Source organism: Kitasatospora sp. NPDC101183 (assembly GCF_044767945.1).
Lineage (GTDB): Bacteria > Actinomycetota > Actinomycetes > Streptomycetales > Streptomycetaceae > Kitasatospora.
Genome location: NZ_JBIWOW010000040.1, coordinates 1 through 53944 on the forward strand (window position 1 = coordinate 1; position 53944 = coordinate 53944).

Below are 53944 nucleotides of genomic sequence, written 5' to 3' on the forward strand. Positions count from 1 at the left end.
AACGGGCCGAACACCGCAACTGGCCGCCACCCGCTCCGGCAATCGTCACGATTGCCGGAACGGACACGACCTAAGTCATAAGTCACCGGCATTGGACCTAGACCCGGACCCGCGCCCGGGGCCCGTCAGACCCCGGCGGGCTCCCGCTCCGCCGGGCGGGCGTCCAGCTCGGCCATGAGCTGCTCGCCCTCCATGTCGACGCGCGGGACGACCTTCTCCAGCCGCGCGGGGAACCACCAGGCGGCCTTGCCGAACAGCGCCATGGCGGCCGGCACCAGGGCCATCCGCACCACGAAGGCGTCGACCAGCACGCCGATCGCCAGGGCGAAGCCGATCGGCTGGACGATCGGGTCGTGGCCGAAGACGAAGGCGCCGAACACCGCGACCATGATCAGCGCGGCCGCCGTCACCACCCGGGCGCCGTTGCGGACGCCGCCGACGACGGCCTCGCGCGGGGTCGCGCCGTGGACGTGCTGCTCCTTCATCCCGGAGACCAGGAACAGCTCGTAGTCCATGGCCAGCCCGAACAGCACACCGATCAGCAGGATCGGCACGAAGCTGACCACCGGCCCGACCTTGGGCACGTCGATGATCCCGTCGAGCCAGCCCCACTGGTAGACGGCGACGACGGCGCCGAGCGAGGCCGTGATGCTGAGCAGGAACCCGGCCACCGCCTTGAGCGGGACGAGCACCGAGCGGAAGGCGATCGCCAGCAGCACCACCGCGATGCCGACGATGACCGCGAGGAACGGCGGCAGGGCCTGGCCGAGCTTGGTGGAGACGTCGATGTTGGCGGCCGTGGTGCCGGTGACGGCGATCTCGGCACCGGTCGAGGCCTCGAGCGCCGGGCGCTGGTCGCGGATCTCGTTGACCAGGGCCTTGGTGTCGGCGTGGTCGGGGCCGGTCTTCGGGATGACGGTCACCAGGGCGGTGCCACCGGCCTGGTCGACGGCGGGCGGCAGCAGCGTCTGCACGCCCTTCAGCCCCTGCAGTTCGGCGGCGACCCCCTGGACGGCCTGCTCGGGATGCGGGCTGCCGTGGGTGTCCACCACGACGACCAGCGGGGCGTTGAACCCGGGCCCGAAGCCCTCGCTGACCAGGTCGTACGCCTTGCGGGCGTCCGTCGAGGAGGCCTGGGAGCCGGCGCCCGGCAGGCCGAGTTCGAGGCCGGCGGCGGGCACGGCGAGCGCGCCCAGCCCGGCGAGGCCGACGAGCAGGACGGGCAGCGGGCGGCGGACCACGAACCGGGCCCAGCGCTCGCCCATGGTGGTCCTGCCGTCGGTGGCGGCCAGCGCGGGCTTCCAGACCGGCAGCCGGTCGAGCGAGCGGCCGGCGAAGCCGAGCAGGGCGGGCAGCAGGGTGATCGCGATCAGGACGGCGATCACGACGGCCCCGGAGGCGGCCAGGCCCATCACGGTGAGGAACGGGACCCCGGCGACGGCCAGACCGGCGAGCGCGACGACCACGGTGAGGCCGGCGAAGACGACGGCGCTGCCGGCGGTCGCGGTGGCGCGGGCGGCGGCCTCCTCGGGCTCCAGGCCCTCGTGCAGGTGGCGGCGGTGCCGGAACAGGATGAACAGCGCGTAGTCGATGCCGACGGCGAGGCCGACCATCAGGGCCAGCACGGGCGCGGTGGTGATGATCTCGAACGGGCCGGTGAGCGCGAGCAGCCCAGCCATCGCGACGGCCACGCCGATCAGCGCGGTCAGCAGCGGGAGCCCGGCCGCGACCAGGCTGCCCAGGGTGACCACCAGCACGACGCCGGCCACCAGCAGGCCGATCGACTCGCTACCGCCCTCGACCTGGGCCATCTCCTGGTAGGCGTCGCCGCCGAAGGCGACGTCCAGCCCGGCCGCGCGGGCCGGTTCGGCGGCGGCCTTGACGGCCTCGCGCTGCTGGTCGGTGACGTCGGCGAGCTTGTGGTCGAAGGAGACCAGGGCGATCACGATCCGGCCGTCCGGCGAGACGGCGCCGGTGGCGTACGGGTCGGGCACGGCGGCCACGCCCGGGACGGCGGCGATCCGGCCGACCGCCTCCTTGACCGCCTCGCCCGCCCCGGGGGCGGTGGCCCCGCCGGCGGCGGGGGCGGCGAAGACGACCCGGGCGGAGCCGTGACCCTGCTCCGGGAAGGTGCCGGTGATCTTGTCCAGGGTTGCCTGGGCCTCGGTGCCGGGCACCTTGAACTCGGTGCTGGTCTTGCCGGCGAAGGCCCCCGCGACCCCGCCGACGGCGATCAGGACAGCGATCCAGACGGCGAGCACGGCCCGCCGTCGCCGGAAGCAGGAGCGGCCCAATCGGTACAGGTACGTGGCCATGGGTGACCTCTCGCGAGTCGGTCCTCGGGCAGGCGGACGCCTGGCACTGGTCTGCGCCCACCGTACGCTCAAGTTTGTCGAGTGACAAAGTTGAGCGACCCAATCGGCTGACAGGATCGATCGACAGGATCGGCTGACGAAGTTGCCCGACCATGGCGCTACCCTGGCGGGATGGCACACGTCCCCGCCTCCGAGCGCAGGCCCCAACTGGTCCAGGCCGCCATCGAGCTGATGACCCGCGTGGGGGTCACGGCCGCCAGCACCCGGGCGATCGCGGCCGAGCTCGGCGTGGCCCAGGCGACGGTGCACTACACCTTCGGCACCAAGAAGGACCTCTACCGGGCCGTGGTCGAGCAGGTCACCGCCGACTTCATGGGCGCGGTGCGCAACGCCTCCCCCGGCGACGGCCCCTTCGGCACACAGGTCGCCACCCTCGTCCACGCCATCTGGGAGGCCGCCACCGGCGCGGACGGCCACTGCATGCTGCTGAGCGAGTTCGGCGCGCTCGCGATGCGCGACCCGGACGTGAAGGAGATCATGCTGGGCTTCCAGCGCGAGATCGAGGGCACGGCCACCGAGATGATCGGCGCGCTGGCCGCCGCCCACGGCCTCGCCCTGGCCGTCCCGGCGGACCAGATCGCCGTCCACTTCCTCACCGGCTTCGACGGCCTGACGGCCCGCCACCTCACGCTGCGCAGCCCCGGCGACGAGCCGGACCGGGGCACCCGGCGCGGGCTCGACCTGCTCGTCGCCACGACCGTCGGCCTCTGCCTGGACGGGCCCGCGGCCGGCTGGCCGCACCCCGTCGGCTGAGGATCCGCGTCAGTCGACGATCCGCACCGGCAGCTCCGCCAGCACCTCCCGCAGCGCCGCCGCGAACCGGTCGTACTCCGGGCTGCGCGCCGACCCCGGCCGGGTGGCCAGCCCGATCCGCCGCCCCGGCGCCGGAGCCGCGAAGCGCACCGCGGCCAGCCGGTCGGTGCGCCCCGCCTCGACGTCCAGCGCGGTGGCCGGCAGCAGCGTCACGCCGAGCCCTCCGGCGACGAGTTGGACGAGCGTGGAGAGCCCCGCCGCCCGGGTGGTGGAGCCCCCCGGGTCCGCGCCGACCTCCCGGCAGATGTCCAGCGCCTGGTCGCGCAGGCAGTGCCCCTCCTCCAGCAGCAGCACCTCCAGGTCGAGCAGCACGTCGCGCGGCACGTCGACCCGCCCGGCCAGCGGGTGCCCGGGCGGGGTGACCAGCACGAAGTCCTCGTCGAACAGCGGGACGTCCCGGGTCGGCGAGGTGCCGCCGGCCGGCAGCGCGAGCAGCAGCACGTCCAGCCGCCCGGCGGCCAGCCCCTCCAGCAGCGAGGGGGTGCGCTCCTCGTGGACGTGCAGCTCCAGCTCCGGGAAGCGGTCGCGCACCAGCCGCAGCACGGTGGGCAGCAGGTAGGGCGCGACGGTCGGGATGACGCCCAGGTGCAGCGGCCCGGTGAACGGCCTGCGGGCGGCCTCGACCTCCTCGGTGAGGGCTTGCAGCGAGGACAGCACCCGGCGCGCGTGCGCGTGGACGCGCTCCCCCAGCGGAGTGACGATCACCTTGCGCGTCGTACGCTCGATGAGCTGCGCCCCCAGCGACTCCTCCAGCGCGGCGACGGCCCCCGACAGCGCCGGCTGGCTCGTCCCGGTGGCCGCGGCGGCCTCCCGGAAGTGCCGGTGCTCGGCGACGGCGACGAAGGCCCTCAGCTGGGCGACGGTGGGCGTGCGCGGGGAGCGGACTGTGGCACTCGCCACAGTCGGGTCGTGTTTGGCGGCGGAGCCCCTACGGGGGCCGGGCCGCGACGTGGACCGTTCAGTACTGATAACAATCTCCGATCAGACACATCCAGGGTAGCTATTTCCCTGATCAGTCCACGATGTGGAAATGTGGAACGCGTCCGGAATCCGGACAAACTCCCCTCAGTCTCACTTCAGGAGAAGCGAACGTGCTCACGATCGGTGACAAGTTCCCCGAGTTCGACCTCAAGGCCTGTGTCGACCTGGACGCCGCGAGCGCCTTCGCTGACATCAACCACAAGTCCTACGAGGGCAAGTGGAAGGTCGTCTTCTTCTGGCCGATGGACTTCACCTTCGTCTGCCCGACCGAGATCGCCGCGTTCGGCAAGCTGAACGACGAGTTCGCCGACCGCGACGCCCAGATCCTCGGCGTCTCCGGCGACTCCGAGTTCGTGCACCACGCCTGGCGCAAGGACCACAAGGACCTGCGCGACCTGCCCTTCCCGATGCTGGCCGACATCAAGCACGACCTGATGCGCGACTGCGGCGTCGAGAACGAGGACGGCACCGCCCAGCGCGCCGTGTTCATCGTGGACCCGAACAACGAGATCCAGTTCGTCATGGTGACCGCCGGCTCCGTCGGCCGTAACCCCAAGGAGGTCCTGCGGGTGCTGGACGCCCTGCAGACCGACGAGCTGTGCCCGTGCAACTGGAACAAGGGCGAGGACACCCTCGACGCCGAGTCCCTGCTGGCCGGCTGACCCATGGCCCTCGACGACCTGAAGGCCGCCCTCCCGGACTACGCCAAGGACCTCAAGCTCAACCTGGGCTCGGTCATCGGCAACTCCGACCTCCCCGCCCAGCAGCTGTGGGGCACCGTCCTCGCCTGCGCGATGGCCACCCGCAGCCCCGCCGTGCTCCGCGAGCTGGAGCCCGAGGCCAAGGCCAACCTCTCCCCTGAGGCGTACACCGCCGCCAAGGGCGCGGCCGCGATCATGGGGATGAACAACGTCTACTACCGGACGCTGCACCTGCTCTCCGACAAGGAGTACAGCACGATGCGGGCCGGTCTGCGGATGAACATCATCGGCACCCCGGGCGTCGAGAAGATCGACTTCGAGCTGTGGAGCTTCGCCGTCTCGGCCATCAACGGCTGCGGCCAGTGCCTCGACTCGCACGAGGCCGTGCTGCGCAAGGCCGGTGTCGACCGCGAGGTCGTCCAGGCCTCGGTGAAGATCGCCGCCGTGCTCCAGGCCGTGGCCTCCGTCCTCGACTCCGAGGCCGCCCTGGCCGCCGCCGACGTCTGACGCACCCGCGTCGGCGCCCGCGCCACCGCACAGAGGAAGGGCCCCGCCGGACACCATGTCCGACGGGGCCCTTCCGCGTGCTCCGGCCCTACTCCGTGGCGGGCTGCACCTGCGCCTGCGGATGGATCTGAGGCTGCGGATGAGGCTGCGCCTGCGGGGCCGCCGCGGAGCGCTCCGCGGCCTCCCGGGCGGCCTCCATCGCGGTGAACACGGCCTGCCCCGCCTCGTTGCGCCGCCGCAGGTGCCCGATGACGGTGTTGGTCACGGCGATCAGCGGCACGGCGACCACCGCGCCCCCGATCCCGCCGACGATCCCGCCGGCCGCGACGCCCAGCACCACGCCCAGCGGGTGCACCCGCACGGCCCGGCCGAGGATCAGCGGCTGCAGGATGTGGCTCTCCACCTGCATCACCACGATCAGCACCACCAGCACCATCAGCGCCGTCCACGGCCCCTGGGTGACCAGCGCGATCAGCACCGCGACGGTACCGGTGATCAGGGCGCCGACCAGCGGGACGAAGGCGCCCAGGAAGATGATCACGGCCATCGGCATCGCCAGCGGCACGCCCAGCGCGTCCACGCCGATCCCGATGCAGACCGCGTCGATGAAGGCCACGCAGACGGTGCCCCGCACGTACGCGGTGAGCGTCGCCCAGGCCTTCGGCCCGGCCCCGGCCATCGCGAAGCGGGACTGCCGGGGCAGGCAGCGCAGCGCCCAGTTCCAGATCTTCGCCCCGTCGTAGAGGAAGAAGAAGGTGGTGAAGAAGGTCATCATCAGCGCGGTCAGCACCTCGACGGCGATCTGCGCGCCGGTGATGGAGACCGAGGTGAGCCGGTCGGTGTTGCTGGTGATCGCCCCGGTGATCTGGTTGGCGAAGTCGGTGACCTGCTGGTGGGTCAGGTGCAGCGGCCCGTCGATCAGCCAGTCCCGCATCTGGTCGACACCGGTCTTGACCTTGGTGGTGACGGTGTCCACGTTGTCCGTCACCTGCCACACCACGAACCAGCCGACCAGCCCGATCCCGGCCAGACCGCTCAGGAACACCCCGCCCGCCGCCAGCGAGCGCGGCACCCCGCGCCGGCGCAGCCAGGAGACGGAGGGCTCCAGCAGCGCGGTGATCAGCAGCGAGGCCAGCATCGACAGCGCGACCAGCCGCAGCATGTCGACCACGTAGAAGACGACGTACAGCGCGGCGCCGAGCAGCAGCAGCCGCCAGGTCGACTCGGCGGCCACCCGCAGCCCCCAGGGCACCGCCTCGGCGGGGGTGGCGGGCCGGCCCGGGTGGTACTCCCGCCCGAAGGTGGCCTGCGCGGGCGCCGCCGCGGCGACGGGCTGCCGCGCCGGGGCCGCCACCGGCACCGGCAGCGGTGCGGGCTCGACCGGCTTCCGCAGCTCCACGGCCTCCGGCTCCTGCTCGGCGGGAGACGCCGGAACCGACACAGACACCGGAACCGGCACCGGCGCCGACACCGCGACCGCCGTCGACTGTGCGTCGGCGACGGCGAGTTCGTGCGGTTCGGCCGCCATCGCGGCGCGTCGGCGCCGTTCGATCACGGCGGCCGCGCTCGCCACCACGGCCATGCTCTTGGCCACGGCCTTGAAGGCCTTTCCGCCCCGCGCCATCCTCGTGTCCACCGCTTCCCTGCCGCTCCCTCCCGCCCACGGCGGGACGCCGTGGGTCCCGCCACGGCCGTCAGGGATGACGCTACCCGCCGTGAGGGCGGCGAGTCCGCCCCCACAGCACGTTCGAGTCCATCCACTCATCCGGGAAACAGGGACAAATACCTACGTTCCACCTGTTTCGGACGGGAACCGCCGGGGAGGAGTCCGAACGGGGAGCCCGACCGGCCGCGGGCCGAGAGCCAACTGTCGGCGGACCGGCCGCGCGGGAAGCACCAGGACCCCTCCCCGCGCGCCGCGTCCGCGCCCCGCGGCCGCAACGGCGACGGCCCCCGGCGGGCCCGCCGCGCTCGGTGGAGCGGGCGGTCCGGCCGGGGGCCGTCGTGAAGATCCGTGAGGAGCCCCGGGTCTCCTAGTACCAGCTGTGGGCCTGCCAGAACGACCAGGCACCGCAGGGGCTGCCGTAGCGGCTGTTCATGTAGCCGAGGCCCCACTTGATCTGGGTCGCCGGGTTGGTGCGCCAGTCGGCACCGGCCGAGGCCATCTTCGTGCCGGGCAGCGCCTGCACGAGGCCGTACGCGCCGGAGCTCTTGTTGGTCGCGGTGTAGTCCCAGCCGCTCTCGCGCTTCACGATGTTGCTGAAGCACTGGAACTGGGAGTCGTCGCCGATGATCTGCCGGGCGGTGTCCTGGACGGAACCGGGGCTGACCGAGACGGGCGGCGCGCTGGTGTCGGTCGCGGACATCGCGGACCGGGCCTTGGACCGGTTCGCGGCCTCGGCCTTGCGCGCGTCGTCGGCCGCCTTGGCGTCCGCGTCGGCCTTGGCCTGGGCATCGGCCTTCGCCTGGGCGTCTGCGGCCGCCTTCTGGCGCGCGGCCTCCTCGGCGGCCTTCTGCTCGGCGGCGGCCTTGGCGGCGGCGTCGGCGGAGGCCTGCTGGGCGGTCGCCTGCTGACCGATGTTGTCGCTGATGGTCTGCGCCTGGGCGCCAGAGGGGACTTCGGCGAGCAGGGTCGCACCGGCCACGTCGACCGTCTGCGTGCTCTTGCCCTCGCTGCCCGAGGCCATACCCACGACGGCACCGACAGCGGTGACGGCGGTGGCAGAGGCCACAGCAACTCCCCGGACCGAGATCCGAGTCACATGGTTTCCTTCCAGCGTCGCCCACGCGTGACCGTACGGGCGCAAGATGCCCCTGAACACGGACCTCCGCACGGTGCTCTGGTCACGGGAGGTGCTGGCCCGGCGTCCGGTCGAGTTGAGGCGACCTGACGTTGGAATCGGGCGGCGTACGGCCCATCGGTTTTCAATTGTCGGTCCACCGACCGGAGTTGGCGGACCTTCCGGGGCCTGACCTCCGGAGTCCGGAAGCCCTGCCGCGCCGTACGCGGGGCCTGACAGAACCCTCACCATGCCGCAAGGGGTGGTGTCGACGCAATTCCCGCTCGCGTGGCGCATGTCACATTCACCGGGGCTTCACCGCGACAAAAGGGACGGGGCCCGCTCCGTCAGAAGCGGGCCCCGCACGGTCAGTTGACCGTATTGTCCGACTATGCCCCGATCAGGGACGGATCACGGCTGGATGTCCTCCAGCATCTCCGTGACCAGCGCCGCGATCGGCGAGCGCTCCGAGCGCGTGAGCGTGATGTGCGCGAAGAGCGGATGCCCCTTCAGCTTCTCCACCACCGCCACCACGCCGTCGTACCGGCCCACCCTCAGGTTGTCCCGCTGCGCCACGTCGTGGGTGAGCACCACCCGCGAGTTCTGGCCGATCCGGGACAGCACCGTCAGCAGGACGTTGCGCTCCAGCGACTGGGCCTCGTCCACGATCACGAAGGCGTCGTGCAGCGAGCGCCCGCGGATGTGCGTGAGCGGCAGCACCTCCAGCATCCCGCGGGAGATGACCTCCTCGATCACGTCCGGGGTGGTGACCGCGGAGAGGGTGTCGAACACCGCCTGGGCCCAGGGGCCCATCTTCTCCGCCTCACTGCCCGGCAGGTAGCCCAGTTCCTGGCCGCCCACCGCGTAGAGCGGCCGGAAGACCATCACCTTGCGGTGCTGCCCCCGCTCCAGCACCGCCTCCAGGCCCGCGCACAGCGCCAGCGCCGACTTCCCGGTGCCGGCCCGGCCGCCCATCGAGACGATGCCGATCTCCGGGTCCAGCAGGAGGTCCAGCGCGACACGCTGCTCGGCGCTGCGCCCGCGCAGCCCGAACGCCTCCCGCTCGCCGCGCACCAGCCGCACCCGCCCGTCGCCGGTGACCCGGCCGAGCGCCCGGCCGCGCTCCGAGGTGAGCACCAGTCCGGTGTGGACGGGCAGTTCGCCCGCGCCGTCGACGTCCACCGAGGCGTCGTGGCCGGCGCCGAACAGCGCGTCCACCTGGTCCGCCGGGACGTGGAGCTCGGACATGCCCGTCCAGCCGGAGGTGATCGCCAGCTCGGCCCGGTACTCCTCCGCGAGCAGGCCCACCGAGCTGGCCTTGATCCGCAGCGGGAGGTCCTTGGACACCACCGTGACGTCGTAGCCCTCGGCCTGCAGGTTGCGGGCGACGGCCAGGATGCGGGCGTCCGCCTCGCCGCCGCCGGCGCGGTAGCCGGCCGGCAGTATCGACAGGTCGGAGTGGTTGAGCTCGACCCGGATCGTCCCGCCGAGCTCGCCGACCGGGATCGGCTCGTCGAGCCGGCCGAAGCGGATGCGGTAGTCGTCGAGCAGGCGCAGCGCCTGCCGGGCGAAGTACCCCAGCTCGGGATGGTGTCGCTTGTCCTCCAGCTCGGTGACCACCACCACGGGGAGGACGACCTCGTGCTCCTCGAAGCGGGTCATGGCGAGAGGGTCCGCCAGGAGCACGCTGGTGTCGAGAACGTACGTGCGCCGGTCTGGTGTCCGGCGGCTCTTGGAACTGACCACTAGGCCTCCAGAGCGGATGACCCTGCGTCATCCGCGGCAAGCCGGCCCCCGCTGCCCCGGTGGCCTCGGGGCCGGACTAAGCAGGAGTATTCCCAGGCGAGCGGCGGTGCATTCGCGCCCCCGGAGAACTGACGGATCATTGCCGGTGAACGTTTGGCCTCGCGAGTGGCCCGGGTAGGCCAGCCCTACGGCGGTCATTTCGGGGCGGGGCCGCCCCTCAAACCTCCCGCAGGGGTCAGAGACCCATTCGGCGCTGGCGCTGTTCGTACGCGCGCAGGGCCCGCAGGAAGTCCACCTTGCGGAAGGCCGGCCAGTACGCCTCGCAGAAGTAGAACTCGCTGTGGGCGCTCTGCCAGAGCAGGAATCCGGACAGCCGCTGCTCGCCCGAGGTGCGGATGATGAGGTCCGGATCGGGCTGGTCGCGGGTGTAGAGGTGCTCGGAGATGTGCTCGACGGTGAGGATCTCGGCCAACTGCTCGATCGAGGTGCCGCGTCCGGCCTGCTCCTGGAGCAGCGAGCGGACGGCGTCGGCGATCTCGTGCCGGCCGCCGTAGCCGACGGCGACGTTGACGGTGATGCCGTCGATCCCGGCGGTCTCCTCGGCGGCGCGCTTGAGGACGCCGGCGGTGTGCTCGGGCAGCAGGTCCAGGGCGCCGACGGGGTTGACGCGCCAGCGGCGGGCGGCGGCCAGGCCGGTGACGGCCTCCTCGATGATGCCGAGCAGCGGGACGAGCTCGTCGGCGGGGCGGTCGAGGTTGTCGGTGGAGAGCATCCAGAGGGTGACGACCTTGACGTGGGTCTCGTCGCACCAGCCGAGGAACTCGGTGATCTTGTCGGCGCCGCGCTGGTGGCCGTACGCGGTGGAGCCGCCGGTGGCCTTGGCCCAGCGCCGGTTGCCGTCGAGGATCACGCCGATGTGGTGCGGGGTCCGCGCGAGGTGCACCTCGACGCGGCGGCCGTAGAGCCCGTACATCCCGTCCAGCAGGGTGCGCAGCCCCGGCGTCCGTTCGGCGACATCGCGCAGACCCATGGTTCCCGGCCCCTCCGTGCTTCGTTCAGGTGGTGCGTCTCAGCCCCCGGCGCAGCCTACTCCGGTGGGCAGGCACCCGGTAAAGCCGCAGGTAGCGGTCAGGTCACGGTCCTGTACGGAGTCTGTCCCGGCGGGCGTGTCGCGGGGGTCGGAAGGGGGTTTCCGTCATGAACACGGAACGGTCTCCGATTCCTTAAGGAATCCGTAAGCGCACGCTCGAATGCTTGACGACCGGCAATGGTCTAGTCCAGCTTGTGACCCAGGACGCAGCGACCACCGCTCGCTCCTCCCCCACACCAGACGCATCGCCCTCCCCCACACGCGGCCGCCGCGCCCCCCACCGCGGCGGCCGCTCCTCCCCTCAGGAGCGTCACCCCATGGCCCGTACGCTGAACCAGCCTGCCCACAAGCGCCGGCGCAGCCCCCTCCCGGCCGTCGCGGCCGGTGCCACCGCCCTCGTCCTGGCCGGCGGCAGCCTGGCCCTGTTCGCCGGCGGCGCCAGCGCGGCCGTCGGGAACCTGGTCTCCAACGGCGGCTTCGAGAGCGGCCTGAGCGGCTGGTCCTGTTCCGGCGCCGCGGCCGCCGTCGCCTCCCCGACCCACTCGGGCACCGGCGCGCTGCAGGCCACCCCGGGGGCCGGCGACACCGCCGAGTGCACCCAGACCATCAGCGTGCTGCCCAACTCCAGCTACACGCTGAGCGCCTGGGTCCAGGGCCCGTACGTCTACCTCGGCGCCCGCGGCACCGGCGGCACCGACCCGTCGTCCTGGTCGAACCAGAACAGCTGGAACCAGCTCTCCACCAGCTTCACCACCGGGGCGACCACCACCAGCGTCACGGTCTACCTGCACGGCTGGTACGGGCAGAGCGCCTACCAGGCGGACGACGTCCAGCTGCTCGGCCCCGGCGGCACCTCCACGCCGTCCCCGACCGCCACCCCCACTCCCACCCAGACGGCGACGGCGACCCCCACCGCCACCGCCACGCCGACCCAGACCGCGACGCCCACCCCCACGGCGACCGCGACCCAGACGGCGACCCCGACCCCCACGGCCACGCCGACCGCCACCCCGACCAGCACCACCCCGCCGGTCACCGGCCTGCCCGCCCACGCGATCACCGGCTACTGGCAGAACTTCGACAACGGCTCGACCGCGCAGCGCCTGAGCGACGTGCAGAACGCGTACGACATCATCGCGGTCTCCTTCGCCGACGCCGTGCCGACCCAGACCGGCGCGATCAGCTTCACCCTGGACCCGGGCCTGTCCAAGGCCCTCGGCGGCTACACCGACGCCCAGTTCCGCGCCGACATCAAGGCCAAGCAGGCCGCCGGCAAGAAGGTCATCCTCTCCATCGGCGGCCAGAACGGCGCCATCACGGTGGGCGACGCGACGGCCGGGAACAACTTCGCCAACAGCGCCTACTCGATCATCAAGGACTACGGCTTCGACGGCATCGACGTCGACCTGGAGAACGGCGTCCAGGCCGGACCGCTCGGCAGCGCGCTGCACTCGCTCCAGGCGAAGGTCGGCCCCGGCTTCATCCTGACGATGGCCCCCGAGACCATCGGGATGTACAGCACCGCCGGCGCCTACTTCCAGCTGGCGCTGAACACCAAGGACATCCTGACCGTCGTCAACACCCAGTTCTACAACTCGGGCGGCATGAACGGCTGCGACGGCAAGGTCTACAACCAGGGCACCATCGACTTCATCACCTCGCAGGTCTGCACCCACATCCAGGGCGGCCTGCGGCCCGACCAGGTCGGCATCGGCGTCCCGGCCTCCTCCAAGGCGGCCGGCGGCGGCTACGTCTCGCCGACCGTGGTGAACAACGCGCTGGACTGCCTGGCCACCGGCAACAACTGCGGCAGCTTCGTCCCGCCGGCCAAGTGGCCGACCATCCGCGGCGCGATGACCTGGTCCACCAACTGGGACGTCAACAACGGCAACGCGTTCTCGAACACCGTCGGCCCGTTCGTGCACAAGATGCCCTGAGAGCCCAACTCACCCCGGCGCGCCGCTCCTTGAGGGTGGGGCCTGCGCGCCGGCGGCGGGGCCCGTCGTACCTTCCAACCGGTACGACGGGCCCCTTCCGTCTTCTTGGCCCCTTCCGTCCTCTTGGCACCTTCCGTCCTCTTGGCACCTTCTCAGTACGCGAGCACGGCCAGCAGCGCGCCCAGCAGCAGAAACGGGCCCAGCGGGAGGTGCAGTCCGCGCACCGGGCGGCGCCGGGCCAGCGCGGCGGCGGCCCGTACGGCGGCCCAGAGGCCGGCCAGCACCACCGTGGCGACCAGCCCGCCGAGCGCCGCCGACCAGCCGTACCAGCCGAGCAGCCCGCCCAGGGCCAGCCCGAGCGGGGAGTCACCGGGGCCCAACGCGCCCAGCCAGACGGCGAGTTCGAGGACGGCCCCGATCACCAGCGCCGCCAGGAGGCAGCGCAGCAGCACCCCGGGCCGCCCCTCGGCCAGCGCCGCCACCACCAGCAGCAGGGCCGTCCCGACGATCAGCGGCAGGGTCAGCCGGTACGGCAGCCGGCGCACCCGGGCGTCGACGAAGCCGAGCACCACGCCGACGGCCGCCGCCCAGCCCAGCGCCGGGGCCACGGCCGGCCCGTCCGCACCGAGCGCCACCGCGACGGCCGCCGCCACGGCGACCGCCTCCACCGTCCAGGGCCCTGCACCGAGGCGCTCCCGGCAGCCCGGGCACCGCCCCGTCGGCGGCAGCAGCCGCAACGCCCGCCCGCAGGAGGGGCAGGCCTCGCGCCGGGGCTCGCCCTCCGGCACGGCGAACCGGGCGACCAGCGCCCGCTGCACCGGGGCCGCCAGGAGCGCCGCCAGCACCGCCACCACCACGACCGCGCCCACCGGCGTCCCCTCCGCTCGTCCGCTTCCGGGCCACATCCTGCCGTGCCGGAACCGCGAAGAGATGTGCCCTCCGTCTCCTTCTTTACGGCAGCCCGCGAGCGCCCCTCGCATACCTGAGCATTCCGGACACCCCGCAGCCGGTTTGGAAGGCCGCCCGACTCCCCCGCCTGCCGATCCAAGGGGGTCCGGAGAGCCCCCGGAAGCACCCTTCCGCGGACCCGCCGAGCGGGCCGTCCGTACCCCTAAAGTAGGCGGGCATGCAGGTCATTCAGTCCAGCAAGCTCGCCAACGTCTGCTACGACATCCGCGGCCCGGTACTCGACGAGGCGATGCGGCTGGAGGAGCAGGGCCACCGCATCCTCAAGCTCAACACCGGCAACCCGGCCACCTTCGGTTTCGAGGCGCCCCCGGAGATCCTCCAGGACATCCTGCGCAACCTCGCCAACGCGCACGGGTACGGCGACTCCAAGGGCCTGCTCTCCGCACGCCGCGCGATCGTCATGCACTACGAGGACCGCGGCCTGCACGGGCTGAGCGTCGACGACGTCTTCCTCGGCAACGGCGTCTCCGAACTGATCCAGCTGGCCATGACCGCGCTGCTGGACGACGGCGACGAGGTGCTCGTCCCCGCGCCGGACTACCCGCTGTGGACGGCCTCCGTCTCGCTGGCCGGCGGCACCGCCGTGCACTACCGCTGCGACGAGCAGTCCGAGTGGTACCCCGACCTCGCCGACATCGAGGCCAAGATCACCGACCGGACCAGGGCCCTCGTCGTCATCAACCCCAACAACCCCACCGGCGCGGTCTACCCGCGCGAGGTGCTGGAGGGGCTGACCGAGATCGCCCGCCGCCACCAACTCGTCGTCTACGCCGACGAGATCTACGACAAGATCCTCTACGACGACGCCGAGCACGTCCCGCTGGCCACCCTGGCGCCGGACCTCTTCTGCATCACCTTCAACGGGCTCTCCAAGGCGTACCGCGTCGCCGGGTTCCGCTCCGGCTGGATGGTGCTCTCCGGCGACCGCTCCCGCGCCCGCAGCTACATCGAGGGCCTGACGGTGCTCGCCTCGATGCGCCTGTGCGCCAACATGCCCGCCCAGCACGCGGTGGCCGCGGCCCTCGGCGGCCGGCAGTCGATCAAGGACCTGCTGCTGCCCGGCGGCCGGCTGCTCGCCTCCCGCGACGCCGCGTACGAGCTGCTGAACCAGATCCCGGGCGTCAGCTGCGTCAAGCCCAAGGGCGCGCTCTACGCCTTCCCGAGGCTCGACCCCAAGGTCCACAAGATCAAGGACGACGCCCGGATGGTGCTGGACCTGCTGCGCTCCCAGCGCATCCTGCTCGTCCAGGGCACCGGCTTCAACTGGCCCGAACCCGACCACTTCCGGCTGGTCACCCTGCCCCGCGCGGAGGAGATCACCGACGCCGTCACCAGGATCGGCGACTTCCTCTCCGGCTACTCGCAGCCGTAGGGGTCCGAGAACACTACGGCCGGAGTCCCGGGCCGTGCGGTCTCCTTGGTCGGGGAAAGACCGCACGACGGAACTCCGGCCGTCCTGCCGCTCGGTGGGCGCGCGGTTCGTGCCGCGCGCCCACCGCTGTCTCGACTGAGGCTCAGGCTCAGCCCAGACGCGCGACCAGGTTCCGGTACTCGTCCCACAGCTCCTTCGGGGTGTGCTCGCCGAACAGCTCCAGGTGGGCCGGCACGAGCGCGGCCTCCTGGCGCCAGATGTCGGCGTCCACGGTGAAGAGCAGGTCGAGGTCCTCCTTGGAGAGGTCCAGGCCGTCGAGGTCGAAGCCCTCGACGGTGGGCAGCACGCCGATCGGGGTCTCGACGCCCGCGCCGGCGCCCTGGAGGCGCTCGACGACCCACTTGAGCACCCGGCTGTTCTCGCCGTAGCCGGGCCAGACGAACTTGCCGTCGGCGTTCTTGCGGAACCAGTTGACGTAGTAGATCTTCGGCAGCTTCGAGGCGTCCGCCTGCGCGCCGACCTTCAGCCAGTGGGCGAAGTAGTCGCCCATGTTGTAGCCGCAGAACGGCAGCATCGCGAACGGGTCGCGGCGCAGCTCGCCCACGGTGCCCTCGGCGGCGGCGGTCTTCTCGGAGGCGATGTTGGCACCGAGGAAGACGCCGTGCTGCCAGTCGAAGGACTCCGTCACCAGCGGGACGGCGGTGGCGCGGCGGCCGCCGAACAGGATCGCCGAGATCGGCACGCCCGCCGGGTCCTCCCACTCGGGGGCGATGGTCGGGCACTGCGCGGCCGGGACGGCGAAGCGGGCGTTCGGGTGGGCGGCCGGGGTGCCGGACTCGGGGGTCCAGTCGTTGCCGCGCCAGTCGACGAGGTGCGCCGGGGGCTCCTCGGTGAGGCCCTCCCACCACACGTCGCCGTCGTCGGTGAGGGCGACGTTGGTGAACACCGTGTTGCTGTGCAGGGTGTCGATGGCGTTGGCGTTGGTGTCCACGCCGGTGCCGGGGGCGACGCCGAAGAAGCCGGCCTCGGGGTTGATGGCGTAGAGGCGGCCGTCCGCGCCGAAGCGCATCCAGGCGATGTCGTCGCCGATGGTCTCGACCTTCCAGCCCGGGATGGTGGGCTGGAGCATGGCCAGGTTGGTCTTGCCGCAGGCGGAGGGGAAGGCGGCGGTGACGTACTGGGGCTCGGCGCCGTTCGGCGGGGTGAGCTTGAGGATGAGCATGTGCTCGGCCAGCCAGCCCTCGTCGCGGGCCATGGTCGAGGCGATGCGCAGGGCGTAGCACTTCTTGCCGAGCAGGGCGTTGCCGCCGTAGCCGGAGCCGAAGGACCAGATCTCCCTGGTCTCCGGGAAGTGCGAGATGTACTTGGTGCTGTTGCACGGCCACGGCACGTCCGCCTGGCCCTCGGCCAGCGGGGCGCCGACGGTGTGCACGGCCTTGACGAAGTCGCCGTCCTCGCCGAGCTGCTCCAGCACGGCCTTGCCCATGCGGGTCATGACGCGCATGGAGACGGCGACGTACGCGGAGTCGGTGATCTCGACGCCGTACGCGGCCAGCGGGGAGCCGACCGGGCCCATGGAGAAGGGCACGACGTACAGGGTGCGGCCCTTCATGGCACCGCGGAACAGGCCCTTCTCGCCCTGGAACAGCTCCCGCATCTCGGCGGGGGCCTTCCAGTTGTTCGTCGGGCCGGCGTCCTTCTCCTGCTCGGAGCAGATGTAGGTGCGGTCCTCCACGCGCGCCACGTCCGTCGGGTCCGAGGCGGCGTAGTAGGAGTTGGGGCGCTTCTCCTCGTTCAGCTTCTTGAAGGTGCCCTGAGCCACCAGCAGGTCCGCGAGGCGCTGGTACTCCTCGTCGGAGCCGTCGCACCACTCGACGCGGTCCGGCTGGGTGAGCTCGGCGATCTCGCTCACCCAGGCCAGCAGCTGCTTGTGGCGGGTGGGCGCGGAGGCGCTGAGAGCAGAGATCTCGTACGACACGATCGCTCCTTCACGCCGTCTCGGCGAGGAGACGGCGTAGCGGGGGTCTGAGGGTGCTTGCAGCGTAGCTCCGGAGTTCGTGCCCGATTGCGGCGCCGAGTCGAAATTGACGCAGCTTTTACTACTGAAAGTATGATTACTGGCCAGTAACAGAGCCTTCCCGGCCGGTCCCTGACACCGGGAACTCGACCCCGAACACTCCAAAACGTCCAAGAGTGACGATCACCACTTCCTTACGCGTCAGTAACCTACGGAGGCGTAGGTAGCGGGTAGCATGCTGCGCATGACTGCTGCTGCGCTCACGGAGAGTGCGCCCACCGAGGCCAAGCCGAAGTGGCGGGGCTGGCTGCACGCCGGAATGTTCCCCGCCACGGTGGCCGCCGGGATCGTGCTGATCTGCCTGGCCGACTCCCCGTCCGCCAAGATCGCCTGCGCGATCTACTCGGTCAGCGCCTGGCTGCTGTTCGGGGTCAGCGCGGTGTACCACCGCTTCACCTGGGGACCGCGCGGGGACGCCGTGCTGCGCCGGCTCGACCACGCGAACATCTTCCTGATCATCGCGGGCACCTACACGCCGTTCACGATGCTGCTGCTCAAGGGCGCCGACCAGCAGGTGCTGCTCTGGGTCGCCTGGGGCGGGGCGCTGGCCGGCATAGCCTTCCGGGTGTTCTGGGTCGGCGCACCGCGCTGGCTCTACACCCCGGTGTACATCGCGCTGGGCTGGGCCGCCGCGTTCTTCCTGCCGGACTTCCTGCGCACCGGCGGCGTCGCCGTCCTGGTGCTGATGATCGTCGGCGGCGTGCTCTACAGCGTCGGCGGCGTGGTGTACGGGCTCAAGCGGCCCAACCCCTCACCGCGCTGGTTCGGCTTCCACGAGGTGTTCCACGCCTTCACCCTGGGCGCCTTCATCGTCCAGTACGTCGGCGTCTCACTGGTGGCGTACAGCACGGCCGGCTGAACCCGGCGCGCCACGGCGGGCGGTCGCACGGTCCACGGACCTGGCGGCCGCCCGCTCCGCCGTCCAGGGCCGCTCGTACGGCGCCCGGCCCTGCTGCCGGTGCGGGGAGGGCGACTGCTCCGGGAGGTCCGGGTGCCCGGCGGCGGCCTCCGGCCGGACGGGCTCCGCGGCGGGCCGCGCCGACGGCTCGGCCGGGGCGGTGCGCCCGCGCGCCTGCCGGGCGTCCAGCGCCTCGCGGGCCCGGCGGCAGCGCTCGCAGTGCGCGGCGTCCGGGATGCGCCGCCGGGACGGGCGGTGGCCGACGGGCGACGGCGGGCGGTGCATCGCCTGCCAGCGCCGGGCCACGTAGACCATGAGCAGCAGCACCTCGACCCCGGCAACCGTGAGGACCAGCACGGCGCCGTTGATCAGATAGGCCGCCACCACGGCCAGCGCGGAGGCCACGACCACCGCCGCACTCCACACCTGGGCACTCGCCTGCCCGTCGTTCCCGTCGTCGGCCACTTCGGCTTTCCCCTCTCCCGGCGCCGGGCTCGTGGTCGGCTCCTGCCGCCCCACCCCTTCTCCGCTCTCGGCACGCGTCGGTCAGCACTGACCGATTGCCACATGCTATCTACCGACAGTCACTCGCGACTGCCCCGGGGCGGCGAACGACAGATCAACGTTGCGTCAATTCCTTGTGCGGAAGCAGCACTTCCAGGACACATCACCCTGCGCGCCCATCAGGTCACATCGACATCAAGGTGGCGGTCGGCATCTTTTGGGAGTTACTCTCATTTGCGAGAGACTCTCACCATGGGCTCCGTCACGGGGTCCACCGAGGCCCGCCGGAGGTCAACCGTGTCCACCGCACCGCCCGTGTCCGCCGCCACCGAGCACGCCCCCGCCCCCACCGCCGACCCCCGCCGTTGGCTCGCCCTGGTCGCCGTCGCCCTGAGCGCCCTGGTGATCGGCTTCGACATGACGATCATGAACGTCGCCCTGCCCACCCTCGCCGGCGACCTGCACGCCGACACCGGGCAGCAGCAGTGGATCGTCGACGCCTACACCGTCGTCTTCGCCGCCGCGATGCTCCCCGCCGGGCTGTTCGGAGACCGGTTCGGCCGACGGCTCACCCTCACCGTCGGCCTCGCCCTGTTCGGGCTCGCCTCCGCGATCGGCATGCTCGCCGACTCCCCCGCCACCCTGGTCGCCGCCCGGGCCGCGATGGGCCTGGCCGGCGCGCTCGTCATGCCGATGGCCCTGGCCGTCATCCCCGGGCTGTTCCCCGCCGCCGAACAGCGCCGCGCCACCGCGATCCTGGCCGCCGCGCTCGCCGCCGGCGCCCCGCTCGGCCCGCTCATCGGCGGCTTCCTCCTGCAGCACTTCTGGTGGGGCTCGGTCTTCGCCGTCAACGTCCCGCTGACCGCCCTCGGCGTCGTGGCCTGCCTCCTGCTGCTGCCGGAGAGCCGCAACCCGGCCGCGCCCGCGATCGACCCGCTCGGCACCCTGCTCGCCGCGGGCGGCCTGAGCGCCCTCACGTACGGGATCATCGAGGGCGCCGACCGGGGCTGGCACGACCCCACGGTCCTCGCCACGCTGATCGGCTCGGTGCTCGCGCTCACCGCGCTCGTCCTGCGCAGCCGCCGGCAGAAGGACCCGATGCTGGACCTCGGCCTGCTCGCCGACCCGGCCTTCCGCTGGTCCGCCCTCGCCGCCACGCTGATCTCGCTCGTGATGTTCGGCGCCTTCTTCGTCCTGCCCCTCTACTTCCAGAGCGTGCTGGGCACCGATGCGCTCGGCTCCGGGCTGCGGATCACGCCGATGATGCTCGGGCTGCTGGTGGCCGCCAAGCTCACCGACCGGCTCGTCGATCGGGTCGGCGCCCGCACCGTCGTCACCACGGGCCTGGCCATGATCGGCGCCGCCCTGCTGTTCGGCAGCCGCACCGGGGCCTCGGACGGCTACGGGCGGGCCGCGGTCTGGCTGGTCGTCCTCGGCTTCGGCATGGGCCTGTCCCTCATCACCGCCCAGGCCACCGCCCTGGTCACCCTGCCGCCCGCGAAGGCCGGCGTCGGCGCCGGGCTGCTCCAGACCCTGCGGCAGGTCGGCGGCGCGATCGGCATCGCCGCCTTCGGCAGCCTGCTGGCCGGCTCCTACCGGGGCGCGCTGGACACCGCCGGGCTCGCCGCCGACGCCGCCCACCGGGCGGGCACCTCGGTGGTCGCCGCCGACGCCCTCGCCCGCACCTACGGGCGACCGGCGCTCAGCACCTCCGCGCACGCCGCGTACGTCCACGGCATGGGGCTGGTGCTGCTGGTCGCCGGGGTGCTCGCGGTGCTGTCGGCACTGCTGGTCGCGGCCCGGATGCCGGCCACCGGGGCCCCGGGAGCCGCCGGAGATCGTCGATAATCGGGGGCATGACGACCGAGCAGCCGACCGCGGCCCTTCCGGACGCCCCGGGCCTCCCGACCGACGAGGTCCAGGCCCTGCTGGAGGCGCCGCTGTCGCTGCGTGAACGCAAGAAGCTCAAGACCCGCCAGACCATCCGCCGCGAGGCGTACCGGCTCTTCGCCGCCCAGGGCTTCGACAGCACCACGGTGGAGCAGATCGCCGCCGCCGCCGAGGTCTCCCCGTCCACCTTCTTCCGGTACTTCGCCACCAAGGAGGACCTCGTCCTCACCGACGAGTACGACCCGGCGATCCTCGCCGCCGCGCTGCGGCGCCCGGCCGGGGAACCGTTCCTGGAGTCCTGCCGGGCCGTCCTGCTCGGCATGATCAGGCACCTGCTCGAACACGACCGCGACGAGCTGATCGTCCGGATGCGGCTCGTCCACGAGGTGCCCGCGCTGCGCGCCGGGCTCCACCGGACGGACAACAGCCCGCAGGAGCTGTTCCTCGCCGTGCTCACCCGGCGGGCGGGCGTCGAGGAGCCGACGTACGACATGCGGGTGGCCGCCGCCGTCATCGCCGCCGCCACCACGGAGGCGGTGATGCGGTGGGCGGAGAGCGACGGGCGGGAGGACATCACCGACCTGGTCGACCGGGCGTTCTCGCTGCTGACCAGCGGGTTCGCCGGGCTGTGACGGCAAAGGCCGTGACGGCGGGAATGTGACGGCGGGAACGTGACGGCGACGCCGTGACGGCGGGGGCCCGGTCGGGCCCCCGCCGTCCTGTGCGGCTCAGCGGGTGCTGCGGCGCCGCCTCAGCACCGCGCCCGTGCCCGCCAGCACGGTGACGCCCAGCGCCGCGGCCGCCGTCACGGCCGGGAGCCGCGAGCCGCCGCCCGTCCCGTCGGCAGCGTCCACCTGGTAGCCGCCGCCCTCCCCGGCCCGGTCGTACGCCGAGCCGGGGAGCTTGTCCCCGTACCGCTTGTGCACCAGCTTCTGGTACGCCGCCAGCGACACGCCGCCCTCGCCCACCGAGCGGCGGGCCTCGTCGTCCAGCGGCAGCACCCGGCCGTCGCGCAGCACGTACCAGGCGTTGATCTGCGGCTCGCGGAAGGCCGTACCGCCGCCGGTTCCCGCCGCCCTGGCCGCGTAGTCGCTCTCGTCGCCGCCGGAGGCGATGTTCACCACCCGCCAGGAGCCGCCCTGCCGGACGGTCCAGACCGAGGCGCTCTGCCCGTCCGCCGCGACCACCTTGCTCGCGGTGAACTCCGCCTTCGCCACCGGTGCGCCCGGGGTGCCGGCCACGAAGGCGGCGTCCAGGGTGTACACCGGCACGGTGTCCCCGGACAGGCGGGGCGCGGAGGCGCCGGCCGCCCGTGCCTCCTCGGCGGCGCCGATGGTGAGCTGCTGCGTCGGCGGGACGCCCTTGCGGGCGAAGAAGTGGCCGAGCTGGTCCAGGACGGCCGGGGACTGGACGGCTCCGCGCGCCTGCGCCAGTTCGGCGGCGGGCACCGGCTCCGGGGCACCGGCCGGCTGGTCGGCCTGCGCGGCGGGGGCCGCGGCCAGGGTGAGGCCGGCGGCGATCAGGGCGGCCGCGGCGGCCCGTCGGATGCGGTTCGACTCGGTCATGGTCGCCACCTCACGCGCCGATCCGGTAGAGGGAGTGGGTCCAGGAGAAGGTGCTGTTGTTGACGTAGTACCAGTAGTCGCCCCAGTTGTAGCGGTAGTTGGACGGCCACGGGTCGCCCCAGTAGACCCAGTTGTTGCCGGTGTCGTAGCCGTAGACGACGTGCATGTGCCCGCCGCCGGAGCTCCACTGGATGCGGGTCTCGACCGGGCGGTTCGCGTCCACCTCGGTCTGGATGGTGGCGTAGCGCAGGTAGCCGGTGACGTACGAGCCCGGGGCGATGCCCACCCAGTCGAGGGCGTTCTGCACCTCGGCCAGCGAGGCCTGGCTGTTGGGGCAGCTGGAGTCGACCGAGCGGCCGAACGCGGCGTTGCAGAACTGGTTCTGGCTGTAGTTGTAGCCGAACCAGGTCGCGATGGTGTTGCCGCTGGCCGCCCAGCACCAGTTGTTCTGCTGTTGCTGCTGCATGCTGATGTTGAGCTTCTTGTACGTGCCGGCCAGGTCGGCCGTGCTGCCCGGCGCGGCGGCCTGGCGCACGTGGGCCCCGGTGGCGCGGGCCTCGGCGGGCGCGGCGACGGCGGGGGTGCAGACGGCGGCGGTGAGCGCCGGGGCCAGGACGCCGAGGGTGAGCAGGGCGACCGCGCGGCGCGGTCGTATCCGTGGGACTGGCATGGGGGAATGCCTCCTTGCACGAGCGGAGCGAGGTGCGGTGTGGGGGCGCGGTCCGGATCGCGCCATGAGCATCGCGCCGCCGAAGGGGCCGGTCAACGGCCCCCGGCCGTACCGGCGTTGGGGTGTGAACGGGTGCCCACGGGTGTGAACGCCGCCTCAAGAAGGCCCGGGTGACGTGCCGGGACCGGTGACAAACCACCGGCCGGATGTGAATATTCACGGTCAAAACCCGGCCTGCCCGAGTCCCCCTCTCCGCGCCAGGAGGCAGCCATCCCCCGCAGCGACCCCGCCGACCTCACCGCCGCCCTGCGCACCGGCCCCTTCCACCTCGCCCTGCGCACCGCGATCACCACCCGCGGCCTCGCCCTCCACCGCGTGCGCCGCCACCTGGCCCTGCGCGGCGTCAACATCGGCCTCACCAGCCTGAGTTACTGGCAGCAGGGGCGCCGCCGCCCCGAACGCCCGGAGTCGCTGCGGGCCGTCGCCGCCCTCGAGGACGTCCTCGACCTGCCCGCCCACTCCCTCACCCGGCTCCTCGGCCCCCGCCGCACCGCCCCCACGGCCGCCGACGGCCCGCCCGTCCTCCCCTACCGCGACCTCATCGCCCCCGCCACCGCCGTCGACGACCTGCTCGCCACCATCTCCGGCCCCCGCGACACCGGCCTGCACACCCTCACCCACATCGAGCGCATCCGCGTCGGCGCCGACCGCCGCCTCACCCGCCGCGACTCCCAGCACGCCCTGCGCGCCCACCGCGACGGCATCGACCGCTACCTCGCCCTCTACCAGGGGGATCCGGGCAGCGACATCACCCGCGTCGGCGTCCGCGCCGAGGAGAACTGCCGGCCCGGCCGCATCCGCCGCGACCAGGCCCACCACCTCCTCGCCGCCGAACTCCTCCTCGACCGCCGCCTGCGCGCCGGGGACACCCACCTCCTGGGCTACGGCTTCGACGACTCCCCCGCCCCGGAGCCGACCTGCGAGTACGTCCGGGGCTTCAACTCCGGCGCCGCCCAGTACGTCCTCCAGGTCACCTTCGACCCGGTCGCCCTGCCCGTCCGCTGCCACCGCTTCGCGCTGCACTCGCCCGGCGAAGCCCCGTACGAGAGCGAGGAGTTGACCCTCGACGGCCACCACTGCGTCCATCTGGTGGCGACCGCCCTGCGGCCCTGCCTGCTGGGGATCGGGTGGGACTGGGAGTAGAGACCCTAGCTGAAGTCCACGACCAGGCAGTCCTCCACCGGCCGGTACCCGATCTGCCGGTAGACGGAGTTGCTGGTCGGGTTGGCGAGGTCGGTGTAGAGCAGCACCTCCGCCGCCCCCTGGGTGAGCACGTACGCGGAGGCCGCGGCGGTGGCGGCGCTCGCGTAGCCGCGCCCGCGCCGGTCGGCCGGGGTGTAGACCGGCCCGATGCGGGACATCCCGGCGAGGACGGGGCTGGCCCCGACGAGGGCGACGGGCACGCCCCCGTCCTCCCAGAGGTGCAGGCCGCCGTCGGCGATCCGGTCGTCCACCGCCTTGGGGACGTCCATCGGCGGGACGTCGACCTCGGCCAGGAACTCCCCGTACCAGCGGATGGCCAGCTCCCGGTCGGCCGGCCCGGCGAGCCGGTGGCGGCCGGCCGCCGGACGCGCGGGGTCCGTCAGCCGGCCGAGCCGGTACAGCCGCTCCTCGGCGCGGACGGACCAGGTGGCTCCGGTGGCCCCCGCCCAGGCGTCGGCGAAGGCCCGCACGGCCGCCGCCCCGCCGCCGACCCCGGTCAGTTCGGTGAACCCGGGCCCGGCGGCGGCCAGTTCGACGGCCAGCGCGGCGGCGGCCTCCTCCGACATCGCGGAGAGCCGGGGCGCGAACGGCGGCGTCTGAAGGAACGCGCCCTCGACCGGCCCGCCCTCCTCCGGGCGCCACCAGCCGAACACCGGCGGCTCGCCGTACACGTCGAGCCCGGACACGGCGAGCCGGTGGGCGAGGGTCAGCAGCACGGTGTTCTCGGCGGGCCGGGTGGCGAGGAAGGCACCGGCCTCGGCGCGGAAGTCGTCCAGGGAGGTGGAGAGGATCCAGGTCATGGCACATCTTCACCACCCGCACCGGCCTCGGCCAGCGATTATCCGCCGACCACCACGCCCAGCCGCGCCCCGAGATCCGCCGGGTCGGTGGTCGGCCGCTCGCAGGCGAAGTGCCGGCAGACGTACGCGGCGGGGGCGCCGTCGACCAGCGGCCGGTCGGCCAGCAGCGGCACCTCCGTGTCCCCGGGCGCGCCCACCGCGACCACGGCCCCGGGGGCGGTGGCGAGCAGCGCCGCCCGGCGCAGCTCCGCGCGGGCCGGGTCGCCCTCCGGCCCGACGACGGCGACCTCGCGCGGCCCGTCGATCAGCGCCTCGGCGACGGCGAGCCCCCAGCCGATGAACCGGGGCGCCCGCGCCGCGAGGGCGCCGACCACGCCGAGGGCCCGTTCGGCCGCGGTGCGGTGGCGCTCGGAGCCGGTGTACGCGGCGTAGCCGAGCAGCGCGCCGGCGGCGGCCGTCCAGCCGGACGGGGTGGCGTTGTCGGTCGGGTCCTGCGGGCGGCGGATGAGTTCCTCGGCGTCGTCGGCGGTGTCGTAGAGCGCGCCGGAGGCCTCGTCGGTGAAGTGCTTGAGCACGGTGTCGAGCAACCCGCCCGCCAGTTGCAGCCACTCGGCCGAGCCGGTGACGGCGTACAGCGCGAGGAAGCCCTCGGCGGTGTCGGCGTAGTCCTCCAGGACACCGGCGTTGGCGCCGGCCCTGCCGTCACGGGAGGTGCGCAGCAGCCGCCCGTCCGGGGTGAGGTGGACGGCGAGCAGCAGGTCGGCGGCGCGTTCGGCGGCCTCGACGAGGTCGGGGCGCTCCAGCAGGGCGCCGGTCTCGGCGAGGGCGGCGATGGCGAGGCCGTTCCAGGCGGCGACGACCTTGTCGTCCCGAGCGGGCGCCGGCCGGGCGGCGCGGGCCGCCAGCATCGTCCCCCGGATCGCCTCGAACTCGGCGAAGTCCTCGGGCTCGGCGAGGAGTTGGAGCACCGAGGTGCCGTGCTCGAAGGTGCCCTCGGCGGTGACGGTGAACAGCCGGGCCGCCGTGGCCGCGTCGGCGGGCCCGAGCAGGTCCACCAACTGGCCGGGCTCCCAGGCGTAGTACGCGCCCTCGGCGGAGGCGCCGGTCTCCTCGTCCAGGCTGTCGGCGTCCAGTGCGGAGGCGAACGCGCCTTCGGGCGTGCGGAGTTCGCGCAGCAGGAAGTCCGCCGTGGACAGCGCGACCCGCCGCCACAGCGGCGCCCCGGTGGAGCGCCACAGGTGCAGGTAGGCGCGCAGCAGCAGCGCGTTGTCGTACAGCATCTTCTCGAAGTGCGGCACCACCCACCCGGCGTCCACCGCGTACCGGGCGAACCCTCCGCCGAGCTGGTCGTGCAGCCCGCCGCGGGCCATCGCCTCGCCGGTGCGCACGGCCATCTCCAGCGCCGCCTCGGAGCCGGTCCTGGCGTGGTGGCGCAGCAGGAACTCGATGACCATCGCCGGCGGGAACTTGGGCGCCCCGCCGAAGCCGCCGCTGCGCTGGTCGAACTCCCGGCTGAGCGTCACGAGCGCCTGGTGCAGGTCCGCCTCCCCGGGCGGCTGGTGCGCTCCCGCCGAGTAGACCTCGGCCCGCTCCGCCAGGTCCGCCCTGATCCGCGCCGCGACCTCCCCGACCTCCTCCCGCCGCTCCCGCCAGGCGGCGTCCACGCCCTCCAGCACCTGCCGGAACGACGGCATCCCGTGCCGCGGCGCGGGCGGGAAGTACGTCCCGAAGTAGAACGGCTCCTTCTCCGGCGTGAGGAACACCGTCATCGGCCACCCGCCCTGCCCGGTCGCCGCCTGCACCGCCTCCATGTACACGGCGTCCACGTCGGGCCGCTCCTCACGGTCCACCTTCACCGCCACGAACCGCTCGTTCAGGTACCCGGCGGTTCCTTCGTCCTCAAACGATTCGTGCGCCATGACATGGCACCAGTGACACGCGGCATAGCCGACCGACAGCAGAACGGGGACATCGCGCCGTCGTGCTTCCTCGAAAGCCTCCGGTCCCCACGGCCACCAGTCGACCGGATTGTCAGCGTGCTGCAGCAGATACGGCGAGGTCACACCAGCCAACCGGTTCATACGGGCCAGCCTCTCACGGTGCCCCGGCCTCGACGACGGAACTCGCGCACCTCCATCCGCCGGGCCGCGCTCCGCTTCAGCGCTCCTGCCGTGCGAGGACAGTGAGCAGGAGTGCCCCCCTCAGATGGGGACGGACGTTCAGGACGAGGCGGTCCAGGAGGTTCGCGGGACGGAAGTACAGCTCCTGCGTGGGAGATTCGCCGGGAATGCCCAGCGACCCGAAGAACATCGCGGACCCGACGAAGCGCGTACTGAATCCGCTGGACCGGGCCGCTTCCAGCAGCTCGGTCGGATCCATGGGCTGCTCGACGGGTGACAGGCCCTCCCGGCCCTCCCGGTCGTCCGGGTCCGACGCCTCGGTGCCCGGGCAACGCGGCTGCGCCACCAGGCCCATGAGCTTTTCGAGCGGCTCGAAGAGCCCGGCCGCGTACGAGGCGTTCGGCTCCCGCACGATGAGCGTGCCGCCGGGAGCGAGGACACGCGCCGCTTCGGCCAGGGCACCGCGCCAGTCGGGCAGGTGATGGAGGACCCCGGAGCAGATCACCGCGTCGACCGACGCGTCACGGATCGGAAGGTGTCGAACATCGGCCCGCAGAGCCACCGCGTGGCGGTCCGGCAGGCTCCCGCGCGCGAACTCCAGCATGCCGTGCGAGCGGTCCACCGCGATGACGCGGCGTGCGGGGGAGGCGAGGTGGGCTGCCACCCTGCCGGTACCGCTGCCGAGGTCGAGGACGACGCCCCGTGGAGTACGGTCCAGGATCCAGTCGAGCAGCCACCGCTCCGAGATCCTGGTGCGCGGGATGTCGCAGTAGGACTGGTAGATCGGCGCTTCCGCGTCGTGGAAACGCTCATCCAGCAGGCTCTCCTCGTCCTGGGGCAGGTCCCGCGCCTCGAACAGCGGCACGCCTTCCCCGCCGCTCTCCGGTACGAAGACCCGGTCCTCGTCGACCACGGCGCTGAACCAGGACAGGCCATCGGGACTGGTTCGGTTCACTCCACACCCTCCGCCACTGAGTAGCGCGTCGGCCGGCCCCCGTGCGGGCGGCCGAGCAGGAAGACCACGGTGCCGACCGCCGCCAGAACCGCGCCCGCGGCCAGCACGCTGGTGGCCGGGCTGAACAGACCGGCGGCCGCGCCGCCGACGAAGGTTCCCGCCGGGGCCGCGACGTTGGTCATCGAGCCGTAGTAGGAACTGGCCGCGTTCAGTTGCTCCGGCGGGAGCTCCCGCTGCAGCACGGTGGTGGCGATGGCGCCGTACGGCGCGTAGGACAGTCCACCGGCGAACATGGCGGCCAGGGCGATCCCGAGGTTCAGCGGAAGTGCGACGACGAGCATCGCGACGCCCCAACCAGCGGCGCTGAGCGCGGCGATCCGCACGTGGGCCAGTTCGGAGAACCGGCCGGCGAAGCCGCCACCGACCAGCGCACCCACCCCGAAGGCGGCCCAGAGCAGGCCCAGTGTCAGGGCCGGACTCCAGTCGTGGACGCGCTCCGCCATCATCAGTGGCAGGCAGACCACGAACGGCCCGTAGAGCAGGTAGAAGACCGCGGTGAGCCCGAACAGGGTTCCCACGCTACGGATGCGCACGAGCCGCACGATTCCCCAGGACCGGACCGTCGGGTGCCCGGCCTCCTGACCGGCGAACGGCGCCCTGACCGTCGGGCGGGGCACCAGGAGGAGCGCGCCGGCGAAGAAGAGGAAGCTGAGTGCGTCCAGACCCATGGCGGACGCCGGTCCCAGCACGGCGATGGCCGACCCGGCCGCGACCGGCCCGATCAGCGAGGCCGCCTGCAGAGCCACTCCCACCAGGGAGTTGGCCGCGAACAACCCGTCGGTCGGTACCAGCTCCACCACGATGGCCCTCGCGCCGGCGCTGTAGAGCGGCCGCGAGACCGACGCCAACGCGAGGAGGCCCACGCACAGGCCGAAGTCCAGGCTCGACGTCATGGCCAGCACCGCCACGACGCCGAGCAGGCAGCCACGCCAGACGCTGTCGACCAGGAGCATGGTCCGGCCGCCCAGTCGGCCGATCCAGCGTGCCAGGATCAGCCCGCTCACCATGCTCGGTACCAGGTAGGCACCGGTCGCCAGCGCGATGCCGATCGGCTGGTTCCCGGGGGTGAGCAGACTGATCGCGAGCATGACGACCGTGATGTCGGTCATCGAGTCCCCGACGCTCGACACGCTCTCGCCGACGAAGTACCGCCTGAAGCCCTTGTGCCGCAACTGGGTCCGGTAGGTCCCTCGCGTCTTCACTCCACCGGTCCACTGACGTCGTCACACAGCCTGAAACTGGTGAAGTCGAGGACGTTCCCCATCTCGTTCTTGAGTCGCACGCCGCACCACCGGTCGCTGTAGGTCAGGTAGCTGACCTTCCCCGGGACCGCCACGAACAGAGCCCGTTCACGGCAGTACCCGGCGATCGCGCGGTAGCCCGCCGCGGCGTTCTCGCCGGTGGCCTCCCGCGCCCGTTCGAGGAGCTCGGAGAGCTCCGGGTCACAAATTCCCAGGACCTCGGGGAGGAGTGCCCGACCGTCGATCATGGTGGCGGCGAAGGCGTAGGGATGAGGGTAGTCCGCTGACCAGCCGAGCCAGGTGAGGGGGCTCGACCCGGCGTAGAGCGAGTGCATCAGCTCGTTGAAGTCGAGCGCCTCGGTCTCCACGACGATCTTCGGGTGGACCCGGCGCAGACCGTCGGCCATGATCTCCGCGGCCCGTACCCGGGACACGTTCGCGGCATGAGTGTGCATCACCACTCGGATTCCCCGGCGGGCGGCCTCCCCCTCCCACGCCTGCTCGAACTCCTCCCGTGCACGGTCGAGATCGAAGGCGACGAGAGCCGGCGCGCCGTCCGGGATGGCCGGCAGGGGGAACGGGACGGGGTGCTGCAGGCCCTCGCCGTCGAGCACCTCCCGCAGGTAGCGGTCGTGGTCGAAGGCGTGCCCGAGCATGCGTCGCAGATGGAGGTCCGCGAACGCGTCCGGCGGCATGCCGTCGGGTCCGAACCGCCCTGTGCCCAGGGCGGAGGAGTCCTTCGCGACCTTCTGGTTCACGAATCCCAGCGGCGTGATGCTCCATTCGCCGGGCTGCTTCTCCAGGACGATCCCGTCCAGCTCGCCGAGGCGGTCACGGGACTCGGGCTGGCAGACCGAGAAGTCGTTCCGCCCGGCCGTCAGGTCGTTCTCGCGCGTGAAGCGGTCGTCCTCCGAACGCAGCACGACCGACTTCGGCGTGCGCGCGAGGTCCAGCCAGTACGACTCGTTGCGCTCGAAGCGCATGGTCCGACCGGCGTGGTCCCATTCGGCGAGCGCATAGGGACCGGTCCCGTTGGTCCGGTGGTCGATCGCGCACGGGCCCGCGTCGAGGAACCGCGCGGCCGAAGCCCGCTCACCGTCCCAACCGCCCGCCGCGACCGCCCACGACCGGCTCATCACCAGGGACCACTCAACGAGGAACGCGGCCAGTGGGTCGAAGCGTCGACGCAGCTTCAACAGCAGGCCGTCACCGGTGGCTTGGATCCGTTCGATCATGGCCCTCGCCGAGTCCGGATCGAGGACGCTCAGCGGCTCTCCCAGCAGGGCGTCGCTCCACAGTGACGCCGGCCCCACCGCGGTGATCGCCATCCGCCGCAGCGAGTAGACGACGTCCTGGAGGCTCAGCGGGGACCCGTCGTGGAAGCGCACGCCCTGCCGCACCGGGATCGTCGCCCACAGCTCGGCCCCCCGCTGCTCCAGGACCGGCAACGCCTCGGCGAGCGCCGGCTCGATCACCCGGTCCGCCGAGAGCCTGTACAGGCCGTCATAGACGTTGACCAGCGGATGCCTCGACCCGGTGTCGAACGCCCTGTGGGGGTCGAGCGTGGCGGGCTCGTCGAACACCCCGATGACCAGATCGGGTATTTCGGCATTCATTCTCGGCTATTCCCCGTCGGGCTCGATGACGCATCGGAAGCCCGTCTCCGGGCCGTGCTGGAGCACGTGCTTGGCCACCCGCGAGCGTGCGCTCAGTTCCGCGGCCGGCGTGGCCCAACTGCCGCCCTTGACACAGGCGCTCAGGGTCCAGTCGCCGATGGTGTCGGGGTAGGAGGAGGAGCCGACGAACGGTGTCAGGTCGTCACCGTCGAGGTACCGGGTCCGGGTCCACTCCCAGACGTTGCCAAGGAGATCGGCCACCCCGTCGGCCGTCTCTCCGGTCGGGCGGCCCCCGATGGCGGAGGTGAGCCCGGTCAGGCTCCCCTGGCTGTACGCGTGCGCGAGGTCGCCGCTGCCCGGCTGCCGGCAGCGGGTCCGGTCCTCGGTCGGCTGCTCGTCCCCCCAGGGGAAGCGCCGACCGGCGAGGACACCGGCGGCCCGCTCCCACTGGCCGGCGCTGGGGAGCCGCTTGCCGCGCCAGGTGGCGTACGCCCAGGCGTCGAACCACGAGACCTGGGTGACGGGGTGGTCCATCAGGGCTTCGAGTTCGTGCGGGGGCAGGTGCCGCAGGACGTCGTGGTCGTGGTTCGCCTCCTCTCCCGGATGGCTCCACACCGGCCCGTGCTCCCGCACCGCGTCGAGAAAGTCGCGGTACTCGCGCCAGGTCACCGGATTCGCGTCGATGTAGAACGCTCGCGAGGCAGGCCCGGTACCGGCCTCGACCTCGACCATTCCGGACGTGTCGAAGACCAGGTCCCGCCGACTCGGCCGGCGGCTTCCGCTGCCCAGCACGATCCGCTCCCGCTCCGCGGCGGGCGTGCCGTGAGCGTCGATCAGTTCGGCGAGGACGCTGACGGCGGTTCCGCCACGGGTGTCCAGGGGGCCGGACGACACTCCGTCGAACGCTGCCGCCGAGCGGCCGGCCGCGACGAAGACCTCGTCCATCGCCGTCAGGTGCCCGCCGCTACGGATCGCGGTCAACGCGGCGACCGCGACGCGATCGTCCGGGTCGTTCGCCGCCCAGGCCAGGAGTTCCGTCGCCTCGTCGTCCGCAGGTCGTCGCGCTGCCTCGAGCACCACCGCGAGGCGTGCCGTCGGGCTCGGGTGCAGCGCGCCGACCGCCCACAGGTCCACGGCGTCGACCTGGCCCAGCGTGACGGCGCGGGCGACGCTGTCCACGGCCGCCTCGATGCGCGGCACAGCCGCCGGAGCGGGATCGGTGGAATTCAGCAGGCCGAGCGCGTCGGCGAGCGGCATCGTCTCACTCATGCCTTCTCCTCGGTTTCTGCGCTGACGAACAGCGTTCCTGCCGCAGCGATCTGCTCGTACTCCGCCGCGTCGGACGGCTCGTCCGACTCCAAGCCGGCGCAGTGGTAGAAGTACAACGTCGCCCGCCTGTCGTCCTGACGTGGCATCGCCTCGGACCCGTGGTAGATCCACTCGTGATGGCAGACCAGGTCACCCGCTCTGACCTCGACGTAGAAGGGTTCCTTCGTGACCGGGCCGACGGGCTTGCGGTGCGAGCCCGGGATGACGGCGAGGCAGCCGTTGAAGCGGTTCGAGTCGTCGAGGTAGATGCCGGCGGTGAATGCCGGGGACAGGGCGTGGCCCAGCGGGAAGTCGGCGTGCCACCGGATGCGGGAGTACCCGCTGCGCGACCCGCCGCTCTTGAGCTGCCACACCACACCGTTCAGCGAGTTCTGCAGAATCCGGTGGCCGACACCGCCGATCCCGGTCCGGATCGCCTCCATGGCCGGTGATTCCGCTATCCTCGCCGCGGTTTCGGACTGCTTCGTGAAGTAGTTGAGACGGTGCTGGTAGGCAATTCTCCCACGCGCGTCACGAGCTCCGGGAATAGCCTTGTCGACCATCGCCTCCGGAATCTCCCCGTTGCGCAGAAGGTCCTGGTAGCGATCGGCGTCGGCGGTGATCCGGGCGACCTCGTCCGGGTCGATGAACCCCTCGTAGATCACGAACCCGTTCTCTTCGAAGAAGGCACTCTCCTCCGCCCTCACCGAACCCGAAAAGCGATATCGCCCAATCATGTGAACTCCATGGCTTGGCATTGACTCAAGGAATCAGAAGCAGTCGCACGCGCACCTGAAGCCGATCTCGAAATGCCGGTCGAGAGCCAGGTCACGACCGCGGAACGCGACCGACAGCTGTTCGGGCAGGGATGTCCAGGTGCCGCCCTTGATGACGGCGTAGGAGCGCTGGTCGTAGATGACGTCAATCGCGTCGCGTCCACCGTCGACGGGGCTGAAGGCCGGCCCGTCGGACGAGCTGGCAGTCCACTCCCAGACGTTTCCGGACATGTCCCGCACACCGAACGGGCTGTCCCCACCGGGGATCCCGCGTGCGACGGTGGTGACCGGCACCTGGGTGTCGACCAGCTCCAGCAGGTGGCGTCGCCACGCCTCCACCCCGGACCAGCCCGGGCCCGGCCGGAAGAGGGCGCCGTGGGTGCGGTCGGACTCGAAGGTGTCACCCCACGGGTAGGCGCGTCCGTCACCGCCCTGCGCCGCGAACTGCCACTCGGTCTCGTTCGGCAGTCGCTTGCCCCGGGACCGCGCGTACGCGTAGGCGTCGAACCAGTCCACCCCGGTGACGGGGTGGTCAGGACCGGTGCGGGTGTCCAGCAGCGTGTTGCGCAGATGGATCTTGTTCGGCTGCTCGGCCGGGTGGCAGTAGACGTGGCGATCGGCCTCAGGGCTCGCGGCGAAGGCGTCGTACTCGGCATTGCTCACCGGCAGCACATCGATCATGAAGCCCTCGCAGCTTCGCGGGCCGACCGGGTCGTCCCAGTCGAAGACCAGCTCCCGGGCGTCGAAGGAGGACGGTGGGCCGCCGACCACCGATCCGCCGGGAATCCTGACCATGTCGTGATGGCCATGGGTTCCGGCGGTCCGCGCTTCCCGGGGTTCGAGCGCCGGGTAGGTACTGGCGTCGTACCCGTCCGGGAACAGCTCGCCCTCGACCGTGACGAGGGTGCTCGGGTCCGAACTGCCGACGATCGCCGAGATCGCACGCAGCGCCACCGCGTGGCCGATGCCGACGGGCTTGCCCGCCTCGTGGCTCAGCCGCCTGCTCGCGCGACCGACGATCAGGAACAGCTCCGGAAGCGCCTCGGTGAGCCGCAGGCGCCCGGCCAGGGCCAGCGCGTCGAAGGCCACGAAGTCCTCGTAGTCGTGCGTCAGCCACGTGACGGCGTCCCGCACGTCGGCATTCTGCGGCGCGCGCTGGACCAGTGCACCCATGAGAGCCTGCCGCACCCACGGCATCTCGTGCATCGCGGCGGCTGCCGCGATGCCGGAAATCTCCGCTCCGGGCGCCTCGCTGACGGCCGAAACAAGCTTCGCCAAGCCGCCCCTGATTCGTGCGGCATTCCCCTGGGCACCGGCCGGAGCCAATTCAGAAAGGGCAGAGGTCCACGCACTCAATCTGATCTCCCGAACGTTGGCGAGCTCCTTGGCGGCGCGTTGGGCGCGCAGATTCTCTCCGCGCGCCCAACGCTCATTTCTTTGTTACCACTTGTTGCCGAGGGCGAGAACCGGGCGGTTCTCACGGGCCGCACGGGCGGCCTTCCACTTCGCGGTGTACTGCATTGCTGTCACCCCCTTCGCTTCCGAATTAGTGCAACTCTACGATGTGAAATTTTACAGGTGCAATGTGACATGACTCACGTTTGTTTGCGGAAATGGAAATGCCAGCTATGCACCTTTCGTCCAGCCGGACCGGGAATTCGAAACGGGCATTACTCGCCAATCGAGCGATCATGAGGCCGTTTCCGGCCGTCGCGGCAGGCGATATCGGCGAATTCACGCCATGTGCCGGCTGAAAAGGCCCCCGAAACGCCCGGCGACCATGACGCCCTGCGGACCGGCCCGGCTTGAACACGGGAGCCCGTACTGAGCGAGGTGCGGCCGGGTCCCCTCTGCTCGGGGTCCTGGCCTTCGGGTTCGGGGTTGGGTGACTGCCCGGTGGGCGTTCATGAACCGCTGATGGCGACCGCGACCCGCAGCGGCGTGACGGGGCGGCGTGACGGGGCGGCGTTCCGCGCCCCCGGGGCGCCCGGGACGGCGGCGCTGTCGGCGAGCCGCGGCACGTAGGGCGGGGCCGCGTCGGTGAGACGGCCCGGGCATGCCCCCGCCCTGGCCCGTCGGGGCCGGGTGGGGGGCGGTGACTCACTCCTTGGGGGCCTCGGGCTCCTCGGTGAAGTCGACCTTCTTGAACTGGCGGTTCATGGACTTGGCCAGGAACCAGGTCGCCACGCCGAGGGCGGCGAAGACGACGAAGCCGAGGAGACCGGGGGTGACCTTGGCGTCGTCGACGGCGAGGTCGGCGGCGAGGTGGACGAGGTTCACGGGGGCGCTCATATCTCTATGGTGGCCCGGCTCACGGGGAGCCGGGCCATCGGGGGTGGGTCAGTCGCGCGTGTCGGCGGCGGCCTCGGCCGCGAGGGTGGGGGTGCGCAGGCCGGCGAACAGGTCGTCCTCCGGCAGGTCCACGTCGATCAGGGTACGGGCGAGCTCGTAGTCCTCGGTGGGCCAGACCTCGCGCTGGACGTCCAGCGGCACGCGGAACCACGGGCCGTCGGGGTCGATCTGGGTGGCGTGGGCGATGAGCGCGCGGTCGCGGGTCTCGAACCAGTCGTCGCAGCGGACGCGGGTGGTGATCTCGCGCTCCTTGCGGCCGCTCTTCTCCCAGCCCGCGATCCACTCGCCGTACGGGGAGTCGTGCCCGTGCTCGGTGAGGTACTGGTGCATGGCCCGGATGCGGCCCATCGGGAAGCCGTGGTTGTAGTACACCTTCAGCGGCTGCCAGGGCTCGCCGGCCTCCGGGTAGGCGTCCGGGTCGCCCGCGGCGTCGAAGGCCAGCATGGTGATCTTGTGGGTCATGATGTGGTCCGGGTGCGGGTAGCCGCCGTTCTCGTCGTAGGTCGTGATGACCTGCGGCTTGAACTCGCGGATCAACCGGACGAGCGGCTCGGCCGCCTCCTTGACGTCCTGGAGCGCGAAGCAGCCCTCCGGGAGCGGGGGCAGCGGGTCGCCCTCGGGCAGGCCGGAGTCGACGAATCCGAGCCAGGCCTGCTTGACGCCGAGGATCGCGCGCGCCTCGTCCATCTCCTTGCGCCGGACCTCGTGGATGTTCTCCTCGACGTACGGGTCCCCCTGGAGCTTGGGGTTGAGAACCGACCCGCGCTCGCCCCCCGTGCAGGTGGCCACCAGCACGTCCACACCCTGCTCGACGTACATGGCCATGGTGGCCGCGCCCTTGCTGGACTCGTCGTCCGGGTGGGCGTGCACCGCCATCAGTCGCAACTGCTCAGTCAACGCCTTGCGTTCCTTCCACATCGTCGGGCGTTCCGCGAAGACCGGACTGCCCACCGTACGAACCGCTCGGTCCGGGGCCGCGCCACCGCGGGACCGGGCCGTGCGGACGTCGCCGACGCGGCCTGACCCCGCCCCCGCCGGACCGGCAGCGGGCGAGCCCCTCCTATAGTGACGGACTGGAGGAGCGTCGCATTCCCCCGCACCACCCACGCGGCTCCTCACCCAGGAGAGGACGGCGCCCGATGAGCACCGACACCACGACCCCGCGACCGCCCGAGGGCCGCTACGGCCGCAGCGGCAACGGCGAGTCGGACCGCCGGCTCAAGGTGGTCGGCGTGGTCTGCGGCGTGCTGGGCCTGGGCCTGATCACGTGGATGGGCGGCTCCTACCTGCTGCGCGAGTCGAAGATCAACGGCTCGGTGCCCACGTTCCAGGTCGTCTCCGACTCCGAGGTCCAGCTGCACCTGAGCGTGCGCAAGAGCGACGGACAGGCCGGCACCTGCACCGTCCGCTCCCAGGGCGACGACCACGCGGTGGTCGGAGTGGCCGACTTCCCCGTCCCGGCGGCCGGGTCGACGTACGAGGCGACCGTGACCCTGCGGACCACCGCCCGGGGCACCACCGCCGAGCTGCTGGACTGCACGCCCGCCAAGTAGCGCGCATGTCCGACCCGGAAACGGGCATCGGTACGGCGTCCCCCGTCCGGCTCCCGTACACCGCCGCGTCACGGCCCCGTCAACGCCGCGCCAATGCGGGACCGGCGACCCTCCCGATTGTCGGCAGGACTTGTTAGGCTCGTGGTTTCGCCCCTTCCGCACCGGATGGTACGGGAGCGGGCGTTGCTTTGTAGTTACGACCGAAATCATCGTCGACCCTGCTGACGACTCACACCCTCAGCACAGCCCGAGCACCTACGAGGAGCACCTGTGACCCAGACCAGTGAGAACGTGACCTGGCTCACTCAGGCCGGCTACGACCAGCTCAAGTCCGAGCTGGATCATCTGACCGGGCCCTGGCGCATCGAGATCGCCGCGAAGATCGAGGCGGCGCGCGAGGAGGGCGACCTCAAGGAGAACGCCGGCTACCACGCCGCGAAGGAGGAGCAGGGCAAGACCGAGCTGCGCATCCGCCAGCTGACCCAGCTCCTGGAGCGCGCCAAGGTGGGCGAGGCCCCGGCCGACTCCGGTGTGGTGGCCCCGGGCATGGTCGTCACCATCGCCTTCGACGGCGACGAGGACGACCTGATGGAGTTCCTGCTCGCCTCTCGCGAGGTCGCCGGCTCCGACTCCCTCGACGTCTACTCGCCGCAGTCCCCGCTGGGCCGCGCGATCGACGGCAAGAAGATCGGCGACGAGGCCACCTACGAGCTGCCGAACGGCAAGCCGGCCATGGTGAAGATCGTCAAGGTCGTGCCGCACGCCGGCTGATCCGGCCCGCGCACGCCCGAGGGCGGCCGCCGAGTCCCAGGGGCTCGGCGGCCGCCCTCGTCCGTCGTCGGGGCGGAAACGATTCAGCCCGCGGCCGAGCGGTACTTGCGCACCGACAGCCAGGAGAACACCGCCGTGATCACCACCGACCACAGCACCGACACCAGCGCCGCGTGCTGCATCGGCCAGGCGGAGTCCACCGGCCCGACCTGGTTGCCGAACAGCTCCCGGCAGGCCTGGACGGTCGCGCTGAACGGGTTCCAGTACGCGACGGCCTGCAGCCAGCCCGGCATCGAGCTGACCGGCACGAACGCGTTGGACACGAAGGTCAGCGGGAACAGCCAGATCAGCCCCGCCGAGGTCGCCGCCTCCGGGCTGCGCACCGACAGCCCGATCAGCGCGCCGATCCAGGAGAAGGCGTAGCCGAGCAGGAGCAGCAGCCCGAAGGCGCCGAGCGCCTTGAGCAGCCCGTCGTGGACGCGCCAGCCGACCAGCAGCGCGACCAGCGCCAGCACCACCAACGTGAACGCCGTCTGGCACAGGTCCGCCAGGGTGCGCCCGGCCAGCACCGCCGAACGCGCCATCGGCAGCGAGCGGAAGCGGTCGACCAGGCCCCGGTTCATGTCCTCCGCGATGCCGGCCGAGGCGCCGGCGACGGCGAAGGTGACGGTCTGGGCGAAGATGCCCGCCATCAGGAACTGGATGTACGTGTGGGAGCTGGCGCTCGTCCCGGGGATCTGGATCGCCCCGCCCATCACGTACGAGAACAGCAGCACGAACATGACCGGCTGCATGAGCCCGAAAATAACGATTTCGGGAATTCGGGTCATTCGTCGCAAATTACGCTTGGCGACGACCCAGGAGTCGTGCAGCATCGCGGCCGCGCCCCGGCGCGGGGTGGGCATCGCCTCGCCGATGGCGTGCGCGGTGGAGGTGCTCGCGCTCATCTCAGCGCTCCTTCCCGGCCGTGACGGCCTGCTGCTCGTCCGGTCCGCCGCTCTCGCGCGGGCCGCGCGGCCCGCCGCCGTTCTCCTCCGCGGCCGTCTCCGCCAGGTGCCCGGTGAGGGTGAGGAAGACGTCGTCCAGCGTCGGGCGGCGCAGCCCGATGTCGTCGATCTCGACGCCGCGCGCGTCGAGTTCGCGGATGGCGGCCGCCAGCACCCGGGCGCCGCCGCTGACCGGCACGGTGATCCGGCGGGTGTTCTTCTCCACGGCGGGCTCGCCCAGCGCGAAGCCGCCGAGGGCCGCGACCGCGTCGGGGATCATGCCGTTCTCGTGCACCACGACCTCGATCCGCTCGCCGCCGATCTGCGCCTTGAGCCGGTCGGCGGTGCCCCGGGCGATCACCCGGCCGTGGTCGACCACGGCGATGTCGTGGGCGAGCCGGTCGGCCTCCTCCAGGTACTGCGTGGTGAGCAGCAGCGTGGTGCCCTGCTCGACGAGGGTCTCGATGACCTCCCACAGCGCCAGCCGGTTGCGCGGGTCGAGGCCGGTGGTCGGCTCGTCCAGGAACATCACGGGCGGGCGGACGACCAGCGCGGCGGCGAGGTCGAGGCGCCGGCGCATGCCGCCGGAGTACGTCTTCGCCGTGCGGTTCTTGGCCTCGGTGAGGTTGAACCACTCCAGCAGCTCCAGCGCGCGGGCCTTCGCCGCCCGGGTGCTCATCTGGTACAGCTCGCCGACCATGGTGAGGTTCTCGAAGCCCGTCAGGTACTCGTCGACCGCCGCGTACTGGCCGGAGAGGCCGATCAGGCTGCGGACCTGGTTGGGGTGCTTGAGGACGTCGACACCGGCGACCACGGCGCGCCCGGAGTCCGGGCGCAGCAGGGTGGTCAGGACCCGTACGGTGGTGGTCTTCCCGGCGCCGTTCGGGCCGAGCAGCCCGAGCACGGTGCCCTCGGGGACGTCCAGGCTGACGCCGTCCAGGGCTCGCACGTCGCCGAAGGTCTTCACCAGATTCTCGGCTTGGATGGCTGGCGCCATGACCTGCCTCATCTCATCGGACGTATGGAGCGATCTGTCCCACTCTGCCCCGTTTTCGGGCATGCGGGCGACTCGGTTCTCACCCGCCGGACACAGAACGCGATGTATCGCGAGTCTGGCAACTCGCGATACATCGCGTCAAGGGGAAATGAGCGCGGACCTCGGCGGGCCTCGGCGCGGCTCAGCGGGCCTCGGCTCGGCTCGGCGCAGCTCAGCCGGAGACGACGTACCCCGCCTCCCTCAGCTCGCCGACCACCAGCGCGCAGTGCTCCGGCCCCTTCGTCTCCAGGTGCAGGTCCACCTCGACCTCGGTCAGCCCCAGCCGGGGGTCGATCCGCACGTGCGCCACGTCCAGCACGTTGGCGTCCACCCTGGTGAGCACCCCCAGCAGGTCCGCCAGCGCGCCCGGCCTGTCCGCCAGGCGCACCCGCAGCGACAGGTAGCGCCCGGCCGCCGCCAGCCCGTGCCGCAGCACCCGCTGCATCAGCTGCGGGTCGATGTTGCCGCCGGACAGCACCGCCACCACCGGGCCCTCGAAGGAGTCCGGCTGCTCCAGCAGCGCCGCGACCGGCGCCGCCCCGGCCGGTTCGACGACCAGCTTGAGCCGCTCCAGGCCCAGCAGCAGCGCCCGCGACAGCGAGTCCTCGGAGACGGTGCGGACGCCGTCCGCGAGCGTGTTGACCACCTCGAACGGGATGTCCCCGGGGCGCCCGACCATGATCCCGTCCGCCATCGTGGCGAAGGACTCCAGCGACACCGGCCGCCCGGCCGCCAGCGAGGGCGGGTACGCGGCCGCGCCCGCCGCCTGCACCCCGATCACCCGCACGTCCGGGCGCAGCGGCTTGACGGCCGCCGCGATCCCGGCGAGCAGCCCGCCGCCGCCCACGCCGACCAGGATCGTGCGCACCTCGGGGCACTGCTCCAGGATCTCCAGGCCCACCGTGGCCTGGCCGGTGACGATGTCCCAGTGGTCGAAGGGGTGGATGAACACCGCGCCCGTCGCGTCCGCGTACCGCCGGGCGGCCTGCAGCGCCTCGTCCACGTTCGCGCCGTGCAGCCGCACCTCGGCGCCGTAGTCCCGGGTCGCCGCGACCTTGGGCAGCGGGGCCGCGACGGGCATGAACACCGTCGAGCGCACCCCCAGCAGCGAGGCCGCCAGCGCCACGCCCTGCGCGTGGTTGCCCGCGCTCGCCGCCACCACCCCGCCGGCCCGCTGCACCGGGGAGAGGCCCGCGATCCGCACGTACGCGCCGCGCAGCTTGAACGAACCGGTGCGCTGAAGGTTCTCGCACTTGAGGTGGACGGGCGCCCCCACCAGCCGCGACAGGTGCCGGCTGCCCTCCATGGGGGTCTGCCGGGCGACCCCGGCGAGCATCTTCTGTGCGCCGCGGACGTCGTCGAGGGTGATCGGCCAGGTGTGCATGGCGCAAGCCTAGGCCGCGGACGCGGAGCGGCCCTGGAGCGCAGTCGGTGCTGTCGGGCCTGTTCCCGGGCCCGCCCGGCCCGCGTACGCTGCTGGTCCTGAGCCTCCCTCACCGCACGACGATCGTGAGCCGCGATGACGACGACCTCGCCCCAGGCCACCGACCGCACCCAACCCGTGCACAGCCGACTCCAGTACCAACTGGCGCTGTTCGCCCGCCGGATGGAACAGGTCCGCACCTCGGGCGGCGGTGCGGCCGCGTTGGACCGGGCCGCCTACCTGCTGCTCGACCGCCTCGACCGGCACGGCCCGGCGAACGTCAAGGCGCTGGCCGACGCCCTCGGGGTGGACTCCTCCACGGTGACCCGCCAGGTGGCCCCGCTGGTGGCCGCCGGGCTGGTCGGCCGGGTGCAGGACCCGGCCGACCGCCGCGCCGTACGGCTCGCGCTGACCCCCGGCGGCTGCGGCCGGCTGGCCGAAGTCCGCGACGGCCGGGCCGAGTTGGCCCGCCGCCTGGTGGCGGACTGGCCGCCGGAGGAGCAGCAGGCGTTCTGCGACCTGCTGGCCCGCTTCAACCTCGCGATGGAGTCGTACTCGGCGGACCAGCACGGCCAACATCCCTAGCCCAGCGCCTGCTTGAGGTCCGCGAGCAGGTCGTCGATCGACTCGATGCCGACCGAGACGCGGACCAGGTCCGCCGGGACCTCCAGCGGGGAGCCGGCCGCCGAGGCGTGGGTCATGCGGCCCGGGTGCTCGATCAGCGACTCGACGCCGCCCAGCGACTCGCCCAGGGTGAACAGCTGCGCGCGGTTGCAGACCTCGACGGCCGCCTCCTCGCCGCCGGCGACGCGGAAGGACACCATGCCGCCGAACGCCTTCATCTGCTTGGCGGCGATGTCGTGGCCCGGGTGCGAGGGCAGGCCCGGGTAGAGCACCTGGCTCACCTTGGGGTGGGCGGCGAGCAGCTCGGCGACCTTCTCGGCGTTGGAGCTGTGCCGGTCCATGCGCACGCCCAGCGTCTTGATGCCGCGCAGCACCAGCCAGGCGTCGAACGGCCCGGAGACGGCGCCCATCGCGTTCTGGTGGTACGCCACCTCCTCGCCCAGTCCGGCCTCGGCCAGCACCAGCGCACCGCCGACCACGTCCGAGTGGCCGCCCATGTACTTGGTGGTGGAGTGGACGACGGCGTCCGCGCCGAGGGCGATCGGCTGCTGCAGGTACGGGCTGGCGAAGGTGTTGTCGACGACCAGCAGCGCGCCGGCGCCGTGCGCGACCTCGGCGAGGGCGGTCAGGTCGGTGATGCCCAGGAGCGGGTTGGACGGCGTCTCGACCCACACCGCGCGGGTGTTGGGGCGCAGCGCGGCGCGGACGTCGTCCAGGTCCTGGGTGTTGGCCACGGAGAACTCGACGCCCCACCGGGTCAGCACCTTGGCGAACAGCCGGAAGGTGCCGCCGTAGGCGTCGTTGGGGATCACGATGTGGTCGCCCGGCTTGAGGATGGTCCGCAGCAGGGTGTCCTCGGCCGCGAGGCCGGAGGCGAAGGCGAGGCCGCGCGCCCCGCCCTCCAGTGCCGCGAGGCACTCCTCCAGCGCGGTCCGGGTCGGGTTGGCGCTGCGGCTGTACTCGTAGCCGCCCCGCAGTCCGCCCACCCCGTCCTGCTTGTAGGTGGACACCTGGTAGATCGGCGTGACGACGGCCCCGGTCTGGGGGTCCGCTTCCTGACCCGCGTGGATGGCGAGGGTCTCGAAGCCCTGAGGAAGCTGGTGCTCGGTCATGGGTCCGAGCCTAGTGTGCGAATCCCGCCAAGCCCGCACGAACCGGTGACCGGGGTGACCGGGGTGACCGGCCGCGCCCGGAATCCGGGGGCGGCCGTGGGCGTTTCACCGTGAGCCACGTTTCCGACCCCGCTGGAGCAGGCCGTGCTGTTCAACCGCCACAAGACCTCGCTCGTCCCCGCCGACCAGGCGCTGCCCGGCCGGGAGGCGCCCGCGTTCGCGCTCACCGAGCCGCACACCGTCCTCGGCCACCCGCTGACCGGCCCGTACCCGCAGGGGCTGGAGGTCGCCGACTTCGGGCTCGGCTGCTTCTGGGGCGCCGAGCGCGCGTTCTGGCGCCTGCCCGGCGTCTGGACGACGCTGGTCGGCTACCAGGGCGGGCACACCCCCAACCCGACGTACGAGGAGGTGTGCAGCGGGCTGACCGGGCACACCGAGGCGGTCCGGGTGGTGTTCGACCCGGCCGTGATCTCGTACGAGCGGCTGCTGAAGACGTTCTGGGAGGCCCACGACCCGACGCAGGGCAACCGCCAGGGCAACGACGTCGGCACCCAGTACCGCTCGGCGGTCTACACCCACTCCCCCGCCCAGGCCGTCGCCGCGCAGGCCACCCGGGACGCGTTCCAGCCCGCGCTGACCACGTTCGGTCACGGTGCGATCACCACCGAGATCGCCCCGGCCGGCCCGTTCTACCCGGCGGAGCCGTACCACCAGCAGTACCTCTCGGACGCCAAGAACCCGGGCGGCTACTGCGGTCTGGGCGGTACGGGCGCCTCCTGCCCGATCGGCGTGGCCCGCACGGAGGGCTGAGCCGGGGGCCGAGCCGCAGGGCCGGAGGCCACCACTCAACGTGACGCTTCCCGGCCGCGGGCGCAGACTGGAAGGGCCAGCAGGTCGACCCGGCCGCCCCGCCCGGCGGCCGGGCCGACCGCGTGGAGAGGAGTCGCGCCATGTCCGGTCTCGTCCGCAGGAACTTCGACGATCCCGAGGAGGTCCGCCCCTTCGAGGCGGGCACGGGGGAACTGCACCTCGTCAACCTGGACGGCGGGCCGGTGGGCCGGGCCGTGTTCCAGCCCGGGTGGCAGTGGTCCAAGCACGTGAAGCCGATCGCCAAGACCGACAGCTGCGAGTCCGCCCACGTCGGCTACGTGGTCTCCGGCCGGATGATGATCGCCATGGACGACGGCGAGCAGGGCGAGATCGGGCCCGGCGACTTCATCGTCATCGAGCCCGGGCACGACGGCTGGGTCCTGGGCGACGAGCCCTGCGTGGTCCTCGACTGGCAGGGCTACGCCGACTACGCGAAGCGGTGACCGGCAGCGGACGCTAGACCGCGCTCCCGGCCTGCCAGGCGGCCCATCCGAGGTTCCAGCCGTTGAGGCCGTTGTCGGGGGCGACGGTCTTGTCCCCGGAGTTCACGACCTCGACCACGTCGCCGACCATCGAGGACTTGTAGAACTTGTAGCCGTCCGTGCTGCTGTCCTGCGCGCCCTTGGCGTCCTGCAGGCCCACGCAGCCGTGGCTGGTGTTCTGGCCGCCGAAGATCGACGACGATGACCAGTAGTTGCCGTGGATGAACGTCCCCGAGGTGGTGAGCCTCTGGGCGTGCGGCACGTCCGCGATGTCGTACTCGCTGCCGAGGTTGACGGTCTGCGAGTTCATCCGGGTCTGGGTGTACTGCTCGGAGATCACCATCTTGCCGCCCCAGGTGGTGTGCTCGGGCGACCCGCCGGAGATCTTGTAGACGGCGCTGACCGCCCCGTCCGTGGTGACGGTGAGCTTCTTGGTGGCGAGGTCGGCGACGCTCGTCTGGGCGCGGCCGATGGTGAAGCGGACGTCCTTGGACTGGGTGCCGAAGACGCCCTTCGCCCCCTCGACGTCCTTGAGCCGCAGCTTGAGCGTGACCTTGGTGCCCTTGGCCCAGTACTGCTGCGGGCGGAAGTCGAGCCGGGTGCTGGAGAACCAGTGCCCGACGATCTCGACGCCCGGTTCGGCGGTCACGGTGATCGCCGCCTGGACGGCCTTCTTGTCGGTGACCGGCTTGCTGAAGTTGATCGAGACCGGCATGCCGACGCCGACCACGGAGCCGTCCTCGGGCGTGAAGTAGCCGACGAAGGTGTTGGCCGGGGTGGCCGTGGTGAAGACGGCGTTGGCGTCCGCCTCCAGCTTGTCCTTGTCGAAGGCCGTCGCCGTGACGGTGTACTTGGTGCCGCTGGCCGGGGCGGCGGCCGAGGTCCAGGAGGTGTTGTCGGAGGAGAGCTGGCCCGCCAGCTCCTTGCCGGTGGTGTCCACGACCTTGACGGTGCCCAGGGTGCCGTTCGCGACGGCGACCTTGACGGGCTCGCTGAAGCTCGCCGAGGCGGCGCCGTCCGCGGGGGTGACGGTGATCACGGCGGTCGAGGTCCTGGGGGCGCCGCTCGCGCTGCCGCCGCCCGTCCCGGGGGTGCCGGTGCCGTTGCCGCCGCCCGAGCCGGAGCTGCCGGAGTCGCTGTTGTCGTTGCAGGCCGCGAGGAGCAGGACGGGGGCCGCGAGGAGCCCTCCGAGCACGCCGCGCCGGCTCCAGTTGCCGCTGGCCGTCCGCCGCTGGCCGTCCTGTGCCGTCACGTCGCGTCTCCCTGTCGATCATCGGGCCTTACGGATGAAAGAAACGCGATCCGACCGTTCACGGTTCCATCACCGAAGGGTAAGCGATCGTATGAGATGACCCAACTTCCCACCGAATGCGGACAAAACGCCCGGCCTGCGACGAACAGACCGGGCGTTCACGGGCGGTGACGGCGGGCCGCCGCTACTCGGCGGACTCGTCCACCTGGTACTCGTCCCACTGCTCGTCGTCCGGGTCGAACTCGGTCCGGGCCGACTCCCAGGTCGCCGAGGCGAGTTCCACGCCGGGGACGTCGCCGAGCAGGGCGACGGGGTCGATGAAGTGGGCGAGCGAGCCGGACGGGTCCACCTCGATGGCCTCGACGGACTGCTCCCGCTCCTCGTCGTCGAGGTACTCGTCCCCGGCCACCTGCTGGAGGGCCGCCGCCTTGAGCGCGCCCTCGTCGGTGATCTCCGCGATGAGTTCGATCTTGACCCGGACGTAGCGCGGGGCGTCCTGGTCGGTCGTTTCAGTGCTGGTCATGCGTGCGAGCGTACGGGAAGGGCCGGTCCCTCGGAGAAGGACCGGCCCTGCCGTCTCTCCGCCTGTGCTCCCCCACCCGGGAGCCGCGGAGACGCGCCGAGCGGCGCGGTGGTGGCCGCGGGAGCCACCGCACCCTGTCGATCCGGCCGGGCCGGACAGGGGCGGGACATCGGCGCCTCCCGCAGCGTCGGACACGGCGAGCGGGTCAGGACCGCTCGCCGGTGTCCGGAGCCGGCGCGCGTCCGCCGGGGAGCCGCTCCCGGACGATCGCCGCCGCCTCGTTCGGCGTTCTCACCGACGACCACCACCATGCCGGAGCGTTGTTAACCCGGTGATGCGGACACGTGACGCCGGTGTACCGCTTCCGGTGTGACCGCGCCTCAGTGCGCGGAGCGGCCCGTCAGGAAGCCCAGGAGGTCCTGGCGGGTGACGATGCCCTGCGGCTTGCCCTCCACCAGGACGACGGCCGCGTCGGCCTTCTCCAGCACCGTCATCAGGTTGGTGACGGTCTCGCCCGAGCCGACCACCGGCAGCGGCTTGGACATCACCTTGTCCAGCGTGTCGGTGAGCTCGATCTCCTTGGCGAAGATGCCCTCCAGCAGCAGCTTCTCCACCACCGAGCCGACCACCTCGCCCGCCATGATGTCCGGGTGCCCGGCGCCCGGCGAGACCACGGGCATCTGCGAGACGCCGTACTCGCGCAGCACGCGGACGGCCTCGGCGACCGTCTCGCCCGGGTGCATGTGGACGAACTGCGGGACGCCGCCCTGCTCGATGCTCTCCTTGCGGGCCAGCACCTCGCCGATGTGCGCCTCGTCGGTGGAGGAGGGCAGGAAGCCGTAGTCCGCCATCCAGTCGTCGTTGAAGATCTTCGACAGGTAGCCGCGGCCGCCGTCCGGCAGCAGCACCACGACGACGTCGTCCGGCCCGAGCCGCTTCGCGACCTCCAGCGCCGCCACCACGGCCATGCCGCAGGAGCCGCCGACCAGCAGGCCCTCCTCCTTGGCCAGGCGGCGGGTCATCTGGAACGAGTCCTTGTCGGAGACGGCGACGATCTCGTCCGCGACCTGGCGGTCGTACGCGGTCGGCCAGAAGTCCTCACCGACGCCCTCGACCAGGTACGGGCGGCCGGTGCCGCCCGAGTACACCGAGCCCTCCGGGTCCGCGCCGATGACCTGGACCTTGCCGCCGGAGGCCTCCTTCAGGTAGTTGCCGGTGCCCGAGATGGTGCCGCCGGTGCCGACGCCCGCGACGAAGTGGGTGATCCGCCCGTCCGTCTGCTCCCACAGCTCCGGGCCGGTGGAGTGGTAGTGCGAGGCCGGGTTGTCCGGGTTGGAGTACTGGTCCGGCTTCCAGGCGTTCGGGGTCTCCCGGACGAGGCGGTCGGAGACGTTGTAGTACGAGTCCGGGTGCTCCGGGGCGACGGCGGTCGGACAGACGACCACCTCGGCGCCGTACGCGCGCAGCGTGTTGATCTTGTCGGTGGACACCTTGTCCGGACAGACGAAGATGCACTTGTAGCCCTTCTGCTGGGCCACGATCGCCAGGCCGACGCCGGTGTTGCCGGAGGTCGGCTCCACGATCGTGCCGCCCGGCTTGAGGGCGCCCGAGGCCTCGGCGGCCTCGATCATGCGCATCGCGATGCGGTCCTTCACCGAGCCGCCGGGGTTGAAGTACTCGACCTTCGCCAGCACGGTGGCGCTGATGCCCTCGGTGACCTTGTTCAGCTTGACCAGCGGCGTGTTGCCGACCAGGTCGATGATCGAGTTGTGGTACCGCACGGAGGGTCCTCCCGTTGTGTGGGCATGCGAGTGCATCCGGTACGGCAAGCCTAGGGCGTGCCCCGGGCGCACCTCCCCCTCCACTCTCGCTCCACCCAATGGCCGACGCCCACCGGTACTCCTGTCCTCCGCGCGGGTAAGAGCGCTGTTACAGGCATTTTCCGTGGCTCCCCTGCGGGGCTCCACGAGGACGCGAACACGACGACGCGAACGCGAGGACGCGAAGGGGGCAGCGGATGCCAGGCGCACAGGACTCGCGGGCCCGGGTGGCCCGCCGGATCGCCACCGCGGCCGCGTACGGCGGCGGCGGGCTCGGCCTGCTGGGCGTGGGCCTGGTCGGCGTGCTGCTGACCGAGAGCAGGCTCGCCGTCCAGGCCATCGGGGTCCTGGAGACCAACCCGCCCAAGGCGGACGGCGTCTACGGCGAGGCGTTCGCCGACGACCCGGTCGCCGACCGGCCCCCGCTCGTGCTGGCCGTCCTCGGCGACTCCACCGGCGCCGGCCTCGGCGTGCTGCGCGGCCGCGAGACCCCGGGGGCGCTGCTGGCCGCGGGCCTGGCCTCGGTGGCCGAACGGCCCGTACGGCTGGTCAACGTGGCCCGCTCCGGCGGCCGCTCCGCCGACCTCTCCGGCCAGCTGGAGCAGGCGCTTCCGCACCACCCGGACGTCGCGGTGATCATGATCGGCGCCAACGACGTCACCCGGCACAGCCCCGCCCAGCTGGCCGTGCGCCACCTCGGCGAGGCCGTGGCGGCGCTTCGCGCCAACGGCTGCCAGGTGGTGGTCGGCACCTGCCCGGACCTCGGGACGATCAAGCCCGTACGCCCGCCGCTGCGCTGGGTCGCCCGGCGGCTGAGCCGGCAGCTGGCCGCCGCCCAGACCATCGCCGTGATCGAGGCGGGCGGGCGGACGGTCTCGCTGGGCTCGCTGCTCGGCCCGGAGTTCGCCGCCCGCCCCGAGATGTTCGCCGCCGACCGCTACCACCCCTCCGCCCAGGGCTACGCCACGGCCGCGATGGCGGTGCTGCCCTCCGTCTGCGCGGCCCTCGGCCTGTGGCCGGAGGAGGAGCGCCCGGCCGAGCCGCTGGCGGGCGAGGCGGTGCTGCCCGTCGCGGTGGCCGCCGCCGCGGCCGCGGGGCGCTCGGGCACCGAGGTGGCCGCCGTGGACGCGGAGGGCGCGGGCCGCCGCTGGGCCCTGCTGCGCCACCGGCTGCGCATCGGCGCCGCCTTCGCACCGGAGGCCGTACGGGCCGCGCACGCCGCGGAGGCCGTTGAGCTGCCCGGGAACACGTCGGCCAGCTCACACGCCGGTACGGGTGACGCCTGACCTACCAGGCGGTAACTTTCCTCCCGGACGTCAGGTCCGCCGTCACCCAGCGAGGAGCCCGCCATGCCCGAAGCCGTCATCGTCAGCGCCGCCCGTTCGCCGATCGGCCGGGCCTTCAAGGGCTCCCTCAAGGACGTCCGCCCGGACGACCTGACCGCCCACATCATCCAGGCCGCCCTCGCCAAGGTCCCGCAGCTGGACCCGCGCGAGATCGACGACCTGATGCTCGGCTGCGGCCTGCCCGGCGGCGAGCAGGGCCACAACCTGGCCCGCATCGTGGCCGTCCAGATGGGCATGGACTACCTGCCGGGCGCCACCATCACCCGCTACTGCTCCTCCTCGCTGCAGACCACGCGGATGGCGCTGCACGCGATCAAGGCGGGCGAGGGCGACGTCTTCGTCTCGGCCGGCGTCGAGACCGTCTCGCGCAGCGTCAACGGCACCTCGGACGGCATGCCGGGCACCATGAACCCGCTGTTCGACGAGGCCCGGGCCCGTACCGAGAACCGCGCGGAGCAGGGCGGCGGCGAGTGGCACGACCCGCGCGAGGACGGGCTGGTGCCGGACGCGTACATCGCGATGGGCCAGACCGCCGAGAACCTGGCCGCCCTCAAGGGCATCACCCGCGCCGAGCAGGACGAGTTCGGCGTGCGCTCGCAGAACCTCGCCGAGGCCGCGATCAAGGCCGGCTTCTGGGAGCGCGAGATCACCCCGGTCACCACCCCCGACGGCACCGTGGTCAGCACGGACGACGGCCCGCGCGCCGGTGTCACCCTGGAGGGCGTCTCGGGCCTCAAGCCGGTCTTCCGCCCCGACGGCACCGTGACCGCCGGTAACTGCTGCCCGCTGAACGACGGCGCCGCCGCACTGGTGATCATGTCGGACGTCAAGGCCCGCGAGCTGGGCATCACCCCGCTCGCCCGGGTGGTCTCCACCGGCGTGAGCGCCCTGTCCCCCGAGATCATGGGCTACGGCCCGGTCGAGGCCTCCAAGCAGGCCCTCCGGCGCGCCGGCCTCACCATCGGCGACATCGACCTGGCCGAGATCAACGAGGCGTTCGCCGCCCAGGTGATCCCCTCCTACCGCGACCTCGGCGTCGACCTGGACCGGCTGAACGTCAACGGCGGCGCCATCGCCGTCGGCCACCCCTTCGGCATGACCGGCGCCCGGATCACCACCACGCTGATCAACTCCCTGCAGTGGCACGACAAGCAGTTCGGCCTGGAGACCATGTGCGTCGGCGGGGGCCAGGGCATGGCGATGGTCATCGAGCGCCTGAGCTGACACCCTCCCCGGGCGATCCGACTCTGCAGGAGGTCTGGACCACCCGTTTGGAGTGACGTAGCGTAATTGAGGGCCGGATCACACCGCGAGGTCGATCCGGCCCTCATTCCGTTCGTTTCCGGCCCGAAAATCGACACTGCGGAGCGGATCAACTCCACTGCGTAGAACGGCAGTACCTAACAATTTGGGGACAAGGGCGGAAGTACGGGACAAATTAGACATTCGCCACTGCGGTAACACCCCCACATGCGGCACTGTGGAGACGTAACCCCGTTCCACTCCTCGCTAGGAGTACGTTCCGTGAGCGCCGTCTACACCATCCTGCTACTGATCCTGATCACCGTGTCGACCGCCGTCCTGCTCCACCTCCGGGGCCTCTCCCGCCGGTTGGACGCACGGGCCGCGGCACCGGCCGCGCCCGCGCCCGTCGACGAGGCCGCGATACGCCGGGCCGTCGCCGAGGCGCTCGCCGCCGACCGCGAGCGGGAGATCACCGAGGCCCGGGCGTTCTGGGCCGAGCAGGAGGCGCGCGCCGCCGAGGACGCACCGCTCTTCGACTCCCCCTACACCGGCGCCTTCACCGGCACCGACGAGTGGCCCCTCTTCTTCCCCCGCCCCACCGGCCCGCAGGAGGCCGCCGACAACGCCGGGACGATGGACCCGGAGTTCGGCGAGGCCCTGCGCTCCGCGCTGGAGGACCTGATCAGCGACGACGGCACCGGCCCCGTCGAGCCCGGCCCCGAGGGCGGCGCTCCGCTGCGCCCCGGCCACCCGGCCGCGGAGAGCACCACGGACGCCCGCGCCCGCCGCGAGGCCGACCTGCTGGCCACCGGCCTGGAGGCCGGGCTGCTGGACACCGACCCGATCGTCGAGGAGGCCCCGGTCGCCGCGCCCGACCCGCGCCGCCACCCCTCGCACCCCGACTTCGTCCCGAGCCAGGCGCCCTCCCGCGAGTGGACCGACACCCGCCTCGCCGCCCTCGCCGAGGAGGCCGTCGCCCTGATCGACGTCCGCCCGGGCCCGCTCGGCACCCTGGACGTCTACGCCTTCGCGGACGGCACCACGCTGTGCGTCGCCCCCGGCGACCGCGAGGCCGCGTACCGGCTGATCGACGCCGTCCGCGCCGGCGAGCACGTCCGGCTGCTCGGCGGCTCGCGCTTCTCCGGCTCGTACTCGCTGACCTTCTCCACCGACGAGGAGGCCGTCTACGTCCTGGCGGACCGGGTGGTCGCCAGCATCTGACGGACGACGTACGCCAAAGGCCGCCCAGGTCATCGGGGTTACCGACCTGGGCGGCCTTTCGCGTACGCGGGGCCCGTCAGCCGCAGAGCGCCGCCGTGGCGCGCACCGAGGCCAGGGCCCGCTCCAACTCCCCGGCGGCCCCGGGGCCTTCCGGCAGGGCCGCCAGCGCGGCCGCCAGGTCGTGCCCGGCGACGGCCAGTTGGTCCCCCACCGCGAACACCCCGACGTCCGGCACCTCCCGGGCCGGCTCCCCCTCCGCCGCCAGCGCCGCCCCCGCCAGCTCCCGCGCCAGCGCCAGCCCTGCCCCCGCCCGCGAGGCGTGCCCGGGCACCGCGCCCAGCAGCCAGCTCTGCGGCATCGAGCGGAACCTGTCCGCGAGCGACTCGACGGCTTCGACCAACGGCTGTACGTCCATGGGGAGGAGCCTAGACGCCGCCGGGCCCCGGAGCTGGTGTGCTCCGGGGCCCGGCGGCAGTGCGGGGTGCGACCGTACGACTAGTCGTCGCCGCGCAGGATCGCGATCAGCCGCAGCATCTCGACGTAGATCCAGACCAGCGACAGGGTCAGCCCGAAGGCCGCCCGCCAGGACTCCCGCTGCGGGGCGCCCTGGGCGATGGCCGTCTCGATCTCCGCGAAGTCGAGCGACAGGAAGAAGGCGCCGAGGCAGATGCCGACCAGGCCGACCACGATGCCCAGCGGGCCCGAGCGCAGGCCCATGTCGGCGCCGAAGACGGCCGACGCCACGACGTTGACCAGCATCAGCAGCACGAAGCCGATCGCGATCGAGATGCCGATCCGCTGGTAGCGCGGGGTGACCCGGATCCGGCCGCTCTTGTAGGCGAACAGGATCGCCGCGAAGACCGCCGCCGTGCCCAGGACCGCCTGGACCACGATGCCGTTCAGCATGGTGTTGAAGGCGTGCGAGACGGCGCCGAGCGCGAAGCCCTGGAGGGCCGCGTACGTCAGGATCAGCGGCGGGCTGACGCTGCGCTTGAAGGACACCACCAGGCCGACCACCATGGCGATCAGGCTGGCGGCGATCGCGAAGCCGAAGTTCTCGAACGGCAGGGCGAACCAGGCCACCGCACCGGCGACAACCATCGTCAGCAGCGTCATGGCCGTACGGGCCACCACGTCGTCGAGCGTCATCCGCCCGGTGGCCGCCGGGCCCGCCGACGGGCCGTTGTACATCTGGTACAGCTGCTCGTCCGTCATCGGGGCCTGCCCCGGTGCCGGCTGGGCGTACTGCGTGCCCGCGTAGGGGTTGTGGCCGTACGGTGCCCCGGCCTGCTGGTTCGGGCCGAACCCCGCGTAGCCGGAGTCGCGGGTGAAGGACCCCTCCCGCGAGAAGACCGGGTTGCTGCTTCTCATTGCTCATTCCCTCCGTGGCGGCACTGCACCGCCCGTACACCAGGGTAATGGCTTGGCAAAAATTTCGGGAGACGCCGCAAGGATGAGACGGTGAACGACTTTCGGCGGGGACGCCGACGGCGCCCCCGCCAGTCGAGCGGTGCCCGGAGCCGGACTCGAACCGGCACGGCCTCGCGGCCAAGCAGTTTTAAGCTGCCCGTGTCTGCGTTCCACCATCCGGGCGTCCTGCGAACCACCCCGAAGCCTAGTCGCCCGGATCGCCCTTTCGCATGTTCCCGGCCAGGGAAGTTGTCATGTTTCCTTGCCATCTGACGAACTGTCCGCGATTCGGCCACCGGGAGCGAACATTCCGGCCACCGACCTCCTCTCAGGGCTGACGTCATACCGCAGGAGGAGGGGCCCGAGCCGGTGTACGCCCAGCGGTGGTCGCCCCAACCCTTCGGCGGAGCGACGAAGTTCCATGATCGCGGACCGAGCATGGAGATACGAACCCGCGACCCCTCGAGGAGCACCCCGTGACCACGTCGACCGCAACCGCCGTCCGTACCGGTCGGGCGGCCGCCCGCGCGACCGGCCTGAACAAGGTCTACGGGGAGGGGGAGACCCGCGTGGTCGCGCTCGACGACGTCAGCGTCACCTTCCCCCAGGGCGAGTACACCGCCATCATGGGCCCCTCCGGCTCCGGCAAGTCCACCCTCATGCACTGCATGGCCGGCCTCGACACCGTCTCCTCCGGCTCCACCACCATCGGCGAGACCGAACTCGTCGGCCTCAAGGACAAGCAGCTCACCCAACTGCGCCGCGACCACATCGGGTTCATCTTCCAGGCCTTCAACCTCCTCCCGACGCTGACCGCCCTGGAGAACATCACCCTCCCCATGGACATCGCCGGCCGCAAGGCCGACAAGGCCTGGCTCGACCGCGTCGTCGACACCGTCGGCCT

The 53944-nt window shown here is 72.1% G+C and carries 48 protein-coding genes and 1 tRNA gene; 18 read left to right on the forward strand and 31 right to left on the reverse strand.

All coding sequences use genetic code 11. The annotated features are described in order from the left end of the window. Positions 1-125: 125 nt before the first annotated feature. Positions 126-2315, reverse strand: coding sequence for an MMPL family transporter (locus tag ACIRRS_RS35435; RefSeq protein ID WP_402980167.1), 2190 nt, complete (start codon positions 2313-2315; stop codon positions 126-128). Positions 2316-2486: 171 nt separating this feature from the next. Here ACIRRS_RS35435 and ACIRRS_RS35440 point away from each other — a divergent pair, with 171 nt between their 5' ends. Further along, complete coding sequence (locus tag ACIRRS_RS35440) at positions 2487-3128, forward strand: TetR/AcrR family transcriptional regulator (protein ID WP_402980170.1); 642 nt, start codon at positions 2487-2489, stop codon at positions 3126-3128. Positions 3129-3137: 9 nt separating this feature from the next. Here the strand turns inward: ACIRRS_RS35440 and ACIRRS_RS35445 are convergent, their stop codons facing one another. Beyond that, positions 3138-4088, reverse strand: coding sequence for a LysR substrate-binding domain-containing protein (locus tag ACIRRS_RS35445; RefSeq protein WP_402980173.1), 951 nt, complete (start codon positions 4086-4088; stop codon positions 3138-3140). 191 nt (positions 4089-4279) lie between these two features. Here ACIRRS_RS35445 and ACIRRS_RS35450 point away from each other — a divergent pair, with 191 nt between their 5' ends. Next, positions 4280-4831: a peroxiredoxin gene (locus ACIRRS_RS35450; protein WP_031076510.1), complete on the forward strand. Its 552-nt coding sequence runs from the start codon at positions 4280-4282 to the stop codon at positions 4829-4831. Between the two features lie 3 nt (positions 4832-4834). Beyond that, positions 4835-5377: an alkyl hydroperoxide reductase gene (locus tag ACIRRS_RS35455; protein ID WP_402980176.1), complete on the forward strand. Its 543-nt coding sequence runs from the start codon at positions 4835-4837 to the stop codon at positions 5375-5377. Between the two features lie 88 nt (positions 5378-5465). On the opposite strand, the gene ACIRRS_RS35460 is transcribed toward ACIRRS_RS35455, so the two are convergent. From ACIRRS_RS35460 to ACIRRS_RS35475, 4 genes are all read right to left on the reverse strand, one after another. Further along, entirely contained in the window at positions 5466-7013 is a 1548-nt protein-coding gene (locus ACIRRS_RS35460; protein ID WP_402980179.1) for an AI-2E family transporter, read from the reverse strand. A 397-nt stretch (positions 7014-7410) separates the two neighbouring features. Then, positions 7411-8139: a transglycosylase SLT domain-containing protein gene (locus tag ACIRRS_RS35465; RefSeq protein ID WP_402980182.1), complete on the reverse strand. Its 729-nt coding sequence runs from the start codon at positions 8137-8139 to the stop codon at positions 7411-7413. A gap of 429 nt (positions 8140-8568) precedes the next feature. Continuing rightward, the gene (locus ACIRRS_RS35470; protein ID WP_402980185.1) at positions 8569-9903 is read right to left on the reverse strand and encodes a PhoH family protein; all 1335 of its coding nucleotides are present in this window, start codon (positions 9901-9903) and stop codon (positions 8569-8571) included. Positions 9904-10138: 235 nt separating this feature from the next. Beyond that, the gene (locus ACIRRS_RS35475) at positions 10139-10933 is read right to left on the reverse strand and encodes an isoprenyl transferase (RefSeq protein WP_402980187.1); all 795 of its coding nucleotides are present in this window, start codon (positions 10931-10933) and stop codon (positions 10139-10141) included. Positions 10934-11310: 377 nt separating this feature from the next. Here ACIRRS_RS35475 and ACIRRS_RS35480 point away from each other — a divergent pair, with 377 nt between their 5' ends. Further along, entirely contained in the window at positions 11311-12930 is a 1620-nt protein-coding gene (locus ACIRRS_RS35480; protein ID WP_402980189.1) for a chitinase, read from the forward strand. Positions 12931-13082: 152 nt separating this feature from the next. On the opposite strand, the gene ACIRRS_RS35485 is transcribed toward ACIRRS_RS35480, so the two are convergent. After that, on the reverse strand, positions 13083-13799 hold the full coding sequence (locus tag ACIRRS_RS35485; protein WP_402980191.1) for a prepilin peptidase: 717 nt from the start codon (positions 13797-13799) through the stop codon (positions 13083-13085). Between the two features lie 257 nt (positions 13800-14056). Here ACIRRS_RS35485 and ACIRRS_RS35490 point away from each other — a divergent pair, with 257 nt between their 5' ends. Beyond that, a complete protein-coding gene (locus ACIRRS_RS35490) occupies positions 14057-15271 on the forward strand; it encodes a pyridoxal phosphate-dependent aminotransferase (RefSeq protein ID WP_402980193.1) in 1215 nt (404 codons plus the stop codon). 148 nt (positions 15272-15419) lie between these two features. On the opposite strand, the gene ACIRRS_RS35495 is transcribed toward ACIRRS_RS35490, so the two are convergent. Further along, positions 15420-17249 carry a phosphoenolpyruvate carboxykinase (GTP) gene (locus tag ACIRRS_RS35495; RefSeq protein ID WP_402980195.1) on the reverse strand — a complete coding sequence of 610 codons (1830 nt, stop codon included), beginning with the start codon at positions 17247-17249 and terminating at the stop codon, positions 15420-15422. 283 nt (positions 17250-17532) lie between these two features. On the opposite strand from ACIRRS_RS35495, the gene ACIRRS_RS35500 reads away from it, so the two are divergent. Further along, positions 17533-18207 (forward strand): hemolysin III family protein, encoded by a 675-nt coding sequence (locus ACIRRS_RS35500; RefSeq protein ID WP_402980197.1) that lies wholly within the window; start codon positions 17533-17535, stop codon positions 18205-18207. Here the strand turns inward: ACIRRS_RS35500 and ACIRRS_RS35505 are convergent. Continuing rightward, entirely contained in the window at positions 18178-18711 is a 534-nt protein-coding gene (locus tag ACIRRS_RS35505) for a hypothetical protein (RefSeq protein ID WP_402980199.1), read from the reverse strand. The genes ACIRRS_RS35500 and ACIRRS_RS35505 overlap by 30 nt on opposite strands. Before the next feature lie 336 nt (positions 18712-19047). On the opposite strand from ACIRRS_RS35505, the gene ACIRRS_RS35510 reads away from it, so the two are divergent. Then, positions 19048-20598 carry an MFS transporter gene (locus tag ACIRRS_RS35510; protein ID WP_402980201.1) on the forward strand — a complete coding sequence of 517 codons (1551 nt, stop codon included), beginning with the start codon at positions 19048-19050 and terminating at the stop codon, positions 20596-20598. Positions 20599-20606: 8 nt separating this feature from the next. Further along, positions 20607-21272: a TetR family transcriptional regulator gene (locus tag ACIRRS_RS35515; RefSeq protein WP_402980203.1), complete on the forward strand. Its 666-nt coding sequence runs from the start codon at positions 20607-20609 to the stop codon at positions 21270-21272. 96 nt (positions 21273-21368) lie between these two features. Here ACIRRS_RS35515 and ACIRRS_RS35520 read toward each other — a convergent pair whose 3' ends face one another. Together ACIRRS_RS35520 and ACIRRS_RS35525 are read right to left on the reverse strand one after the other, a co-directional pair. Beyond that, positions 21369-22205, reverse strand: coding sequence for a hypothetical protein (locus ACIRRS_RS35520; RefSeq protein ID WP_402980205.1), 837 nt, complete (start codon positions 22203-22205; stop codon positions 21369-21371). A 10-nt stretch (positions 22206-22215) separates the two neighbouring features. Further along, complete coding sequence (locus ACIRRS_RS35525; RefSeq protein WP_402980208.1) at positions 22216-22875, reverse strand: papain-like cysteine protease family protein; 660 nt, start codon at positions 22873-22875, stop codon at positions 22216-22218. Positions 22876-23145: 270 nt separating this feature from the next. Between ACIRRS_RS35525 and ACIRRS_RS35530 the strand changes: the two genes are divergently transcribed. Further along, on the forward strand, positions 23146-24078 hold the full coding sequence (locus ACIRRS_RS35530) for a hypothetical protein (RefSeq protein ID WP_402980283.1): 933 nt from the start codon (positions 23146-23148) through the stop codon (positions 24076-24078). Positions 24079-24083: 5 nt separating this feature from the next. Here the strand turns inward: ACIRRS_RS35530 and ACIRRS_RS35535 are convergent, their stop codons facing one another. The 10 genes from ACIRRS_RS35535 to mca form a co-directional block, all read right to left on the reverse strand. Continuing rightward, positions 24084-24938, reverse strand: coding sequence for a GNAT family N-acetyltransferase (locus tag ACIRRS_RS35535; RefSeq protein ID WP_402980211.1), 855 nt, complete (start codon positions 24936-24938; stop codon positions 24084-24086). Between the two features lie 38 nt (positions 24939-24976). Next, positions 24977-27019, reverse strand: a complete 2043-nt coding sequence (locus tag ACIRRS_RS35540) for a thioredoxin domain-containing protein (protein WP_402980214.1) — start codon at positions 27017-27019, stop codon at positions 24977-24979. A 76-nt stretch (positions 27020-27095) separates the two neighbouring features. Then, positions 27096-27971 carry a class I SAM-dependent methyltransferase gene (locus ACIRRS_RS35545; RefSeq protein ID WP_402980217.1) on the reverse strand — a complete coding sequence of 292 codons (876 nt, stop codon included), beginning with the start codon at positions 27969-27971 and terminating at the stop codon, positions 27096-27098. Between the two features lie 38 nt (positions 27972-28009). After that, the gene (locus ACIRRS_RS35550) at positions 28010-29275 is read right to left on the reverse strand and encodes an MFS transporter (protein WP_402980220.1); all 1266 of its coding nucleotides are present in this window, start codon (positions 29273-29275) and stop codon (positions 28010-28012) included. Further along, entirely contained in the window at positions 29272-30930 is a 1659-nt protein-coding gene (locus tag ACIRRS_RS35555) for an ABC transporter substrate-binding protein (protein ID WP_402980223.1), read from the reverse strand. The genes ACIRRS_RS35550 and ACIRRS_RS35555 overlap by 4 nt, the downstream gene beginning before the upstream one ends. A gap of 6 nt (positions 30931-30936) precedes the next feature. Continuing rightward, positions 30937-32199, reverse strand: coding sequence for an SUMF1/EgtB/PvdO family nonheme iron enzyme (locus tag ACIRRS_RS35560; RefSeq protein WP_402980226.1), 1263 nt, complete (start codon positions 32197-32199; stop codon positions 30937-30939). Beyond that, positions 32196-32975, reverse strand: coding sequence for a phytanoyl-CoA dioxygenase family protein (locus tag ACIRRS_RS35565; protein WP_402980229.1), 780 nt, complete (start codon positions 32973-32975; stop codon positions 32196-32198). The genes ACIRRS_RS35560 and ACIRRS_RS35565 overlap by 4 nt, the downstream gene beginning before the upstream one ends. A gap of 33 nt (positions 32976-33008) precedes the next feature. Then, a complete protein-coding gene (locus ACIRRS_RS35570; protein ID WP_402980231.1) occupies positions 33009-34292 on the reverse strand; it encodes a formylglycine-generating enzyme family protein in 1284 nt (427 codons plus the stop codon). A gap of 822 nt (positions 34293-35114) precedes the next feature. Further along, on the reverse strand, positions 35115-35306 hold the full coding sequence (locus ACIRRS_RS35575; protein ID WP_031076542.1) for a hypothetical protein: 192 nt from the start codon (positions 35304-35306) through the stop codon (positions 35115-35117). Positions 35307-35354: 48 nt separating this feature from the next. Then, positions 35355-36263, reverse strand: coding sequence for a mycothiol conjugate amidase Mca (gene mca / locus ACIRRS_RS35580; RefSeq protein ID WP_402980233.1), 909 nt, complete (start codon positions 36261-36263; stop codon positions 35355-35357). Positions 36264-36505: 242 nt separating this feature from the next. Between mca and ACIRRS_RS35585 the strand changes: the two genes are divergently transcribed. Together ACIRRS_RS35585 and greA are read left to right on the forward strand one after the other, a co-directional pair. Next, positions 36506-36919: a DUF4307 domain-containing protein gene (locus tag ACIRRS_RS35585; RefSeq protein WP_402980235.1), complete on the forward strand. Its 414-nt coding sequence runs from the start codon at positions 36506-36508 to the stop codon at positions 36917-36919. Positions 36920-37189: 270 nt separating this feature from the next. Continuing rightward, entirely contained in the window at positions 37190-37690 is a 501-nt protein-coding gene (gene greA, locus ACIRRS_RS35590) for a transcription elongation factor GreA (RefSeq protein ID WP_402980238.1), read from the forward strand. 83 nt (positions 37691-37773) lie between these two features. Here the strand turns inward: greA and ACIRRS_RS35595 are convergent, their stop codons facing one another. From ACIRRS_RS35595 to ilvA, 3 genes are all read right to left on the reverse strand, one after another. Continuing rightward, positions 37774-38637: an ABC transporter permease gene (locus ACIRRS_RS35595; RefSeq protein WP_402980241.1), complete on the reverse strand. Its 864-nt coding sequence runs from the start codon at positions 38635-38637 to the stop codon at positions 37774-37776. Position 38638: 1 nt separating this feature from the next. Next, complete coding sequence (locus ACIRRS_RS35600) at positions 38639-39673, reverse strand: ATP-binding cassette domain-containing protein (RefSeq protein ID WP_402980244.1); 1035 nt, start codon at positions 39671-39673, stop codon at positions 38639-38641. Positions 39674-39884: 211 nt separating this feature from the next. Next, positions 39885-41096 carry a threonine ammonia-lyase gene (gene ilvA / locus ACIRRS_RS35605; protein WP_402980247.1) on the reverse strand — a complete coding sequence of 404 codons (1212 nt, stop codon included), beginning with the start codon at positions 41094-41096 and terminating at the stop codon, positions 39885-39887. A gap of 135 nt (positions 41097-41231) precedes the next feature. Between ilvA and ACIRRS_RS35610 the strand changes: the two genes are divergently transcribed. After that, positions 41232-41720: a MarR family winged helix-turn-helix transcriptional regulator gene (locus ACIRRS_RS35610; protein ID WP_402980249.1), complete on the forward strand. Its 489-nt coding sequence runs from the start codon at positions 41232-41234 to the stop codon at positions 41718-41720. Here ACIRRS_RS35610 and ACIRRS_RS35615 read toward each other — a convergent pair. Further along, complete coding sequence (locus tag ACIRRS_RS35615; RefSeq protein WP_402980251.1) at positions 41717-42871, reverse strand: cystathionine gamma-synthase; 1155 nt, start codon at positions 42869-42871, stop codon at positions 41717-41719. The two genes, ACIRRS_RS35610 and ACIRRS_RS35615, sit on opposite strands and share 4 nt — an antisense overlap. A 144-nt stretch (positions 42872-43015) precedes the next feature. On the opposite strand from ACIRRS_RS35615, the gene msrA reads away from it, so the two are divergent. Continuing rightward, on the forward strand, positions 43016-43681 hold the full coding sequence (gene msrA / locus ACIRRS_RS35620; protein WP_402980254.1) for a peptide-methionine (S)-S-oxide reductase MsrA: 666 nt from the start codon (positions 43016-43018) through the stop codon (positions 43679-43681). A 140-nt stretch (positions 43682-43821) separates the two neighbouring features. Beyond that, the gene (locus tag ACIRRS_RS35625; RefSeq protein WP_402980257.1) at positions 43822-44184 is read left to right on the forward strand and encodes a cupin domain-containing protein; all 363 of its coding nucleotides are present in this window, start codon (positions 43822-43824) and stop codon (positions 44182-44184) included. 13 nt (positions 44185-44197) lie between these two features. Here ACIRRS_RS35625 and ACIRRS_RS35630 read toward each other — a convergent pair whose 3' ends face one another. The 3 genes from ACIRRS_RS35630 to ACIRRS_RS35640 form a co-directional block, all read right to left on the reverse strand. Next, a complete protein-coding gene (locus ACIRRS_RS35630; protein WP_402980260.1) occupies positions 44198-45475 on the reverse strand; it encodes an Ig-like domain-containing protein in 1278 nt (425 codons plus the stop codon). Between the two features lie 184 nt (positions 45476-45659). Next, complete coding sequence (locus tag ACIRRS_RS35635; RefSeq protein ID WP_402980263.1) at positions 45660-45998, reverse strand: hypothetical protein; 339 nt, start codon at positions 45996-45998, stop codon at positions 45660-45662. A 380-nt stretch (positions 45999-46378) separates the two neighbouring features. Then, entirely contained in the window at positions 46379-47779 is a 1401-nt protein-coding gene (locus ACIRRS_RS35640) for a cystathionine beta-synthase (protein WP_402980266.1), read from the reverse strand. A 236-nt stretch (positions 47780-48015) separates the two neighbouring features. On the opposite strand from ACIRRS_RS35640, the gene ACIRRS_RS35645 reads away from it, so the two are divergent. From ACIRRS_RS35645 to ACIRRS_RS35655, 3 genes are all read left to right on the forward strand, one after another. After that, the gene (locus ACIRRS_RS35645; RefSeq protein ID WP_402980269.1) at positions 48016-49104 is read left to right on the forward strand and encodes an SGNH/GDSL hydrolase family protein; all 1089 of its coding nucleotides are present in this window, start codon (positions 48016-48018) and stop codon (positions 49102-49104) included. A gap of 63 nt (positions 49105-49167) precedes the next feature. Then, a complete protein-coding gene (locus tag ACIRRS_RS35650; protein WP_402980272.1) occupies positions 49168-50388 on the forward strand; it encodes an acetyl-CoA C-acetyltransferase in 1221 nt (406 codons plus the stop codon). 300 nt (positions 50389-50688) lie between these two features. Continuing rightward, positions 50689-51630, forward strand: coding sequence for a hypothetical protein (locus ACIRRS_RS35655; RefSeq protein WP_402980275.1), 942 nt, complete (start codon positions 50689-50691; stop codon positions 51628-51630). Positions 51631-51706: 76 nt separating this feature from the next. Here the strand turns inward: ACIRRS_RS35655 and ACIRRS_RS35660 are convergent, their stop codons facing one another. From ACIRRS_RS35660 to ACIRRS_RS35670, 3 genes are all read right to left on the reverse strand, one after another. Next, the gene (locus ACIRRS_RS35660; RefSeq protein ID WP_402980277.1) at positions 51707-52045 is read right to left on the reverse strand and encodes a hypothetical protein; all 339 of its coding nucleotides are present in this window, start codon (positions 52043-52045) and stop codon (positions 51707-51709) included. An 80-nt stretch (positions 52046-52125) separates the two neighbouring features. After that, positions 52126-53001, reverse strand: a complete 876-nt coding sequence (locus tag ACIRRS_RS35665) for a Bax inhibitor-1/YccA family protein (RefSeq protein WP_402980279.1) — start codon at positions 52999-53001, stop codon at positions 52126-52128. 140 nt (positions 53002-53141) lie between these two features. Beyond that, a tRNA-Leu gene (locus tag ACIRRS_RS35670) sits at positions 53142-53223 on the reverse strand. 293 nt (positions 53224-53516) lie between these two features. Here ACIRRS_RS35670 and ACIRRS_RS35675 point away from each other — a divergent pair. Beyond that, the coding region (locus tag ACIRRS_RS35675; RefSeq protein ID WP_402980281.1) for an ABC transporter ATP-binding protein at positions 53517-53944 on the forward strand (428 nt) is incomplete at its 3' end.

Excerpts from the sequence above, each read along its gene's own strand:
- ACIRRS_RS35435 (WP_402980167.1), bottom strand. The coding sequence starts at position 2,315 with ATGGCCACGTACCTGTACCGATTGGGCCGCTCCTGCTTCCGGCGACGG.
- ACIRRS_RS35440 (WP_402980170.1), top strand. The coding sequence starts at position 2,487 with ATGGCACACGTCCCCGCCTCCGAGCGCAGGCCCCAACTGGTCCAGGCC.
- ACIRRS_RS35455 (WP_402980176.1), top strand. The coding sequence starts at position 4,835 with ATGGCCCTCGACGACCTGAAGGCCGCCCTCCCGGACTACGCCAAGGAC.
- ACIRRS_RS35475 (WP_402980187.1), bottom strand. The coding sequence starts at position 10,933 with ATGGGTCTGCGCGATGTCGCCGAACGGACGCCGGGGCTGCGCACCCTG.
- ACIRRS_RS35480 (WP_402980189.1), top strand. The coding sequence starts at position 11,311 with ATGGCCCGTACGCTGAACCAGCCTGCCCACAAGCGCCGGCGCAGCCCC.
- ACIRRS_RS35490 (WP_402980193.1), top strand. The coding sequence starts at position 14,057 with ATGCAGGTCATTCAGTCCAGCAAGCTCGCCAACGTCTGCTACGACATC.
- ACIRRS_RS35500 (WP_402980197.1), top strand. The coding sequence starts at position 17,533 with ATGACTGCTGCTGCGCTCACGGAGAGTGCGCCCACCGAGGCCAAGCCG.
- ACIRRS_RS35515 (WP_402980203.1), top strand. The coding sequence starts at position 20,607 with ATGACGACCGAGCAGCCGACCGCGGCCCTTCCGGACGCCCCGGGCCTC.
- ACIRRS_RS35520 (WP_402980205.1), bottom strand. The coding sequence starts at position 22,205 with ATGACCGAGTCGAACCGCATCCGACGGGCCGCCGCGGCCGCCCTGATC.
- ACIRRS_RS35525 (WP_402980208.1), bottom strand. The coding sequence starts at position 22,875 with ATGCCAGTCCCACGGATACGACCGCGCCGCGCGGTCGCCCTGCTCACC.
- ACIRRS_RS35535 (WP_402980211.1), bottom strand. The coding sequence starts at position 24,938 with ATGACCTGGATCCTCTCCACCTCCCTGGACGACTTCCGCGCCGAGGCC.
- ACIRRS_RS35540 (WP_402980214.1), bottom strand. The coding sequence starts at position 27,019 with ATGAACCGGTTGGCTGGTGTGACCTCGCCGTATCTGCTGCAGCACGCT.
- ACIRRS_RS35555 (WP_402980223.1), bottom strand. The coding sequence starts at position 30,930 with ATGAATGCCGAAATACCCGATCTGGTCATCGGGGTGTTCGACGAGCCC.
- ACIRRS_RS35560 (WP_402980226.1), bottom strand. The coding sequence starts at position 32,199 with ATGAGTGAGACGATGCCGCTCGCCGACGCGCTCGGCCTGCTGAATTCC.
- ACIRRS_RS35565 (WP_402980229.1), bottom strand. The coding sequence starts at position 32,975 with ATGATTGGGCGATATCGCTTTTCGGGTTCGGTGAGGGCGGAGGAGAGT.
- ACIRRS_RS35575 (WP_031076542.1), bottom strand. The coding sequence starts at position 35,306 with ATGAGCGCCCCCGTGAACCTCGTCCACCTCGCCGCCGACCTCGCCGTC.
- ACIRRS_RS35585 (WP_402980235.1), top strand. The coding sequence starts at position 36,506 with ATGAGCACCGACACCACGACCCCGCGACCGCCCGAGGGCCGCTACGGC.
- ACIRRS_RS35595 (WP_402980241.1), bottom strand. The coding sequence starts at position 38,637 with ATGAGCGCGAGCACCTCCACCGCGCACGCCATCGGCGAGGCGATGCCC.
- ACIRRS_RS35600 (WP_402980244.1), bottom strand. The coding sequence starts at position 39,673 with ATGGCGCCAGCCATCCAAGCCGAGAATCTGGTGAAGACCTTCGGCGAC.
- ilvA (WP_402980247.1), bottom strand. The coding sequence starts at position 41,096 with ATGCACACCTGGCCGATCACCCTCGACGACGTCCGCGGCGCACAGAAG.
- ACIRRS_RS35610 (WP_402980249.1), top strand. The coding sequence starts at position 41,232 with ATGACGACGACCTCGCCCCAGGCCACCGACCGCACCCAACCCGTGCAC.
- ACIRRS_RS35615 (WP_402980251.1), bottom strand. The coding sequence starts at position 42,871 with ATGACCGAGCACCAGCTTCCTCAGGGCTTCGAGACCCTCGCCATCCAC.
- ACIRRS_RS35625 (WP_402980257.1), top strand. The coding sequence starts at position 43,822 with ATGTCCGGTCTCGTCCGCAGGAACTTCGACGATCCCGAGGAGGTCCGC.
- ACIRRS_RS35635 (WP_402980263.1), bottom strand. The coding sequence starts at position 45,998 with ATGACCAGCACTGAAACGACCGACCAGGACGCCCCGCGCTACGTCCGG.
- ACIRRS_RS35645 (WP_402980269.1), top strand. The coding sequence starts at position 48,016 with ATGCCAGGCGCACAGGACTCGCGGGCCCGGGTGGCCCGCCGGATCGCC.
- ACIRRS_RS35650 (WP_402980272.1), top strand. The coding sequence starts at position 49,168 with ATGCCCGAAGCCGTCATCGTCAGCGCCGCCCGTTCGCCGATCGGCCGG.
- ACIRRS_RS35660 (WP_402980277.1), bottom strand. The coding sequence starts at position 52,045 with ATGGACGTACAGCCGTTGGTCGAAGCCGTCGAGTCGCTCGCGGACAGG.
- ACIRRS_RS35665 (WP_402980279.1), bottom strand. The coding sequence starts at position 53,001 with ATGAGAAGCAGCAACCCGGTCTTCTCGCGGGAGGGGTCCTTCACCCGC.